Raw genomic sequence first — 56208 nt, forward strand, 5'->3', positions numbered from 1 at the left:
CCCGCCGATGAGTTTCACCCCTCATCCGGCCCTCCGGGCCACCTTCTCCCGCAAGGGGAGAAGGGAGCGTCAGGGCGAACTCGACCTGTCGTGCGCCGCCCGTTCAGCTCTCAAAGTCTCGACCGCCAGCCGCCGGGCGGCGTCGCACGCGACGATCTGCGCCCCGCGCGTGACGTAGCCGATCTCGAGGTCCGCCAGCGTCGCGGCTTCCGGCAGGCGATGCAGCTCACAGGGCCGGGCGGCCGTCTCTGGCAGGGTCAGGCGCGGCGGGGCAACCGCCGAGGTCGGGCGCGATGCGGCACAGCTCGTCATCGTGAGCGCGCAGACGATCGAGACGGTCAGACGAAAGCGGCAGTTCGGCATCATGGGCGGTTCGAGCCTCCAGAAGGATGGGGGTGGTGGCGGCTTGCGTCCGCCGGGTGATGGCGTGGGCGGCGTCGAGCCGGGCGACCTGCCCGGTCTGACCCTCGGCCTCGGCCGCGCGGGTGGCGGCCTCGGAGCGCGCCAGGTCGGCGGCGGCTTCGGCCCGATCCGCACGGCGGCGCGCGAGATCCAAGGGGTCCCAGCGGAAGCCGAGACCGCCGAGCAGCACAGATACGATGGCTACGCCGACGAGGATCACCGTCAGCCACCCGAGCGGGGTCAGGCTGCGAAGAAGCGCGGTCGGGCTCATGGGAACACCCGCCGGTCGAGCTCGAAGTGGGGCCCGTCCCGCAAGGTCGGCCAGTCGCCGCCCCAGACAATGGCGACACCCCGCTCGTGCGCCGCCGCCTTCACCGCGAGCGCGATGCGGGGATAGAGGGGCCAGTCCCACCGCACCTTGCCGTCGATCAGGGCCGCGACGTCGACCGCATGACCGGTCAGGTGCCGTGACTTCAGCGTCCGGCTGGCTCCGGCGCGGACCAGCGCCGTCTGCCGCTCCGGGGACCTCAGGCCCTCGGTGATCATGAAGTCGACGGGGGAGCGGCGGATAGCCTCCTCCATCACCCCGACCAGGGCCGGATGGACGCCCTTCATCCGCTGGCGCGAGCGGGCCGAGAAGCGAAAGCTCATCGCGTCCCTCCCTCGGCCAGGCGCAGGCGCAGGTTGGCCAGAAGGGCGACCAACTGCTGGGCCGTCGGGGCGACGAGGTAGAGCACGAGCGTTAGGGCCAGTAGCCCCATGAGCCCGGCCGCCACGCGCGGCAGCTGGGCCGGTTCGGTGCGCTCGACCGCCGAGGCCAGAAGCCGCCACAGGGCGAAGCTGGCGACGAAGACATAGAGCCGCCGCCATAGCCACTGGGCCTCGGCGAGCGGGGGGATCAGGTTGCGGTCAGTCATCATTGGTCTCCGCATGGAAATCGGATCGGGTAGAGCGCCAGTCGGCGCCGATGTGGTTCAGGCCCTCGCGGCGGGTCAGCCGTCGCGGCTGCTCCCAGACCTCGGGTTCCAGCAGGCGGTCGTCGGGATCGAGGGCGCGCCGGCGGCGGAAAAGGGCGCTCATCCCTGCACCAGGATCAGGACGGCCCCGGCCGCGCCCGGGCCGCCGACGCCTCCCGAGGAGACCCCGGCCCCGCCACCACCGCCGCCCGCGCCGTAGGCTCCACCCGCGCCGCCGTCGAAGCCCGCCCCAGAGCCGGAAGCGGATCCGCCGCCCCCTCCCCCGCCGCTGATCGACACCGGCACGGGCGGGGCGGCACCCGCAGAGCCCGGCACCGACGAACCGCCCGCGCCTCCCACAGCAGGACAGGCCAGCAAGCCGCCCGCGCCTCCGGACCCGCCGGGATGCGCCGTGCCACCCGCCTCAAGGGAGCCGCCTGCGCCACCGCCACCCGACGCGGCCGGAGCGGCGAACGCACCCCCCGCCCCGCCCGTCGCCGAAGCCGAGGTCGATCCCCCGCCGTTGCCGCCGAGCAGACCCTGTCCACCCGAACCGCCCGCGCCGCCGGACGCGCCGGCCTGACCGGCCGCTCCGCCTTTGGCGGTCAGCAGGGTCGCGCCACCGGACGTGACGACCGTGTCACCACCGTCCGCTCCGGCCTCCCCGCCCGCGCCGATCGTGACCGTCAGCAGGCCCGGCAGATCGGCTGTGGGCCAGAGGGCCGTGGACAGGCCGCCGCCTCCCCCGCCCCCACCGCCGTTCCTGAGGCCGCTGGTGCCGAACGCCCCCGCCCCACCACCGCCTCCGCCGCCGACCGCCGTGACGGACAACAGCCGTGCCCAGTCCGGCGGGCTCCAGGCTCCACCCGCCGTCAGCAGCACGGCCTCGGCCCGTGCCGCGCCCCGCGCGAACCAGGCCCGGCCGTCCTCGGAGTCGACGCGGAAAGCTTCGGACCAGGCGGACCCGTCGGCCGAGACCTTGAGCACGAGGTCGTCGTCGCCGATCAGGCCGAATTCGGCCCGGCCGCCGTAGCCGCTCTGGAACAGCAGGGAGAGGACGTCCGTCGGCGTGTCCTTGTTGAGCGTGATCCGCAGATCGCCGTCGCCGCCGTCGGCCTCAGGCCGGGCGGTCCAAAGGGCCTTGTTGACCTTGGCCGCGAAGGGATTGGCCGCGTCGGCCTCGGTATTCAGGCCCAGCCGGGTCAGGTTCTGGTGCTGCCCCCGGCGCAGGATCGGATTCCAGCCGCCGGCCTCGCGCACGACCAGCTCTTCCCGGTCCTGCACAAGGGCCATCGCGCCAACCGGCACGGGCACGCGCACCCAGCCGCCGCTCTCGGCGCGGACCAGATCGCCCGTGTTCCAATCGGACCAGAACTGCCCGACAGCCTCCGCAGGCAGAATGTAAAGATCACCCTCCGCCACCGAGTCCACGGAGTCCGGAGAGTCCACGGAGTCCACGGAGTCCGGCTCGACCGCCGTAGTGCGGCTGACCACGGACAGTTGGGTCAGGGTGTCGAGGCGGGCGAGCGCCTCGTTGACGGTGACGTGCTTCTGAAGCTGGCCCGCCGCGACATAGGGCAGGGTCAGGCGGGCGCTGTGGCTGGATGACATGGACGATCTCCGTTGGTGTTCGGAGACCAGTCTGGGTGAGCCGCGAATGCGGGCGCGTTCAGCGCGCCTTAATCGGGACGGCTGTTGATTTCTCGACGTTTTTCGGCGCGTCGTTGGATAATTGAAAAAAACAGCGAGTGCGGGGAGGCCGTTGGAAGGGCTGGGAGGCCTCCCCGCGGACCGGCGCGCGGCTGTCAGGACCCCGACGCCGGGGGCGGCGTCGATGCGCGACGGTCAGATGATCTACGGCCGCGCGTGGCGACCGGATGCGTCAGAGCTGCTGAAGTTCGCCGGATGCGACAACCGGTCCCTGAGGCGCGTCCGGCGGAGGCGTCGTGCCGGGTGCCTCGAGCGAGATGGCGACCGCCGTGGCCGTGCCCGCCTGCCCCGTCAGGGCATCGGACAGGGTCTGGCGCGACACCCCGTCCGCGTCGATGGTGCCGACCAGCTGGACCCCGCCTTCCGGCTTGACCAGCCACAGGTGCGGCACGCCGTCGGCGGCTGCGATCGCCCCGGTCGGGGCGACGAACAGGTTTCCGGTGACGGTGTCATAGGCCAGGATCACGGCCTGTCCGCCCCCCTCTGAGAGCGTCAGGGTCGCCACGCGGGTCACGCCGCCGGCCGGAGCCTCAGGAGCCACCACGACGGGCGCGGGAGCCGGACGCGCGATCAGCACGGCGACGGCGACCAGACTGGCGGCCAAAAGGCCGGTCGAGCCGATGGCCCAGCCGCGCCAGAAGCCGACGCGGCCATTGTCGTTGGCGACCGGGGCGATGGCCGCCTCGACGCGGGCCCAGACGCCAGCAGAGGGCTCAACGGCCCGCACCTCGGCGGCGAAGGCGGACAGATGGGCGTTCCAGACCTCGACCTCTCGCGCGAAGGCAGGATCGGACGCCTGTCGGGCGCGCGCGGCGCGTTCATCCTCGGCCGACAGGACACGCAGCGCGAGTTCACCGGCCAGGGCGCGGTCGTCTTCGGAAGGGGTCATCGGCTCGGTCATGATTCGAGGCAGCTCCTCAGCCGCATCAGCCCCCTGCGAATCCAGCTCTTCATCGTGCCCAGCGGCACGTTCTCGCGCTGGGCCAATTCATCATAGGTCGCGCCCTCGAAGAAGGCGGTCCGGATCACGGCCCGCGCCCGATCCTCCAGGGTTTCGAGGCAGGTGTTCAGCCGCGCCGCCTCGTCGGCCTGTTCGACCACGTCAGACGCCAGCGGCCCGGCGTCAGCCAGGTCATGGGCGTCCTCGACCGGGGCGGCGTTCTTCATCGGCGCGGCGGAGCGCAGCCGGTCGATGGCGCGGTTCCGGGCGATCGTCACCAGCCAGGTGATGGGGCTGGCCCGGCTCGCATCGAAGCTCGCGGCCTTTCTCCAGACTGTGACATAGGTGTCTTGCAAAACGTCCTCGGCCGATTGGCGGTCAGGCAAGATACGCAGGCAGACACCAAACAGCTTCGCGGAGGTCGCTTCATAGACGGTGCGAAAGGCGGAACGATCCCCCTGACCGGCCTGGACCAGCGCCACGGCCAGTTCGTCTCGCGTCAACATCAATCCCATGAACCACTCGAAACGACTGCAACTTTTGGACTAGGACGGGTGCAAGCGTCGCCGTCAAGCTGAATGCACGGATCAGTCGTGCAGATAGACGATGCGCCGCTTCTTCGGGTCGGCCCGCATGGCGGCGACGTGGCGGTCGTGATCGCCCGAGGCGCGGGCGTCGCGCTCGCTGGCCTCGACCCAGTGGGTGGTCTCGATGTCCTTCTGCAGCGCCTTGGCCGCCATGAGGTGACCGGGAAAGAAGAAGTCGACCACGTCCGGCGCGAACGGCACGACCTCACCCACGGCCGTCGTGGCGCTGTCGAAGCCGAGGTAGCCGACCATGCGCAGGATCGTGCCGGGCGCGGCCTTGGCCCTGACCGCTTGCAGCAGAAGCCAGCCGCTGGCACCGACCGAGTAGACAGTGCCGACCACGGGAATCCAGGTCAGGAGGCCGTCGAGACCCACGCCGAACGGCCCGAAGCCCACGGCCCGGTCCGAGAGCTTCTTGATGCCCTCGACATTGGACCAGATCTTTTCGATATCCGCGAACGATCGATTAGCCATCCCTGCCCTCCATAGCGGCGGGTCAACGCGCCAAGACGACCCCTGTTCACCGAGGAAAGCAACCTATCGTGACGCTTGCGACCCGGCCGCGCCTTCGATTGTTCCTGGCGGTGGTTCTGATCCTGCTGTCCGGCGGTCCGCTGGTCATCGCCCTGGCGTCCCTCAGCGGCCACGGCCACCGCTGGGTGGACATTCTGGCCCAGTTCGTGGGGCCGGCGCTGGTGGCGGCGACGCTGCTGGTCGGGGCGGCTCTGCTGCTGCGGTCGAAGGTCGCCGTTGGCGTGACGGGACTGGTCCTCGCGACCGTGATCGCGGCGGGTTCGCCCCAATGGTTGCCGACGAGAGGCTGGGCGGCGAAGGAGCCGGGCTTCACCCTCTATTTCGCCAACCTGTACGTCGGAAACGACGATGTGGAGACGATCGCGCGTTCGGTCGAGGACGCCAACGCCGACATCGTGGTGCTGATCGAGATCGGCGACGGCGTGCGGCCCGGGCTCGACCGGGTGCTGGCAGACTATCCGTATCGAACGAGCACCCCGCGCGTGGAAGGCGGTGCCGGTCCTTCGACCATGCTGATCGCCAGTCGCTGGCCCCTGACCCCGCGCCCCATTGAACTGACGCACATGTTCGCCGTGGCGGCGGAGGTCGAGACGCCGTCGGGCCCGGTGACCATCGGGGGCATCCACCTGACCCGCCCCTGGCCGTTTCAGTACCAGTGGGCCCAGATCATCCAGACCCAGGGCCTTTTGGAGTGGCGAAAGGGCGTGGAGGGGCCACTGGTGCTGGCCGGAGACTTCAACAGCGTGTCCTCGGCCCGCATTGGACGAATGATCCGGTCGGAAGGCGGGTTGATCGCCGCGCCCGGATGGCCGGGGACCTGGCCGTCCTTCCTGCCGGCGTGGGCGGGCATGACGATCGACCAGGTCTATCGCACGCCCGACATCGCTCTGACGCGGCGCCGGGTCGGGCGGGACAACGGCTCGGACCACCGGCCGGTGGTCGTGCGCATGGTCAGGTCGGCCGGGACGCCAGCCGCCTGAGCCGCTCGTCGTGGCCGTCGTCGGGGAAGTCGGCGGCGACCCATTCATCCTCGAAGGCCTTGAGGATGCGGCCGGTCTCCGGACCGGGCGCGACGCCCAGCCTGGCCACCTCGCGCCCGCCGACAGGCATGCGGGGCGGGGTCCAGTCGGCGACCGTCGCCAGCGCGCTATCCGCCGAAGCGCCCCCGGCAGCCTGTCCGCGCAGGACCCGGTCCCGAACCGCCTCCGCGCCGAGACGATAGATCAGGGCCCGCAGCGTCGGCGTCGGCGTCCGGGGGTCCAGAGGGCCGTGCGAGGCGGCTTCCAGCCGATGCTCGACCGCGCGGGGCAAGCGCAAGGCACCGGCCGTCCGCGCGACCTCGGCCGGATCGTCGGGCAGCAAGGCCGACAGCCGCAGCACCGGGTCATCGCTCAGGTCGATGAGGGCCTCGAACGCGGCGAGGTCGGCGACCGCCGGGATCAGCCGGTCCAGGACTCCGGTGCGCCGCATTGCCTTCACGGACGCGCGCGGATCGGGCGCGGCCAGCAGTTTCAGCAGTTCCTTCGACACCCGCTCGGCCGACAGGCGCGACAGGCTGCCGGCGTGGTCGGCACAGGCGGCGAGACCGACGGCATCGGGCTCGTCTCGCCCATACCAGGCGAAGAAGCGGAAGAAGCGCAGGATACGGAGGTGATCCTCCTCGATCCTTTGATGCGGATCGCCGACGAAGACGACCCGGCCCGCCAAGGCATCTTCCAGCCCGCCGCCGGTCGGATCGAAGATATGGCCGGATCGATCGGCGTAGAGGGCGTTCAGGCGGAAATCCCGGCGACGGGCGTCCTCGCCCCAGTCGTCGGTGAAGGCCACCACCGCGCGGCGGCCGTCCGTCTCGACGTCGCGCCGCAGGGTGGTGATCTCGAAGGGCTTGCGGTCCGCCACAGCCGTGACGGTGCCGTGGGCAAGGCCGGTCGGGACGGATTTGATCCCGGCCTTCTTCAGGGCCGCCAGCGTTTCCTCGGGCTTCAGCCTTGTGGCGATGTCGATGTCGTCGACGGGTCGACCGACGAGGCTGTTGCGGACGCTGCCACCGACGAAGCGCGCGCTGTCCGGCCCGCCCGCGGCCTCCAGCGCGGCCATGACCCGCACCGTCGCCGGGTCGGTCAGCCAGAGCTGGCCCGCCAGAGACCCGCTCACGCCGCGTCCTCGGCCGTGGCCAGCGCCGGTTCGCCCTCTTTGCCATAGAGACGCAGGCGCAACGCCCGCACGATCCCCGCCGTCACGCCCCAGATGTAGCGATCCTCGTGGGTCAGCGACCAGAACCAGCGCCGCACGCCGGCCGGCGTCTCCAGGTGATCCCGCCTCAGCATGGCCGGGTCCATGAGTATGTCCCACGGCACTTCGAACACCTCGGCCACCTCGTCGGGAGACGGCGTCAGCGTCGGCACACACTCCAGCCATCCGACCACCGGCGTCACGAGATAGCCCGTGCCAGTCTCATAGGCATCGGACAGGCCAAGGACTGTCACCGAAGCGAGGTCCAGCGCCACCTCTTCCCAAGCCTCCCGCAAGGCCGCCTCGACCGCCGTCTCGCCGGGGTCGAGGCGGCCACCGGGAAAAGCGATCTGGCCGGTATGGCGCGCCAGACTGTCGGCCCGGCGCGTCATGATCACCCGCGCGCCATCATCGGTGGCGACCAGAGTGATCAACACCGCCGCCGGTTTGAGCGGCCCCTCGACCCAGCGCGACGCGCCCGGGTTCAGGTCGAAGTCCGAGCGCACCGGTCCGGCCTCCAGCCGCCAATCCGACGGCGGCAAGAGGCGCTCAGCCAGCCGCTCCCTCAGCGTGTCCAGGCTCATGCCAGGCCCGCACCCGGCGGACCGAGCGGGAACCAGACACCGCCCGATGCCACGGCCAGCCGACCGTCGCGTTCTTCCGCCATTTCGACGAGATCGTAGAAGACCGTGCGGACGATCCGTGCCTCCAGTCCTCGACGAACATGGACGCGCGGCGCGGGCTCTCCCGTCGTGGAATCGGTCTCGACCGTGACCGGGTTTTCCGGACCCGCCCGGACCTCATCGCCCACGTCCGTGGTGAAAAGCAGATCGTCGCCGTCGCGCCGCATCGTAACGGCGCGGAAGGGCAGGTCCTCGACCCGGATCTTCAGCTTCTCGGCCGGCGTGACCAGATGATAGCCGTCCGGATCGAGCCTGAGCACCGTCGAGAACAGCCGCACAAGCTCGGCCCGGCCGATGGGCGAGCCCTCATGCATCCAGGTGCCGTCGGCGCGGATGACGATGTCGATGTCGCCGCAATGGGCCGGGTTCCACAGATGGACCGGCGGCAGGCCGCGCACCGCCTTCGCGGCCTCCGCGACCGCCACGATGCCCGTCTTGGTCTCGGCTTCGCTCATGCCCCAGACTTAGGCCGCGTCGCCGCCCGGCGAAAGACCGCGATCAGGCCGGACGGACCGGTCCCGCGGCCTCGGCGTGGCGGATCGGCAACCAGAGCACGCGGCGCGGGTCGGCCGGTCCGGGCATCACCGCGCTCTCAGCCATCCCGAATCCGAACCGCGAGAAATAGGGCGCATCGCCGACCAGCAGCACGCCGGCCACGCCTTGCCGCCTGGCCTCGTCCACGCAGGCCGCGACCAGATCCGCCCCGAGGCCTTCACCCCGAATGTCTCTGGCCACCGCGATCGGGCCGAGGAACAGGGCGTCTGCCTCTCCGATCGTCACAGCCCATAGCCGCACCGACCCGACCAGACGTCCGTCCAGCCATGCGGAGAACCCGGCGACCTTCCTCGCCCGCTCACGCAGGCGCTCGGCCGTCTTGGCGAAGCGACCAGATCCGAACGCGTCCAGCACCAGGGCCTCGACCGCGTCTGCGTCGTCAGGCGTTTCCGGCGCGATCCGGACGGCGGGCAAGGGTGCGGCGGACGCGGGCATGGCGCGCGCACCTAGGGCTTTCGGCCCCCCGCATCAATCCACGATTTGTGACGCCGCTTGCTCCCGCCCGGCGAACGGGACAAGGAACGGCGAAAACGAGGAGCAGGTCATGGCGAAGCGGACGGTGGTGGTGACGGGCGGACACGGCATTCTGGGCCGCGCGGTGGTCGAAGCGGCGTTGTCGGCTGGCATGAACGTCGCCCTGATCGACCATGCCGAGGGCCAGCCCTGTCCCGACGGTGCCTTCGAGGTCTCCGGCGTCGATCTGACGGATTCTCAGGCGGCAGAGGCGGCGATCGGCAAGGTCGCCGACCACTTCGGTGGCATCGACGCCCTGCTGAACATCGCGGGCGGCTTCGTCTGGCAGACGGTCGAGGACGAAAAGCCCGCCTGGGACCGCATGTTCACCCTCAACCTGACGACAGCGCTGAACACCACGCGAGCGGCCCTGCCTCACCTGAAGGCGTCGTCCGAAGGGCGCATCGTCAACGTCGGCGCGGCCGGCGCGCTCAAGGCTGCGGCCGGGATGGGAGCCTATGCCGCCTCCAAATCCGCCGTGCATCGGCTGACGGAGTCCCTGGCCGAGGAACTGAAGTCGACCTCGGTCACGGTCAACGCGGTCCTGCCCTCGATCCTGGATACGCCACAGAACCGCAAGGACATGCCCAACGCCGATCCCGCCAAGTGGGTCGCGCCGTCCGACCTGGCGGCCGTCATCCTGTTCCTGGCCTCACCGGCCAGCCGGGCCGTAACCGGGGCCCTGGTGCCCGTCACGGGCCGGGTCTGACGATGGACCTGGTCCGCAGCCTGCTGTTTCTGCCCGCCTCCAACGCCCGGGCGGTCGAGAAGGCGCGGACGCTGAACGCCGACGTCGTGGTGCTGGACCTCGAGGACGCGGTCGCGCCCGAGTCCAAGACTGACGCGCGCCGGGCGGCGGTCGAGGCGGTCCGCGCGGGCGGGTTTCCTCGCAGGATCGCCGTCCGCGTCAATGCGCTGGGGACAGCGTGGAGCGAAGACGATCTCGCCGCGCTCGCCGACCTGTCGCTGGATTTCGTCGTCGCTCCCAAGGTCGAAGAGCCGGGCGTGGTCGACGCCTACGGCGCGCGCATGGCCGAGGGAACGCGCCTCATCGCCATGATCGAGACGCCAAGAGCGCTCATGGCGCTGCCGGCTATCGCCTGGGCGGGCGAGCCCCTGGCGGGGCTGATGTTGGGGGTCAACGACCTGGCCAAGGCCCTGGGGACCGGCCCGTCTCCGGACCGGGAACCGCTCAAGTCCTGGCTGGCGGCAACGGTCGCGGCGGCACGCGCTCACGGCCTGTTCGCCATCGACGGCGTCTTCAATCGCCTGGATGATCCCGACGGCCTCGCCGCCGAATGCGGACAGGGCCGCCTCTATGGCTTTGACGGAAAGAGCCTGATCCACCCCAATCAGATCGACGCCGCCCACGCGGCCTTTTCCCCGACCCCGGCGGAGATCGCCGAAGCGGAAGCGGTCGTCGCCGCCTTCGCGGCGGCTGATGCCGAGGGCAAGGGCGCGATCCGCCTGGGCGGCACCATGGTCGAGCGTCTGCATCTGGATCAGGCCTGCGCCCTGCTGGACCGCGCGGCGGCCTGTCGATAGAGGCTGTCAGCCTGAACCGCGCGGCGAAAGCGTCCCGATTGCCTCCCTCTCCCTCCAAACGCCGCGCCTGGGTCTGTTCTCCCGGCATCTGGAAGGTGCCGTTCCTGCGCACCTTCCTCGATGACTTCGACCTGCACGCCAGCCCGACGAGGACCGTCGATGCCGTCCTGGGTTGGGGGCTGAAGCCGACGTCCGAGGCCGGGCGGCGTCGCGCGGATCGCGAGGGTCTGCCCTACATCGCGCTAGAAGACGGCTTTCTGCGCTCGATCGGCCTGGGCGAAAGCGGCGCGGCGACCCTCAGCCTGATCGTCGATGACCTCGGCATCTACTATGATGCCACACGACCCTCGCGGCTGGAACACCTCATCCAGTCGGCCGACGTCTGGTGCGATGACGCGATGATGGCCCGGTCGCGACGCCTGATCGATCGGATCGTGGCCACGGGTCTGTCCAAGACCAATATGGGCGGGCCCTTGGACCCTTCCGTTCTGCGCCCCGGCCGCCGGATCCTGCTGGTCGATCAGACCGCCGGCGACGCCTCGATCGCCTGTGGTCTGGCCAGCGACGAGAGCTATGTCCGAATGGTTCGGACCGCGCGCGCCGAGCATCCCGGTGCCCAGTTCATCGTGAAGCGCCACCCCGCCGTCGCCGCCGGGCGCAAGAAGGGCTGCATCCCGGAGAGCGAGTTGCAGGGCGTCACCCTGATCGACACCGATGTCCGCCCCGCCGACCTGCTGTCAGCCGTTGACGAAGTCTGGTGCGTCACCTCGGCCCTCGGCTTCGAGGCCCTGCTGCGCGGACTGACCGTCCGGTGTTTCGGCGCGCCCTTCTATTCGGGATGGGGGCTGACGACCGACGAGGTCCAGACCGGGCGCCGGGGCGTGGCGCGCGATGTCGAGACGCTCGCCGCCGCCGCTTTGATCGCCTATCCGCGCTACGTCGATCCCTTGACCGGCGAACGCTGCGAGGTCGAGACGGCGGTCGATCGCCTCATCACCCTGCGCGTCAGGGCCGAGCGTCTGGCGGCGGACTGGTCCGCCGTCGGCTTCGCCCCGGCCAAGAAGCCCCAGGTCCGTCGCCTGCTGAACGGACCCAAGACCCGGCTGAAGTATTTCGCCAGTGCCTCTCGCGCGGCCGCCCACGCCGAACGCACAGGCGGCCGCCTCGTCTACTGGGCGGGCAAGGAAAGCCCTGAAATCGCGGCGGCGGCGGCGGCCACCTCTGCGCCGGTGGTCCGCATGGAGGACGGCTTCATCCGCTCGCGCGGACTGGGCTCGGACTTCTTCGGGGCGCTCAGCGTCGCGCTGGACGACCTCGGCGTCTACTACGACCCCACCGCGCCATCCCGGCTCGAACGGCTTATCGAGGACGGTGCCCAGGACGCGGCGATGCTGGCCCGCGCCGCTAGACTCCGCGCGCGCATCGTCGAGGCAGGCCTGTCGAAATACAATCTCGCCGCGGGACCGACCCGGCCCGACTGGCCCGCCGACCGGATGAAGCTGCTGGTCGTCGGACAGGTCGAGAACGACAAATCCATTCTCAAGGGCTGCGGGGACATCCGCACCAACTCCGGTCTGGTCGAGGCGGCGCGGGCCGACTTCCCAAACGCCTTCCTGATCTATCGCAACCATCCCGACGTGATGAGTGGCAACCGTCCCGGTCGTCTGGACGCCCACGCGATGACTGCCGTCGACGCCGTCGCCGACGACCTCGATATCATCGACTGTCTGGAGGCCTGCGATACGCTCGCCACCCTGACGTCGCTGTCGGGTTTCGAGGCTCTGCTGCGGGGCAAGGCCGTGGCCACCTATGGCCGCCCCTTCTATGGCGGCTGGGGCCTGACGACCGACCGGATGAGCTTCGAACGCCGCACGCGCCGGGCCAGCCTGGATGCCCTCGTCGCCGCCGCCCTGATCCAGTATCCGATCTACATCTCGCCCGAGGGCTGGCCCTGCGAGGCCGAAGACCTGGTCGAGCGCCTGATCCGGGAACGGGACACCCCGGCCCCGCCGCCGCCCTCGAACCAGATCGCCCGCTGGTGGAAGGGCATCAACGCCAGTCTCGACCGGCGTCCGCCGCCGTCCTATTGAGACCTGAAACCAGAGGGATATCGTCCCTCGAGCAGCGCGGCTCCGCGAGCCGAGCGATAGGGACACCAACTTGCCTCACGCCGTGATCGCCGCCACCGGCCTGTTCACCCCCGAGCAGTCCATCTCCAACGAAGAACTGGTCGCCGCCTACAACGCCTGGGCCGAGCGGTGGAACGCCGACCACGCGCTCCAGATCGCCGAGGGCGACGTCGCGGCGCTGACCCCCTCCTCGGTCGAGTTCATCGAGAAGGCGTCCGGCATCAAGAGCCGCTTCGTGCTGGACAAGACCGGCATCCTCGACCCCGCGCGCATGGCGCCGCACATCGCCGAGCGCTCCAATGACGACCTGTCCATCATGGCCGAGATGGCCGTGAAGGCAGCGCGGCAGGCCATCGAGGCCTGGGGCAAGCCAGTCTCGGAGATCGGTGCGGTGCTATGCGCCGCCTCCAACATGCCCCGCCCCTACCCGGCGCTGGCTGTCGAGATTCAGCAGGCGCTGGGCATCGACGGCTTCGGCTTCGACATGAACGTGGCGTGCTCCTCGGCCACTTTCGGCATCAAGACGGCGGCGGACTTCATCGCCTCGGGCTCGACCAGGGCGGTGCTGATGGTGAACCCCGAGGTCTGCTCGGCCCACCTGAACTTCAAGGACCGCGACAGTCATTTCATCTTCGGCGACGTGGCCACCGCCGTGATCGTCGAGAGCGCGGAGACCGCCGGTCCGGGTGGCTGGGACATCCTGGGCACGCGGTTGAAGACGGTGTTCTCGAACAACATCCGCAACAACTTCGGCTTCCTGAACCGCTGGGCCCTGCCGACGGATAAGGCCGGTGCACCGATCTCAGCGTCGAAGGACGGCCCGCAGGACGACAAGCTGTTCATCCAGCAGGGCCGCAAGGTGTTCAAGGACGTGGTGCCACTGGTCTCGGACATGATCATCGACCATGCCGCCGATCTCGGGATCGACCCGACGGGCCTGAAGCGCCTCTGGCTGCACCAGGCCAACATCAACATGAACCAGATGATCGGCAGGAAGGTCCTTGGCCGCGATCCGTCAGAGGCCGAGAACGTCATCATCCTTGACGAGTACGCCAACACCTCCTCGGCGGGATCGATCATCGCCTTTCATCTGCACAACGACGGCTTCGCGTCGGGCGAAACGGGCCTGATCTGCAGTTTCGGCGCGGGGTATTCCGCCGGCACGGTGTTCGTCAGGAAACGCGGCTGATCACGAAGGAATGAGCCACATAACACCGGCTTAGCTTGCGCCTGACAGGCGAGTGCGTTCATCTAGGGGCTCACCGACACCGATTGGCACGGAGAGTCCGGATGAGCCCAACCAAGCAACCGACGATCCTCGAGGCGCTGGCCCGTGATGCGGCCCTCGTCCTCAAATCCCTGGGCGGTGCCGCCCATGAGAGTACGGTCATCGATTGTGTGGCGGCGCTCAGACGGCAGCGGGGCGAACCTGTGAACCCCGATCTCGGCCGTCTGATCGTGGAAGCCTTTCAGCGGTATTCGGAATGGTTCGCCCGGCCCTTCGGTGAAGGCTCCAAGCGCTGGGCGCTGATCGCCGAGCCCGCCTGAGGCCTCCCCGCCGCGATGCGACGGGGAGGATACGCAGTGTTTAGAACCGACGCACGTAGCTCACGCCGTAGGTGTCGACCTCACCACCGTTGTCGTCGGTGAAGTCACGACGGGTCCAGTCAGCGCGGATGCCGTTGTTGGCGTCGAAGAAGTAGTTGCCGCCGACGCCGTAGTTGACGCTTTCGCCGTCTTCTTCGGCCTGGAAGCCGGCCACCTCGGCCTTGATCGAGGTCGTGCCGTAGCCGACGCGTCCGAACAGCTCGAAGTTCGGAGCCAGGGGCAGGATGCCCACGGCATAGGCGGCGGCGTCATAGTCCTGCTCCACCGAGCCGGTCACGCCGCCGAACGTCACGTCGTCGTCCACGATGCCGATCGAGGCTTCACCCTCGAAGGCGAAGTTCGGCGACACCTTCGCGCCGATGCGGCCCGTCAGGGCACCCAAATCGGCACCCTCGGCGTCGAGCGCCGTATAGCCGGCGGTGCCGTACCACTGCGGCTGGGAAAAGCTCTGCGCCGCGGCGGGCAGAGCGAACAAAGACACGGCGGCGGTCGCGAGAAGAATGTTACGCATTGTTTCTTTTAACTCCTAGATGCGGGACTGCTCGTCCCGGCCCCATCCAGCGGAGTCTCAAGTCGTAGCGCGCCGTGGCCGTTCCAAGGCCCTTCGATTGCAAAACCGTAACTGTGGGATCGCGAGCACAGACGACGTTATACTTGACGTCTTCTTGCCATTTTCAGGCCTCGATTACCGATCCTTCTCGCGCGCCTCGCCGCCGCGAGAGACCAGCGCCGCCTGGGCCGCAGCCAGTCGCGCGATCGGCACACGGTAGGGTGAGCAGCTGACATAGGCGAGGCCCACCTGCTCGCAGAAGGCGATGGAGGCCGGGTCGCCGCCGTGCTCGCCGCAGATGCCCATCTTGATGTCGGGTCGAACGGCCCCGCCCCGCTCGGCGGCGATGCGGATCAGGTCGCCGACGCCCTCTTGATCCAACCGCACGAAGGGATCGGTCTCGAAGATGCCCTTGTCCATATAGGCCTGCAGGAACCGCCCGGAATCGTCCCGGCTGATGCCGAAAGTGGTCTGAGTCAGGTCGTTGGTGCCGAAGGAGAAGAACTCGGCGTGTTCGGCCAGGTCCCCGGCCCGCAGCGCAGCGCGGGGGAGTTCGATCATGGTGCCGACCAGGTATTCCACGCTGTCGCCCGCCGCTTCGAACACCGACTTAGCCGTCCGGTCGGTCAGCTCGCGCAGGTACTTCATCTCGAGGCCGAGCGCGACCAGGGGGTGCATGATCTCCGGGATCGGCGCGGTGCCCGACGCCTGCTTGACCGCGATCGCGGCCTCCAGCACGGCGCGGACCTGCATCTCGTAGATTTCGGGATAGGCCACGCCCAGCCGGCAGCCACGATGGCCCAGCATGGGGTTGACCTCGTGCAGGTCGCGCGCCCGCTTCTTCAGCTTGGCGGCGTCCAGACCAGAAGACGCGGCGAGCGCGTCGATCTCGGCCTCGGTGTGCGGGATGAACTCGTGCAACGGCGGGTCCAGCAACCGCACCGTGACGGGCAGCCCGGCCATGATGGTGAACAGTTCGACGAAGTCCGCCTTCTGGAACGGCTCGATCTTGGCCAGGGCCGCGCGGCGACCCGCCTCGTCGTCGGCCAGGATCATCTCGCGCACGGCGGCGATGCGCTCGTCGTCGAAGAACATGTGCTCGGTCCGACACAGGCCGATGCCCTCGGCGCCGAAGCCCCGTGCGGTCCGGGCGTCCAGCGGCGTCTCGGCATTGGCCCGCACTCGCAGACGGCGCACCCCGTCGGCCCAGGCCATCAGGGTCTGGAAGTCGCCGGTCAGCTCGGGCTCGATCATGGCGACCGCGCCGTCCAGCACCTCGCCCTTCGAGCCGTCGATGGTGATGACCTCTCCGGCCTTGAACACCCGACCGCGCGCGGTGAAGGTCCCGGCCTTCTCGTCGATGTGGATTTCGCCCGCGCCCGAGACGCAGGGCCGCCCCATGCCGCGCGCGACCACCGCCGCGTGGCTGGTCATGCCGCCGCGCGCCGTGACGATGCCTCGGGCCGCGTGCATGCCGTGGATGTCCTCGGGCGAGGTCTCCTCGCGCACCAGGATCACGGCGTCGCCCAGCTGGTTCAGGCGCTCGGCCTCGTCGGCGTCAAAGCAGATCTTGCCGGTCGCAGCTCCGGGCGAGGCGGGCAGACCCGTCGCCACCACGGTGCGCGCCGCCGACGGATCCAGCGTGGGGTGCAGCAACTGGTCCAGCGCCGACGGTTCAACCCGACTGATCGCCTCTTTCTGGGTGATAACACCCTCAGCGGCGAGGTCGACCGCGATCTTCAGCGCGGACTTGGCGGTGCGCTTGCCGTTGCGGGTCTGGAGCATCCACAGCCGGCCCTGTTCGACCGTGAACTCGATGTCCTGCATGTCGCGGTAGTGGGTCTCCAGCTTGCCGACCACCTCGACGAACTGGGCGAAGACCTCGGGCATCGCCTCTTCCATCGAGGGGGCCGTCTCGCCCATCTCCTCGCGCCCGGTCTTGGTCAGGGACTGGGGCGTGCGGATGCCCGCGACCACGTCCTCGCCCTGGGCGTTGATCAGGAACTCGCCGTACAGCCTGGCCTCGCCGGTCGACGGGTTCCGCGTGAAGGCCACGCCCGTGGCCGACGTCTCGCCCATGTTGCCGAAGACCATGGACTGGACGTTGACCGCCGTGCCCCAGCTTTCCGGGATGTCGTGCATCCGGCGATAGAACTTGGCCCGGTCGTTCATCCAGCTGGCGAACACGGCCGAGACCGCGCCCCACAACTGCTCGTGCGGGTCCTGCGGGAAGGGTGCGCCCAGCTCGCGCTCGACCACGGCCTTGTATTCGACGACGACCTTTTCCCAGTCGGATGCCGACAGGTCGGTGTCGACGGTGACGCCCAGTCGGTCCTTGTGATCATCGAGGACCTCTTCGAAGTCGTCGTGGCTCATCCCGAGGACGACGCTCGAATACATGGTGATGAAGCGGCGATAGCTGTCGAAGGCGAAGCGGCGATCGCCGGACAGCGCCGCCAGCCCCTCGACCGTCTGGTCGTTGAGGCCCAGGTTCAGGACCGTGTCCATCATGCCCGGCATCGACGCCCGCGCGCCCGAGCGCACCGACACCAAGAGCGGATTGGCGGCGTCGCCGAAGGTCTTGCCGACCACGGTCTCGACCGCCTTCAGCCCTTCGGCGACCTGATCGCGCAGCCCGTCCGGATAGGTCTGGCCGTTGGAATAGTAGTGGACGCAGGCCTCGGTGGTGATGGTGAAACCCGGCGGCACCGGCAGGCCCAGCGAGGACATCTCCGCCAGATTGGCACCCTTGCCGCCCAGCAGGTTCTTCATCGACGCATCGCCGTCGGCGGAATCTCCACCGAAGCCGTACACCCACTTGGTCATTCGTCAGCCCCTGAGGATCGGAATCGGCGGGTAGGCCCCGCTCGCAATCCGGCCCTGACTAACGTGCTGCGCGCGCGAAGGCGAGGCCGGGCTGTAACAAAGGGTGATCGCTGTCTTGGTTCCAGCCCGGCCCGGGCGTCAATCGAACGCCCGCACATTGTCGTTGGAGTTCCGGTCGATCCACTTGTTGTAGGGATCGACGCCCGCGAACGCAGGTTTCTGGGCCGTGGTGAAGCGGAACGTCTGCACCCCGGTCCTGAGCGGCCGCCGTTCGAACAACAACACGTCGCGCGCATCGAAGGCCCGGTCGCCCGGCTCGGCGGCGAACAGGCCGATGTCGAAGGTCTCGTTCAGTGGTGCCTCGGTCTCCTCGCCCTGGCCGCTGGCATAGAGCTTCCGCGCCTCGACCGTCACCGTGACGTCCCAGCGGCCGTCCGAGCGGCGCGTCGCCGTCGTCTCATTGACCTTCACGTCATACAGCGTGATCCGCTCGAACAGGTCGGTGATCAGGGCCTGCTTGTCGGCCGGGGCCACCGCTCTCAGCGCCGCCACCAGATCCAGCGAGCGCGGATAGGGGGCGCCCTGGAAGGCGAATCGCTGGAGCAGGGTGCGCAGCGCCGCGTTGACCCGATCCTCGCCGATCTGGTCGGCCAGTAGATACATGACCGATCCACCCTTCTGGTAGTGGATGTAGCCCTGGTTCTCGACGCGATAGAGCGGCAGTTCCTCCAGCCGCTCGGTGCCCCGGCTCCGCAGATAGTTGTCCAGCTCGAACTTCAGGAACCGGCGGATCTGATCTTCGCCATAGGTCTCCTTCATCACCATCAGGGCCGAGTATTGCGCCAGCGTCTCGGTCAGGGTCGTCGACCCTTGCTGGTCCGAGCTGACCACCTGGTGCGCCCACCACTGGTGCCCCAGCTCGTGAGCGGTGATGTAGGTGACGTAATCGATCTTCTCTGGATCGCGGAAGTCAGCGATGAAACCCAGTCCCTCGGAATAGGGAATGGTGTTGGCGAAGGCCTGGGCGAACTGGGCATAGGCCGGGAACTCGATGATCCGCACCTGCCGGAACTGGTAGGGGCTGAAGTTGGCCTGGAAGTAGTCCAGCCCCGTCTTGAGCGACTGGAACATCCGGTCGATGTTCCGCTCGTGCCCAGGGTGGTGATAGACGGCCAACTCGATGCCGTCGTGAACCTGGCGCGCGACTTCGTAGCGGGCGGACTGCACGGACAGGAAGTTCAAAATCGGTGCCTCGGTAACGAACCGCGCCGTGCGCCGCCCGTTCCGGGTCACGTCAGAAACCTTGTAGCCCGGTGCGATTGGTGTCTGGTCGCCGACCGTCGTGATGGTGATGTCCGACGTCACCCAGTCCGCGCCGATGTAGTTCCGCGCCTGAGCCGAGGTGTCTTCCAGCCGCGCTTGACGCAACTCCGCCGGCAGGCCGTACTTCCGCCGCGTAGTCCGGTCTCTCAGCAGGCCCTGACGGCTCATGCCGATGATCGGCGCGAACTCGGAGTTCGACACGAAGGTGCCGTTGTCGACCAGCCGCGTGGTGTTGCCACGATGCTTGAAGCCGCGCTGTTCGAATACCGTCTCGAACCGGACCGTCCGCCGCTCGCCCGGTGCCATCGGCGTGGCGAAGCGGTAGATGCGATAGTCGAACTCCTCCCACTCTCGCGCAATGGTCGCGCCCTCGACCTCCATCCGGGTGACCTGCAGATCGGGCACCCAGCGGAGATGCATCTCGGTCAGAGGCGCGCCCGTCCGGTTCTCCACGACATAGGTGCCCTCCGTCACTAGACGCGGCGCATAGGGATCAAGATCCATGACGTACGTCACGCTGACAGTGGATGGCTGGGGCGTGTCCTCGAACTGCAGCAGGGCCTTCTCATAGTCGGCCTGACGCTTCTCTTCCTGATCCGAGGTCACATACTCGTTCAGGACATTGGTGTTGTAGAAGATGAAACCGCCCAGGCTGACGAAGGCCACCGCAGCGACAGCCATGATGGCCCCTGCCGGCCCGGCCAGGCGGCGCGGCAAACGACGCAGGCGCGGCAGGAGCCGCGTCTCAGTCCCCCGCCGCCACAGGGCGTAGGCGACGACCAGCAGGATGACAGCAAAAGCGCTCCAGTAGGCGTCGGTCCAGTTGGAGAACCCGCGGAAATCACCCTGCCCGTTCATGTCCGACAGGGGCACGCCGATGCCACCGCCGTAGCGATACAGCACATGCTCGAAGCCGAGATTCTGCAGCACGATGGTCGAGACCAGATAGACCACCATGATCGCCCAACCGACGAACTTGTTGGGCGACAGGGCCTGTACGAACATGGCCAGCACCGCGAGGAAGGCGAAGTTCAGCGTGCCGGGCAGCAGAAGCCAGAAGACGTACTTGTCGAGCTCATAGTCGACCCCGCCCTTGTAGGTCTGAACCGCCACCCCCGTGAGGATGCCCACGAACAGGATAGAACCCAGGACCAGAACCAGAGCCAGCGTCTTGGGGACCAGGAAGGTCCAGTCCGGCGTCGGCGTGGCGTCGATGATCTCGTGCGTCTTGCGCTCGCGGTCGCGCCAGACCAGCTCGCCCGCGTAGTAGATGGCCACGATGATCGCCACCAGGCCAAACGCGCCTTGCAGCAGCTCGACCACCAGACGGGTGACCAGGAACACCGGCGCGCCATAGACCTCGCCGGCAAACAGCAGGCTGCCCACGCCCTGGAAGGCGCCGAGCACAAGGAGCACCAGGAAGGCCGGGCTCTTGAAGATTAGACCCATCTCGAAGCCGGTGCGACGGCTTAGCTGGGCCCAGCCCGAGGCGAAGCCGTAGCTTGGGGCCGGCAGCGACCCGGCCGCCACCGGGGCGGCCGGTGCCTTTTCAGCCAGAGCCCGCAGCTTGTCCTGCTTGGACGCCTTGGCCCCGCGCGTCGCGGGCCGATAGAGGAAGTAGGCAGCGGCCAGGAAGAACACCCCCACGCCAGTCCAGATCAGGCGGTTATAGAGGAAGACCCCTTCCAGCGCCGGGTTCAGGGTGTTCCTCTCGACCGGCGTCCAGTAGCGCGTCACCAGCCCGTAAGCCGAGGCCCCGAACGGCTCGAGCCAGGCGAGGATGTCCTCGAACTCCGGCCGCGCCAGGGCGGACGTCAGGCTGATGTAGAGGATGAAGACCGCGACCACGCCGACGTAGGTCGCCATCATCGACCGCGTCACGGTCGCCAGCGCGAAGAACAGGGCCGAGGTCAGGAAGACGCCCGGCAGGCCCATGACGAAATAGGACCAGGCATAGTCGCCCGGTCGGAAGGCGCCGATCGTCTCCTGATCGACCCACGGCATGAAGGTGCCGAAGATGGTGCCGACCGTGACGCTGAGGAAGCACAGGGCGACCGCGGCGAACGCGCCGACGAAGCGACCGTACAGATAATCGAACTTGGTCGCCTGGCTGGCCTGGATCATCGGCCCGAAGCCGGTGGTGGCGTCTCGCGCCACGACGTTGGCCACGATGGCCGTGGTCGCCAGCATGAACAGAATGGCGAAGACGGTGTTGGCCTGAGCCAGGGCATAGGGCGCGTTAACGTTCACATTGCCCCCGCCCCCGATCGAGATGTTGTCGGACGCGGCGACCAGCCCAAAGCTCATCAGGGCGAACAGGATGCCGATGACCCAGAACGCCGGCTGGCGCAGCTGGTAGCGGAATTCGAAGGCGGCGATCTTCCCGAACATGGCTCAGGCCGCCGCTTTCCGGGACGCCGACAGGGTCGAGAAATAGACGTCCTCCAGCCCGCCAGGCACGGGTTCGAACCCTTCTCCCGGACGACGATCGGACAAGACGTGGATCACGGTGCGTCCCGCGAACAGGCGCGTGGAGATGACCTCGTGCTTGGCGCGGTGGTCCTCCAGCGCTTCCTTGTCGATGGTCTTCTTCCAGACCCGGCCGTTCAGCCGCTCCATCAGCTCGGCGGGCGCGCCCTCCAGCTGGATCTTTCCCCCCGCCAGCACCGCCATTTTCGGGCACAGGTCGGCCACGTCCTCGACGATGTGGGTCGACAGGATGATGACGACGTTGTCAGCGATCTCGGCCAGCAGGTTCAGGAAGCGGTTGCGCTCCTCGGGGTCCAGACCGGCGGTCGGTTCATCGACGATGATCAGCTTGGGATTGCCGATCAGCGCCTGGGCGATGCCGAAGCGCTGACGCATGCCGCCCGAGAAGCCGGCCAGGGCCTTCTTCCGCACCGACCAGAGGTTGGTCTGGTTCAGCAGGGTCTCGACCGTTTCCTTGCGCTCCTTGCCGCCCGCGATGCCCTTCAGCACGGCCATGTGATCCAGCATGTCGTAGGCCGAAACGCGCGGATAGACACCGAAGTCCTGGGGCAGATAGCCGAGCGTGCGTCGCAGCTTGTCCGGCTCGGCGATGGCGTCGATGCCGTCGAAGTCGATGGAGCCCGAAGTGGGCGTCTGCAGCGTCGCGATCGACCGCATCAGCGTCGACTTGCCCGCCCCGTTCGGCCCCAGCAGACCGAACATCCCGGTGGGAACGGTCAGCGTCACGTCATCGAGCGCGCGCGTGCCATTGCCGTAGACGTGGACGAGATTCTTCACCGACAGCATTTCGTAGTCCCCTGCTAGGTCAAGGAGACTTGTCACGTCGGGCCGGGGGCCGCAAGTTACGAATGCGTCAGGAAATGGGCGCGCGGCTCAGTCGGTAGCGTCCGGAGGCCTCTTCAAAGGCGTCCACGCCTGTTCGGCGGAAGGTCATGACGACCGCGCCGTCCCCGCCCAGAAGCTCGAAACCGCTCGTCGTCGCGCGCCAGGACTTCGCCGCCGCGATCGCCGGAATGGTGCACCGCTCCGCGAGCACCGGTCGCACGCCATCAATGATCAAGTTGGCCAAGGACAGCTGACAGCGCGCGTCTCCGCCCGCCTCTGACAGTGCCCAGTATCCCGCCACCTGGTCCACAGGGAGGGCCTGCCCCTGTAGTTCGGACGCGGCGGACGGCGGCGTGCAGGCGGTCAAGACCAAGGCTCCGGCGAGCATGGCGGCAAGCTTGGCTCGTGCATCAGTCATGGGCTCCTCACGCTCGCACCTTCCGCCGCGATCGCGGCGAGGACAAGGCGTCAGCCCTTCACCCGCAGCCGGAACGCATGCAGCAGCGGCTCGGTGTAGCCGTTCGGCTGGTGCACGCCCTCGAACACCAGAGCCCGCGCCGCCTGATAGGCGAGCGATGCCTCCGGATCGGTCGCCATCGGCCGATACAGAGGATCGCCCGCGTTCTGCGCATCCACCTTGGCCGCCATGCGCAGGAACGCCGCCTCCACCTGCTCGGCCGTGCATACCCCGTGCAGCAGCCAGTTGGCGATGTGCTGGGACGAGATCCTCAGCGTCGCCCGATCCTCCATCAGGCCGATGTCATGGATGTCGGGCACCTTCGAACACCCAACCCCCTGGTCGATCCAGCGCACGACATAGCCCAGGATGCCCTGGGCGTTGTTGTCGAGTTCGTCGGCCACCTCCTGCTCGGACCAGTTCGCCCCCTGCGCCAGCGGCGGCGTCAGGAGGTCCTCCAGGCCCGGCGTCGGCCGCTGGACGACCTCCTTCTGCACGGCGAAGACGTCGACCGCATGATAGTGCATGGCATGCAGGGTCGCCGCCGTCGGGCTGGGCGTCCAGGCGGTGTTGGCCCCGGTCTTCGGGTGGCCGATCTTCTGCTCCAGCATGTCGGCCATGCGGTCCGGTGCCGCCCACATGCCCTTGCCGATCTGGGCACGCCCCGACAGGCCGCACGCGAGGCCGATGGCGACGTTTCTCGCTTCATAGGCTGCGATCCACCTGGACGACTTTATGTCAGCTTTCCTCAACACCGGCCCGGCCCGCATCGCCGTGTGGATCTCGTCCCCGGTGCGGTCGAGGAAGCCCGTATTGATGAAGACGATCCGGTCCTTCACCGCGTGGATGCAGGCCGCCAGGTTGGCCGACGTGCGCCGCTCCTCGTCCATCACCCCGACCTTGATCGTGTGCCGCTCCAGCGCCAGCAGGTCCTCGACCGCGTCGAACAGCCGGTTGGTGAAGCCGGCTTCCTCCGGCCCGTGCATCTTAGGCTTGACGATGTAGATCGACCCCGCCGTCGAGTTCCGGAACCGGCCAAGCCCCTTCAGATCATACAGCCCGATCAGCGACGTCACGATCGCATCGAGAATACCCTCAAACGCCTCCAACCCATCCGGTAGCCGGATCGCCGGATTGGTCATCAGATGGCCGACGTTGCGCACGAACAGCAGCGACCGGCCCTTCAGCGTCCGGGTCGATCCATCGTCGGCGGTATAGGTCTTGTCGACCTCCAGCCTCCGCTCCAACGTCCCCCCGCCCTTCTGGAAGCTGGCGCTCAGGTCGCCCCGCATAAGGCCCAGCCAGTTGCGATAGGCGGCGGTCTTGTCCGCCGCGTCCACGGCCGCGACCGAATCCTCCAGGTCGCAGATGGTCGACAGCGCCGATTCCAGGATCACATCGGCGATTCCCGCCGGATCGGTCGCGCCAACCGGATGGTCCCGGTCAAACACCACCTCGATGTGCAGACCGTTGTGGCGATAGAGCACGCCCTTCGGGGTCCGGCCGACGACCTGACCTGGATCGCGCAACGTGATCTTGAGCGGCGATGGATCGGCGAGGGTGGCCCATGAACCACTCGCCAGCGGTACGGCCTCGTCCAAGAACGCCTTGGCCCGCGCCACCACCCGCGCGCCTCGCTCCGCGTCATACCCACCCGGAGGCGGCAGATCGCCCAACGCATCGGTGCCATAGAGCGCGTCATACAGGCTTCCCCACCGCGCGTTCGCCGCATTCAGCAGGAACCGCGCGTTCAGGATCGGCACCACAAGCTGCGGCCCCGCCAGCCTGGCCAGCTCGTCGTCCACCCGCTCGGTCCCGACCTGGAACGGTGCCGGCTCGGACACGAGGTAGCCGATGTCGCGAAGGAAGCTCTCCGTTACCGCCGCGTCATGCGGTTGGCCCCTGCGCGCCGCATGCCAGGCGTCGATCCGCGCCTGCAGGTCGTCCCGCCGCGCCAGCAGGGTACGGTTCTCCGGCGTGAACCGGGTGAAAATGTCGGCCACGCCCGCCCAGAAGCCATCCGCCTCGATGCCCAGCCCCGGCAGCACCTCCGCCTCGATGAACGTCGCCAGCTCCTCGGCGACCGACAGGCCGGCGCGGTCGATATGGGTCATGCGGATCTCCGTCGAACCGGACTGGGGAGGCGGCTCGTAACAATGCGTGATCACACTAGAGCGGGCCGGGCGACGCGGTGCAAGTCATCCCAGCTCTGACACCGGTGACAGCGCCGCAGCCGGCACCTACCATCCCAGCTCAGGAGTGCGTGGAGGGTAAGATGCAGGTTAAACGTCGGACGGTGATGGCGGGCCTGTTGCTTCCAGCACTCGGCGGTTTCACCCAGCACCGCGCCGACCACCCCACCGCCGCGACGAGCAACGGCCCCGTGCGTGGCTATCGGGACGGGACGGTCACCGTGTTCAAAGGTATCCGCTACGGTGCCGACACCGGCACGCGCCGGTTCCAGCCGCCTTCGCCACCTCGGCCGTGGACCGACCCCGCCGACGCCCTCGCCTACGGCCCCGCCAGTCCCCAGACCGGATCGGAGCCGAACCAGTCCGAGGACTGCCTGTTCCTCAACGTCTGGACGCCCGGTCTCGACGACCAGCGCCGGCCGGTGATGGTCTATATCCACGGTGGCGGCTACTCGACCGGCTCGGGCTCCAGTCCGCTCTACGATGGAACCCGGCTGGCGGGTCGCAACGACGTCGTGGTTGTCACCCTGAACCACCGGCTGAACCTGTTCGGCTATGCCTACCTCGCCCGCCTCGTCGGTCCCGCATTCGCGGACAGCGGCAATGCGGGCCAACTGGACCTGGTCCTGGCGCTCCAGTGGGTGCGCGACAATATCTCAGCCTTCGGCGGAGACCCATCGCGCGTGATGGTCTTCGGCCAGTCCGGCGGCGGGGCCAAGATCGCCACGCTTTTGGCCATCCCCTCCGCCGCCGGCCTGTTCCACCGCGCCGCGACCATGAGCGGCCAGCAGGTCACCGCTTCCGGCCCCCTAAACGCGACCCGCCGTGCCGCCGCCTGGCTCGACGCGCTGGACCTGCCGCCCGAGCGCGCCGCAGAGGCCGCGGCTCTGCCTGTCGACCGCCTGCTCCGCGCCGCCGAGATCGGCGACCCCGTGCTCGGCTACGGCTCGCTCTACTTCGGCCCGGTGCTGGACGACCGCACCCTGACCCGGCACCCCTTCTGGCCGGACGCGCCCGCCCAGTCGGCGGCCATCCCCATGATCATCGGCAACACCAAGGACGAGACCCGCGCCTTCCTCGGCGGAGATCCGGCGAACTACAGCCTGACCTGGGACGACCTGCCCGGCCGCATGACCCTCGCCAATATGCGCATCGACGTCGCGCCCGAGGGCGTCATCGCCGCTTACCGCGCCATGCACCCCGACTGGACCCCCAGCCAGGTCTTCTTCGCCGCCACCACGGCCGCTCGCTCCTGGCGCGGTGCCATCATCGAGGCCGAGGCCCGGGCCGCCGCCGGAACGCCTGCCTTCGTCTACCAGCTGAACTGGACCAGCCCCATCGACGGCGGCCGCCGCGGCGCCATGCACACCGACGACATCCCCCTGGCGCTCGACACCGTAGCCGCCCTCGGCAGCCGCGCCCAAGGGCCTCAGGCGCAACCGATGGCCGACATTCTATCCAGGGCCTTCGTCGCCTTCGCCCGCACAGGCAATCCTAACCACTCCGGCCTGCCCGCCTGGACGCCCTACGATCTGAAGCGCCGCCAGACCATGATCATGGACGTCCCACCCCGGATGGAGGACGACCCCCGAGGCGACGAACGCCGCTTGTTCGCGCGCATTCCCTACGTCCAGCCCGGGACGTGAGCCGCGCTCGGCCTTGACTTCACCGTATTCGAGGCCCATGTGCCGGTCCGTCGCACCCTTGCGGCCTCCGGCGTCTCCAGCGCGTGTGGGTCTTCACCCAAGACGAAGACCGCTCTGTAGAAGACGCAGGCTCCTCGAGCTTCATTCGCTGCCCGGACACGCGGGGCGGCGCCCGGTCAAGCCCTCGTTCAAGCGGCGAGGGACTGGCGGCGCGCGGTTCTTTGGCGTTTCAGCCCGGCCGATGCGCGTCGCCGCATGCGAAAGACACTCGCTCCCATGAGCATCACCTTCGACTCCTTCGGCCTGAACAAGGCCCTGCTGACCGCCCTCGCGACTGAGGGCTACGTCACCCCCACCCCCATCCAGGCCCAGGCCATCCCCTCGGTGATGACCGGCAAGGATCTGCTGGGCATCGCCCAGACCGGCACCGGCAAGACCGCGGCCTTCGCCCTGCCGATCCTTCATCGCCTGGCCGAGAACCGCACCCCACCGCTTCCCCGCACCACCCGCGCCCTGATCCTGTCGCCGACGCGCGAACTGGCCACCCAGATCGCCGACAGCTTCAAGGCCTATGGCCGCCACCTGGGTTTCCGCGTCGCGGTCGTCTTCGGCGGCGTCAGCTACGGCCCCCAGGAGCGCGCCCTGCAACAGGGCCTCGACGTCCTGGTCGCCACGCCCGGCCGCCTGCTGGACCACATGCAGCAGAAGACGCTGGACCTTTCGACCACCGAGATCTTCGTGCTGGACGAGGCCGACCAGATGCTGGACCTCGGCTTCGTCAAGCCGATCCGCCAGGTCGTCGCCCGCCTGCCGCACCGCCGCCAGAACCTGTTCTTCTCGGCCACCATGCCAACCGAGATCGGCAAGCTGGCCAGTGACCTGCTGAAGGACCCCGTGCGCGTCCAGGTCACGCCCCAGTCGACCACGGTCGAACGCATCAACCAGTCGGTCATCTGGGTCGAGCAGGGGCGCAAGCGCGCGCTCCTGACCGAGATGTTCTCCGATCCGAACTATTCCCGCTGCCTGGTCTTCACCAAGACCAAGCACGGCGCAGACAAGGTCGCGGCCTATCTGGAGGCCGGCGGCGTCCAGGCGGGCGCCATCCACGGCAACAAGTCCCAGCCCCAGCGTGAACGCACGCTCGCCGCCTTCAAGGCCGGCAAGCTGCGGGTGCTGGTCGCCACCGACATCGCCGCGCGCGGCATCGACGTCGATAACGTCTCCCATGTGGTCAACTTCGAGCTGCCCTTCGTGCCCGAGGCCTACGTCCACCGCATCGGCCGCACCGCGCGGGCGGGGAAGGACGGCTCGGCCGTCAGCTTCGTCGCCGGCGACGAGATGAAGCTGCTGCGCGACATCGAAAAGGTCACCCGGCAGAAGATCCCGGCTGTGGATCGTCGCAACGACGCCTCCCTGGGCCGGCTGGACGCTTCCATCATGGCGGCGGGCGTCGGCAAGAAGGCCTCCATGCCCGACGACGGGCGTGATCAGCCGCAATCCCGCGGCGGCCCTCGCAACCCGCGTCGCGAAGGCGTCAAGGCACCCCACGGCGGTCAGCCGCACCGTCAGCGCAAGGGCCATCGCGGCCCAGGCACCGGCAACGGCGACCGTTCCATCGCGCCGACGACGCCCTTCGACCCCCTGGCCGCTGATCGCGCCCGCAGCCGCGCGCCCCAGGCCGACGCCCGCGCCGCGGCACAGCCGGTGAAGGAAGGCGAAATCCGTCGCCGTCCCCGCCGTCGCCGTCCGTCCAACGGCGGCAAGGGCTTCGCCGCCAACGGCTGAAGCGGTCGCAGCTCGGAGCGATCCCGAGAACACCGTTGTGATCAAACCGCCCCTCTGGCAGGCATGACCTGGACGGTCTGATCGCTTTCGGGGGATTGCGTGATGGTGTTTCTGGCGTTTGCAGCAATGCTGACGTTCGTTGTCGGCTGCGCGGGCCTTGGCCGCCTGGTTCGTCCTGTGACCGGTCTCACGCGGGCAGACAGTCTTCCTGCCCTGCCACTCCTGGGGTTGGGACTGCTCGTCTGGCTTACGGTGGTTCTGAACGCCGCAGGGCTCTTCTCGACTTGGGTTCTCCTCGCCGCCGTAGGACTCGGCGTTGTCTTGGCGGCGGCTCCATTGCTGCGATCCCGGCCACATCTCGTGCCCGAGACACCGACACTGCTGGCAATCGTGATCGTGGCGGTCCCGATCTTCGGCCTCATCTTCATACCGCCCGAGATCAATGCCAACGACGATGGTCCGGCCTATCTCTTGTTCTCGGAAAAGCTGGCCCTGCTCGGGGCGTCGGGAGCCGAGCCTTTCAGCGAGCGACGGCTCTACGGCTTCGGCGGACAGTTCGGTCTGGTCGCCATCATCCGCGACCTGCTCGGAACGCGCTGGCTGTCCGTGTACGAGCCGGGATTGGGCCTTGCCCTGATAGGCGCGTGGCTCCTACTGGCGAGCAGAACCACACCGATGGCGCGGGTGGTCTCGGCGAGCGTCATCTTTGGCGTCGCGTTCGTCTGGCTGACGATGACAGCCAAGCCTATCGCGAACCTCGCGCCGGCCGTTCTCTACGCCGCCGTGCTGTTCGGCGCGGTGCAGGCCTGGATGGCATGCGCATCGGCCCCCATCGGACAGACAGCATGGTTCAGGGTGCTCGCAATCTTTTGCGCCGTGGCTTTGACCCTCCGTCCGACAGCCGCTCCCTTCATCGCCCTTCTGGCCACCTCCGCCGCCCTACCGGTCATCTCAAGGCAAGACTGGGGCAGCTTGGCCATAGCCGCAGGGTTGGCGGGCATGATCCTCGCGCCCGCCATGATCGGGTCTCTTCAGGCGTCCGGGACCCTGTTCTACCCCTTCCTCGGTGGTGGCGTTCACGTCGACGGCTCTGCGGCGCAGGTGTCGTGGGTTGAGACCATATCCATGTCCGCACGTGCGGTCTGGACCTGGGCGCTGCTCGCCATGATTGGACTCGTATGGCTTTGGTTGCGGCGGAGCGACCAGGCACCTCAGGGCGGCCTTGTCCTTCTCGGCATCACGAGCGCTGCCGTCCTTCTTGTCGCGAGCGCGACCGGGGGTCTCGCGCTTGACCGCTATGCCTTTCCGATCCTGTTCGCCGCGTTCGCGGCCCTGGCCTCGCGCCTCGAGCTGACAACCCAGACATCCGCCAAGCTGAAGGTGATCGCTCGGCCCGTGCTCGGCCTGGCCACAGTCGGATGCATCGGCGTCATCGCCATCGCCGCCCTGCCATCCGCGCGGGCGGCCATTGAAAGCGCGGCTCCGGCAGCGCTGAGACTGCGCTGGCAACAGCCAGCCCTGGATCCCGAGATCGGTCGTGCCTATCGATCGGCGCAGCAGCAGGTTCCGCCGGGCGCGACCCTTCTCGCGGTCCACCTGGCCCATGCCGATCAGCTGGATGTCAGGCGCAATGTCGTCCTCGCCGCCGACCAGGTCGCCACAGCGGGCCCGGGGTCAGGCTGGCCTCAACAGACCTCGCCCGGTGCCGTCACGACGTATCTGCGCGCCTCGGGGGTTGACTATGTCGCCATTTCCGACGGGCTCTTCGATCACCTCGAGAGTGACGGAACGGCCTGGCAGCGCCGCTTGCGCGCCTCGCGGCTATTGGCGCGGGGCCAGTTCATCCAAGCGACGGCCGGCGTCGCTTCCATTGCCGAAGGACCCGATTTCACCCTCTACGCCGTCGCCGACCTTCGATGACCTGCCCTGCAGGCCATGAAAAGGCCCCGCCGGCGAACCGACGGGGCCTCTGGCCAACCGACCCCCGAGCAGGGGCGGAGATCGGCGGGCGTCCGGATCAGCGGGCGTAGTCGTGCGCGATGGCCCAGTCGAACCAGTTGTCGACCACAGTGCCGGTCAGCAGGATGCCGATGCCGCCGGTCAACGTCGTCAGGACAGCGAACCACCAGGCCCAGCGGTGGATGGATTCCATCGTGGCGTTGAAGCCCATGGTCCAGCGCCAGAACAGCGCGCCGCGCTCGGCGGCGGTGCCGCGATCGGTGATCTGCTCGACTTCCCGATCGGCACCGTAGCGCGTGGTCGCCAGGATGGTCGCCCCGTGCATGGCGAACAGCAGGGTGGAGCCATAGAGGAACACGATCGAAAGCGCGTGGAACGGATTGTAGAACAGGTTTCCGTAGGTGATCGAGAAGGCCCCGGTCCAGTCCAGGTGCGGGAAGATGCCGAACGGCACGGCTTCCGACCAGCTGCCCATCATGATCGGGCGGATGAAGCCCAGCACGAGGTACAGCCAGATCGCCGATGCGAAGGCCCAGGTGGTGTGCGTGCCCAGACCCAGGGCCTTGGCCCGCTGATAGCTGCGGATGCACCAGCTGATCAGCGACACTGTCAGGAAGAAGCCGGCGATCAGCCACCATCCGCCCTGATTGAGCGGCGGCAGGATGTTCAGACCCTGCTCGGGCGGGGGCGGATACAGACCCAGCCACAGCAGCTGGCGGATGAACTCGAACGGGTTCCAGTTCACCTGGGCCAGCATGTTCAGCCCGATGATCTCGAAGGCGAGGAACCCGGTCAGCAGGGAGACTACGCCGGTCCAGCCCAGATGAACGGGCCCGATCTGGGCGTTGCCGATCTTGCCGATCCAGTAGCTGAAGAAGGGGGTGCCAACGCGCTCGGCGTCCGGGTCTGTGGTGGGCGCGCCCATCTCGGCGTGCCCGCGGACCTGAACCTGGGTGAAGATATTCTGATAGGCGTTCATGTCGCTCGCCCTCCTATTGCCAGATCGGCAGGTTGCGCCAGCCGTCCCACCATTCGGGCCAGCCTGCGGTCCAGACCGGACCGCTGATGATCATGCAGATGGCGCTCCAGATCCCCGCCTGAAGCGCCAGGAACAGGCCGACCCGGTGAATGCCGAGCGTGCCAACCGAATAGCCGATGAAGTCGCGGAAGAAGGTGTCTTCGTGCTCCGGCTGGCGCACCACCTTGCCCGGCCCCGGATTGGCCGCCGCCAGCACCAGCGAACCGTGCAGGGCGAGCGCCATCGTGGTCGTGAAGAAGAAGGTGATCGCGACCATGTGGGCCGGATTGTAGTGGAAGTTGAGGTACTGGTAGCCGACGTTGGACACCCAATCGAGGTGGCTCCAGATGCCATACGGGAAGCCGTGCCCCCAGGCACCCATCAGGAACGGCCGGAACACCACGAGCGTCAGATAGGCCAGGATCGCCACGCCAAACGCGATAGGCACATGCAGGCCGATGCCGAGTTTTCGACAGATCTCGACCTCTCGAAGCGCCCATGAAATGAAGGCTCCGGTCGCGCAGATGGTGACAAGCTGCCAGATGCCGCCCTCGCGAAGAGGTGCCAACGATAGGCCGTAGGCGATATCGGGCGGATTGATCGAGATCAGCCAGGGGTTCCAGGTGTCGCCCAGCGACGCCCCGTAGAAGATCAGGGCGGTACCCAGCGAGGCGAAGAACGCCGTCGTGACACCGAAGAAGCCGACGTAGAACGGCCCCACCCAGAAATCGAACATGTCACCGCCGATCAGGGTGCCACCCCTGATGCGGTATTTTCGCTCAAAACTCAGTAAGGCCATGACCGTCTCCGCCCGCTGTCCCGATCAACGTCGGGTTGGGCTCAAAATATCGGGGTCGCGACGGACGGGATCGAATCGCTCCGGTCCCGCCCGCGCGCCGCATGCGCGGTTCCCGTCAGGGGGTGGCCGTAGCCGCCGCCGCCGCACGTTCTGCGCCGTCGATCCAGTTGTACCGAGGCGAGCTGAGCAGGATGAAGTGGATCAGCAGAGCCAGGGTGAACAAGAAGACGGCGAGCGCGACGAGCGCCCGTCTGGGATCGAAAAGGAGCCAAATTCTCCACATGACTGTAGTCCTCCATAGCCGGTGACCGGCTTTGTTGGCATCGATCAGTCAAAATGACTGGCCGACAAGTAAAGTGGAGAGGTTTAAGCCCCCAACCACGGTTTCCAGGCCCAGACGAGTCCATGGGCGACCACGGCAATAAGCGTGAACCCGATGAAGCTTGTCATGAACAGGCCGTGGAACTCTTTGGCCGCTTCCGGCGTGAGACCCGTGAGGGACCCACCAGAGTGGTCAGACATAATCTCCTCCTTTCGTTGGAGCTCTTCCCAGCCACGGGGAAGTCCCGTGGCTGTTTCCGCCGCCCGGCAAGCCGAACGTCGAAAGGCGGGTCCGAGACAAAGAGACGGCGCGCGTCATGCGGCCCTCCCGCTCAGGACGATGGCGTTGGCGGCGGCGAGGCGGTCGAGGGTGACCCGGTCCTCTCCGGCCTGACGGGCGGCGCGCTCGGCGGCGTCCCTCAGGCGTTTGGCCGCGGAAATGCGAACGATGACGGGCTGCGAGGCGACCAGCTTCTCGAGCTCGTCGGAGGCGGCGTCTTCCCAGACGATCTCGGCGTGCGGCCGCGCCGGCGTGGCCTCCACCGCGTCGAGCTGGGACGCCAGCGGCAGGATGGCGAACAGGGCGTCGAACAGGGCGTTGCAGACCTCCTGGATCAGGAAGGTGCAGCCCGCGTAGCCCATGAAGGGCGTGCCCGTGTGCCTGCGGATCGCCGCGCCGGGGAAGCTCGCCGGCACCCAGACGCCCTGGGGTCCGTGGCCGCCACCCCCGGCCTCTGCCAGATAGATCCGCTCATTGATGCTGCCGAACAGCACCAGCGGCTTGGTGTCCCGGATCAGGTCGCGGATGGCGACGTTGTCGGTCTTGGTCCCGGCCACGCGCGAGATGGCGAACTGGCACGGCAGGCCGAGGTCGTCCTCGAGGAACTTGCGGACCCCGCGCGTATAGGTCTCGTTGGCGACGATGGCGAACGACGCCGTGCCGAAGAAGTCCTGGGTCACGGAGCGCCACAAGTCCCACAGCGGCTTGATCGTCGTATGCTTCTCGCGCTCGATGAAGGGCTCGGGGTCCAGCCCCGTCAGCTCGCCCAGCCGGCGCAGGAACAGCGTCGTCGAGTCCAGCCCGATCGGTGCCTGCAGGTAGGGCTTTTCGAGCGCCTCGCAGAGACCCCGCCCGAACTCGCGGTACATGCAGATGTTGACATCGGCGTCCGCCAGATTGCGCACATCGGCCAGGTGGCTGCCCAGCGGGAAGGTCATGTTGACCTCGGCCCCGATGCCCTCGCACAGGCGCCTGATCTCGGCCACGTCCGAGGCCATGTTGAACACGCCGTACATCGGGCCGATCAGGTTGACGCGCGGCTTGTCGCCCTCGGCCCGATCACGCGGCCTCGGCATCTTCTTCGGACCGAACTGGGTCCACAGCCAGGTCAGGGCGCGATCCGCCGACTGCCACTGATCCTCGTCGATGGTGCGTGGCAGGAAGCGCTGGATGTTGGTGCCTTCCGGCGTCACGCCCCCGCCGATCATCTCGGCGATGGAACCGGTGACGACGACAGAGGGCAGATCCTTGTCGAGCGTCTTCCACGCCCGCTTCATCGCGCCTTCGGTGCCGTGGCGACCCAGTTCGTCCTCGCCCAGACCCGTGACGACGATCGGCAGCTCATGCGGGGGTAGGCCGTCCGTGTAATGCAGCACCGAGGTCACCGGCAGGTTCTCGCAGCCCACGGGGCCGTCGATGATGACCTGCAGGCCCTTGATGGCGGTGAAGGCGTAGACCGCCCCCCAATACCCACCCGCCCGGTCGTGATCGAGGATCAGCGTCATGTCCCGACGTGCTCCTCGGCCTTGGCCGCGGCGGCCATCTGCTTGGCGTAGCGGGCCTTGAACTCGGGACGGGGCACCGGCGTCTCGGACCAGATGCCCGAGGTGTCGCCCGAGCCGACGCCGTCGAAGAAGGCGCTCATCTTGTCGAAGCGCGCCTTGTTGGCGATGGCGGCGTTGATGACCTGGGCCAGCGATCCCGCGCCCGCCGGTCCCATCAGGGGCCGCGCCGAGATCAGGTTGGTGAAATACAGCGCCGGGATCGACATGGCCTTAGCGTGCTGCACCACGGGCGTCGTGCCGATCGCCAGGTCCGGCCGGATCGCATCGACCGCCGACAGGTCCTGTTCCAGAGAGGCGCGGTAGTTGACCGTGACCCCCTTGGCCTCCAGCCACTCGCGGTCCGGATCGGACCATTTCGTCTGCGGACAGGCCGTGCCGACATAGTCGACCTCGGCCCCGCTCTCGATCAGGAGGCGCGCGACCAGAAGCTCGGACCCCTCATAGCCCGAGACCGTGATCCGCCCCTTGATCGGGGTGGCCGCCAGGGCCGCGCCGATGGCCCCGAGCATCGCGTTCTTGACGGCGTCGATCTTGTCCTGCGGCACGTCGCAGGCCTGCCCGATCGCTTGGAGCCAGGCGGCCGTGCCGTCGCGCCCGACCGGGGCCGAGCCCACGACCTTGCGGCCGGCGGCTTCGAACTCGCGCACGCTGGCGGTGTAGAAGGGGTGGATGGCGGCCACGACGGCGCAGTCCAGCGCGGCATACAGCTCGCGCCACTCGCGGGTCGGGACCACGGGTCCGGGGGCCAGGCCCATCGGGTCCAGCATGCGGCCGATGATCATGGGATCGGCCGGGAACATCTCGCCCAGCAGGGTGACGGTCGGCTTGTCAGCCCGGGTCTTGGGCGCGGCGACGGGGCCGGCTTCGACCTCCTTGCGCGCATAATTCAGCATGGCCCCGGCCAGCACGTCCTTGGCCTCGGCGTGGGTCGGGATGCCAAAGCCCGGCACGTCGATGCCCACGATGCGGACGCCGTTGATCTCCTTGGGAAGCAGCTGAAGCGGCACGCCCGAGGCGGTGGGCACGCACAGATTGGTCACCACGATGGAGTCGTAGAGCGCCGGATCAGCCATCTTGTGGACCGCGTCGCGGATGTCCTCGAACAGCTTTCCGGTGACCAGGCTCTCGGAGTTGAACGGCACATAGCCGACCGAACGGCGCGCGCCGTAGAAGTGGCTGGTGAAGGTCAGGCCATAGACGCAGCAGGCCGACCCCGACAGGATCGTCGCCGTGCGCCGCATCCGCAGACCGACGCGCAAGCTACCGAACGCCGGACACATCGACTGCGGCTGATCGTGAGGCCCGACCGGATAGTCCTTGGCATAGCGCGCCAGGATCTCGGACTTGCCGGCCTTGGACGCCGCCGCCTGCAGCTCCGCCTTGCCGCCGTGGCAGCCGCCGTCCAGCGAGACGGGCTCGGCGGCTTGCGGGTTGGAGATGGGGGGACCGTCGGCCATGTCGCTCAGACCGCCTCGTCGTAGATGACTTCGAGCGAGGCCTTGGGCACGTAGCTGGCCCCGCGCATGTCGCTCTGGCTGGCGGGCATCAGCCGCACTTCGCCGCCGACCTGATCGGGGCTGAACAGACCCAGGAGGCCGTCCTGCGTCAGGGGCTTGGGATGCTGCGGCAGGCTGTCGGTCACGGCCTGGGCCAGGCCGGCGAACAGGCTGCCCCATTCGCTGTCGGACGTACCGATGATCTGATAGTTGGCGGACTTCCTGCGGATGTCCTCATTGGCCGGGATCGAGGCCAGGACGGGGATGTCGACCGCCTTGGCGAAGGCCGCGGCCTCGCCCGTTCCGTCGTCCTTGTTGATGATCATGCCGGCCACGCCGACGTTGCCGCCCATCTTGCGGAAGTATTCGACCGCCGAGCAGACGTTGTTGGCGACGTAGAGGCTCTGCAGGTCGTTGGACCCGACGACGATGACCTTCTGGCACATGTCGCGCGCGATCGGCAGGCCGAAGCCCCCGCACACCACGTCGCCCAGGAAATCCAGCAGGACGTAGTCGAAGCCCCAGTCGTGGAAGCCCAGCTTCTCCAGCAGCTCGAAGCCGTGGATGATCCCACGTCCGCCGCAGCCGCGCCCGACCTCGGGCCCGCCCAGTTCCATGGCGAAGACGCCGTCGCGCTGGAAGCAGACGTCCTCGATGCGCACTTCCTCGCCGGTCAGCTTCTTGGCGGCGGAGGTGGCGATGATGGTCGGGCAGGATTTGCCGCCGAACAGCAGGCTGGTCGTGTCGGACTTGGGATCGCAGCCGATTAGCAGCACCCGCTTGCCCTGCTGGGCCATCATGTAGCTGAGGTTGGACAGGGCGAAGGACTTGCCCGAGCCGCCCTTGCCGTAGATGGCGATGATCTGGGTTTCCTTGGTGACCTCGCCAGTGTGCACGGGATCCGGCTCGACCTTGGCTTCTTCACGCAGGTGCTTGTGGGTAATCAGGGTCACGGTCACGCGCAGTTCCTCCAATCGAGGATCATCTTGAGGCAGGTCGGTTCGCCGAAGGCGGTCGGATAGGCGTCGTTGGCCTCGGTCGCCGCCATGCGGTGGGTGATGAGACCCTCCAGGCTGAGCGCGCCGGAGGCGATCAGGGCGGTCACCCCGGCCACGTCCTCGGGCCGGAACTCGGCGGCGATGCGGAACCGAGCCTCCTTCATGAAGGCCATGGGGAAGGCGAAGGACAGACGCGCCTCATAGAATCCGGCCAGGACGATCTCGCCGCTGCGGGCCAGCCGCGCGACCAGGAAATCCATCAGGTCCTCGGCGCCGGACGCGTCGTAGATCGAGCGATAGTCGCGGCGATCATCCGCGTCGGGATGGATGGCCACGCCGTTGCGGCGCGCCGCATTGGTTTCCCAGACGGTCGGCTTGTCGTGCCCCATCGCCTCGGTGATCCGCAGCAGTAGACGCCCGAGTGTGCCGTAGCCGACGATCAGGTCTGGCGCCGTGCCACCGACGATGGCGTGATAGGCGGTGGCCGCCAGAGACAGCAGGACCCCGTCGTCCTCCAGCCCGTCCGGCAGGGCGACGGTGCGCGACGATGGCGTGATCAGGGTGCGGGCCGCGCCGCCGAAGAGGCCGCGGGCGTCGATGAAGTGGGACGAGCCGGGGACGAACACCCGCTCGCCGATCCGGTCTTGCGCGTTGGCTCCAGCGTCCACGACGCGGCCGATTGATTCGTATCCGGGCACCAGCGGATAGCCCAGGCCCGGGAAGTGGGGCATGCGGCCGTCCCACAGCAGGCGTTCGGTTCCGGTCGAGATTCCGCTGGCCTCCACCTCGACGACCACATCGTCGGGGCCGGCAGGCTTCAGGTCGAGCAGGCGGAGCGCCAGTCGGCGGGGCTCCTCCAGTACGACGGCTAAAGTGTCCATCTCGATGCCTCGGGAGGCCGGACCAAGATAGGCACCCTCCCAACTGTCAGCTTAGATTGACAGTTGGGGTTGTCAAACTTTGATTACACTTTGTTCTGTCAATTCCGCGCGACAATCAGGCTGGCGATGACCGGCATGGCCGTCCGAACGCGGCGGGCGCTGGCGAATCCCGCTTCCCGGCACATGGAGATTATTTCTCGCGCGGGGCGAGGCCGGCCCGAGCCCATGGCCAGCAGATACATCCCGAAATAGGCGTCCCCGACCCGCTCCGCGCCCGGCTCCTGCGCCATCGGCTCGCCGATCAGCAGAGTGCCACCGGGAGGCAGAGCCGCCTGCGCCGCCTTCAGAATCGCCAGCGCCGGTCCATCGTCGTGATCGTGCAGCACGCGGATCAGGCTGACGGCGTCCGCCCCGGTCGGCAGAGCGTCCCGGAACACATCCCCGCCCGTCGCTTCCAGCGCCAACCCCTCGGCCGCGAACCGCGCCCGGGCCCGCTCGGCCACGGGGGGCAGGTCGAACAGCATCCTCTCCGCGCCCGGTGCCCTTGCCGCCACCGCCCGCAGGAAGGTCCCCTCCCCGCCCCCGACGTCCAGCAACCGCCGATGCCGCGCGACGGGATAGGCGTCGAGCACCTGGGCCGCCACCATGGCCTGGCTGTCGCTCATCAGCCGCGAGTAGGCCTCGGCCTGTTCCGCATCCGGCGGACCGCCCTCCGCATAGGTCCAATAGGCCGCCAGCGCCCCGCCCCCACCGCCGCGCCTTAGCAGGGCCATCGGGTCGGCCAGGTCGGCATAGAGCAGGGCATGGTGCCGGATCATTGCCGCCACGCCCGGCGCGCCCAGCAGGGAGGCTCCCTCGACCCCCAGCGCCCAGCGATCCTCGCCCGCCGGTTCCGCCAGCTTCAGCGCTGCTGCCGCGCGCAGCAACCTCAGCGCCCCGTCGCGATCCAGGTCCACCGCTGCACCGACCGCCTCGACGGACATAGGCCCCTCGGCCAGCCGCTCCAGCAGCCCCGAGGTCACGCAGGCATGGGCGATCTGTGAGTAAACGAACCCGGCCGTGACATCGAACAGGGCGGCCGCCCGTCGGCGCGCGATGGGCAGCGTCAGCGGAAACCGCGCGGCCCATCTCTGAAAACCAGGAGAACCGATCAGCCTGTTCCGCCAGGCGCGCCATCGATCGTGCAGCTTCATATGGCGCGTATCGACCCACCCGGCCGATTTCCCTTGTGTCAATCCAACTGGACACCTTTAGTGTATCCCTCGCAAGACACGAAAGGCGGGTCATGCCCCGCGACCGGGTCGTCATCGTTGGAGCTGGCATCGGCGGTCTCGCCGCCGCGGTGGACCTGTGCGCCCAGGGTATGGACGTCACAGTGGTCGAAAAGGCCGCCACGCCGGGCGGCAAGCTGTCGGAACAGTTGGTCGACGAACGCGGCATCGATTCGGGTCCGACCGTCTTCACCATGCGCTGGGTGTTCGAGACCCTGTTCGAACGCGCGGGCACATCGCTGGACCGCCACCTGACCGTCCGCCGGGCCGAGACGCTCGCCCGTCATAGCTGGCCCGATGGCTCCACCTTCGACCTGCACGCCGATCTCGACCGCTCGGCCGAGGCCGTGGGCGACCTGTCCGGCGCGGACGAAGCCCGGCGCTTCCGCGCCTTCGCCGCCCGCGCCGCCAAGATCTATCAGGTGCTGGAACGCCCGTTCATCCAGCGGCCCAAGCCGACCATCGCGGGACTGACGCTCGACATCGGCCTGCATCGCCCGCTCGATCAGTGGTCGATCATGCCCTACCGCTCGCTGTGGGCCGAGCTCGGGAGCTATTTCCGTGACCCGCGCCTGCGCCAGCTGTTCGGCCGCTACGCCACCTACGCCGGCTGCTCGCCCTTCAAGTCGCCCGCCACCCTGATGCTGATCGCCCATGTCGAGCAGCAGGGCGTCTGGCTGGTCGACGGCGGCATGCAGCGGATCCCCGAGGCCCTGACCGGCCTGATCCAGTCGCTCGGCGGAACCGTCCGGACCGGCGAGGCCTGCGCCGAAATCCTGACCGAGCGGGGCCGGGCGTCCGGTGTCGTCCTGTCCTCCGGCGAACGGATCGAGGCGCGCACCGTCATCGTGAACGCCGACCCATCGGCCTTGGCGCAAGGCCGGTTCGGCACAGCGGCCGCCCGCGCGGTCTCGGCCACCCCGCCCCGCGCACGCTCGCTGTCGGCCGTCACCTTCGCCTTCACGGCCGAGGCGCGTGACGTGCCGCTGGTGCGCCACAACCTCTATTTCTCGCCCGACTACGTCGCCGAGTTCGACGACCTGCACGCGGGTCGCGCCCCGACCATCCCCACCGTCTACATCTGCGCCCAGGACCGGGGCGATGACGACGGACCACCCCACTGCGAAGGACCCGAGCGGTTTTTCGCCATCACCAACGCGCCGCCGAACGGCGACGTTCACACCTGGTCGCCAGAGGAGATCGACACATGTCGCTCGCGCGCCTTCGCCTCGATCCGAGCCTCGGGGGTCGACTTGCGCCCTCACCTCCCGACGATGGCGGTCACGACGCCAGACTCCTTCGAGAAGCGCTTTCCGGGGACGGGTGGAGCCCTCTATGGCCGCGCGGGTCACGGCTGGGACGGGGCCTTTCGACGGCCCGGAGCCCGTACGCGGATGCCGGGACTCTATCTCTGCGGCGGGGCGACTCACCCTGGGGCGGGCGTCCCGATGGCGGCCCTGTCGGGACGGCAGGCCGCCTTGGCCGTCATGGCGGACCGCGCTTCGATGCGCCGGTCGGCCCCGGCGGCTACGCCTGGTGGTATGTCGACGCCCTCAGTGACGACGGCCGTTTCGGCCTGACCATCATCGCCTTCGTCGGCAGCGTCTTCTCGCCCTGGTACGCCTGGTCGGGACGCGGGAAGCCGGAGAACCACAGCGCCCTCAACGTCGCCCTCTATGGCCCCGGCTGCGAGCGGTGGTCCATGACCGAGCGACCCGCGTCTCAGGTCTTCCGCGACGCCGAGACCCTGCAGCTGGGCCCCAGCTCCGTCCGCTGGGATGGCGATGAACTGGTCATCCGCTTCGACGAGACGACCGCCCCAGTCCCGCCCATGCCGATGATCCCCAAGCGCATGCGCGGCACGGTCCGGGTCCGTCCGCGCGCCATCAACGAGATCGCCTTCCCGCTCGACGACGTGGGCAAGCATATCTGGCGCCCCATCGCGCCCCGGTCCCGCGTCGAGGTCACGCTGGACGACCCGTCCCTGTCCTGGACCGGCGAGGGCTATCTGGACACCAACGCGGGGTCAGAACCGATGGAGGACGCTTTCGAAGTCTGGGACTGGTCTCGCGCCCATCTGCGCCAGGACAGCGCCGTCCTCTATGACCTCAAGCGCAAGGACGGCACCGCCCTCAGTCTCGCGCTGCGGTTCGACAAGGACGCCGTGCCCGAGACCGTCGAGCCGCCGCCGCACGCCCTCCTGCCCCCCACGATCTGGCGCATGCCGCGCCACACCCGCGCCGACGCCGGGCGGCCGGTCCATGTCGAGACGACGTGGGAGGACACACCCTTCTATTCGCGCTCGACCCTGTCGAACCACCTGCTGGGCGAGCCCTGCCAGGCCGTGCACGAAAGCCTGTCACTGGGGCGGCTGAGGTCGCCCATCGTCCGCGCCATGCTGCCCTTCCGCATGCCGCGCTCGCTCCGCTGAGGCCTCTCGGTCGCGCTTCAGCGAGCGCCGGGTCGAGAACAGCTCCCATACGGCCCAGCCCAGAATCAGGCCGAAGACCAGCACGCTCTCGACGATGAACACCTGGGTTCCGCTCATGCGGTGGCCTCCTCCATCAACCCATGCCGCGCGGCCACCTCCTCGATCACCGCCGCGACCAGATCGGGCCGTTCCTCGTGCGCCAGATGGCCCAGCCCGGCCAGAGTTACGATCCGCGCGGCGGGCAGGGATGCACGGACCTCCTCCGCCACCGAAGGCGGCACCGCCTGATCGCGCGTCCCGACCACCAGCGTCAGCTCGGCGATCAACTGCGGCAGGCTCCGCAGCACGTCGGTGATGTCCCAGCTGCCCATCATCCCCAGCGTCCCCGCCACATGCCCGGGCTTCCTCAGGAGGCGGCCATAGAGCTCCACGCCCCGATCATCGATCATCGATCCCGTCCCCCGGATCAGCCGCGCCACCCGGCCTGGATCGCGCGCGGCTTGCGCGAACAGGCCGACCGCCAGCGGATTGACGAACAATCCCATCGCCAGCCCCCGGAACAGCGGCGCGACCGGCCCCGCGAAGGGCTGAAGCGCCCCGTTGATCGCCACGATCGGCGCCTCGCCGAACCGCCCGTCCAGCGACATCCTCAGCGCGATCGCCGCACCCGCCGAATGCGCGACCACCAGACTCGGCCGCACCGACATCGTCTCGATCAGCGCCGTCGTCCGCCGCGCCATGTCCCACAGCGACTGACGATTGTCCCTCGGCATGGCGGTGAAGCCATGCCCCGGCAGATCCGGCGCAACCACGGTGAACCGCTCCGCCAGCCTCGGCATCAGATCACGCCAGCTGTGCGTCGCCGCCCCCGCCCCGTGCAGCAGCAAAACGACCGGCCCCTGCCCCATCGTCTGCACATGCCAGGTCAGATCGCCCGCCGTGACGAAGCGGCTGGCCTCGCGGTTGGGCCAATCCCGGCCCTCGACGGCCCAGTCCGGACGGTCGCCCATGCTCAGACGTCCAGCGACCGCACGAGGTCGCGCACCCGCTCGGCCTCGACATAGGGCAGCGCTGCGAACGTCGCCCCCATCGCCTCGGCCAGCCTGGCTCCATCGCCCCTCGGCCGGGGCGAGACGTCGATCAGCGCCGCCGACACCCCCGCCGCCCGAATGCGCCGGCAGGCCGTCAGGGCGTCCTGCTCCGCCCGCGTTCGGAAAGACGCCCCGTCGAGGGCAATATTGCCCCGTCCATCGGTCATCACGACCAGCAGAGGCGTTCGCCCCTTGGCCCGCTCGCCCAGCGCCAGCGCCGCCGCCGCCTCCAGCCCGCTCGCCAACGGCGTCGTCCCGCCCCCCGCCAGCGCCGCCAGCTCCCGCCGCGCCCTCGCCAGCGACCGCGTCGGCGGCAAGAGCACCTCCGCCGCCTCCTTGCGGAATGCGACCAGCGCCACCTGGGTCCTGCGCACATAGGCTTCGGCCAGCAGCAGCTCGACCGCCCCCTTGGTCTCGGCCAGCCGCTGCAAGGCCGCTGACCCCGAGGCGTCGACCACGAAGATCACTGTCGCCTCGGCCCTCTGCTCGAAACGCCGCACGCGAAAGTCGTCGCGCCGCACCCGCATCGGCTCGCGCATGCCCAGCCGCCCGCCGCGCAGCCTCTGCCACGGCGCGGCGGCCTTCAGCGTCTCGACCAGATCCAGCGCCGCCGCCCCATCCGGCCGCCCCGGCCGCGACCCGATGCGCCGCCCCCGCTTCGCCGCCGGAATCTTCGCCCCCGCCGGTCCCGACCGCGCGGGCGCGCCCCGGACCACCTGCCCCGACGCCGCCCACAGCGCCTCCAGCCCCTCCGGCAAGGCCGCCCGCGCCGCCTCCAGCACCAGATCGTCCAGCACCTCCGGCGTCCGGTCCGAGGCCTCGGTCTCGTCTGCGCCTTCCGCCTCCGCCGGATCGGGCTCGGCCTCGGGCTCCACCTCCTCCGGCACCGGCTGCGGCGGCAGCCGCGTCGCGCGCGGGCTCAGCACCAGCCGCGCCGCCGTCGTCAGATCTTCGGCCTCGATGGCCTGGCGCTCCTCCAGCGCCGCCAGCGCTGCCGCAGTCCGCAGCGTCAGCCGAGGAGCCCGGAGCGACGCCACACCCAGCGCCTCGCACGCCGCGCATACCGCATGGATCGCTGCCTCGTCCGGTGCCGCGACCTGCGCCAGAGCCGCCCGCGCCTCTGCGATGTCGTCCGGCGTGGCGCTGATCGGCTCCGCCTCTTGCCAGCCCACACCGTCCAGATCGATCCGGAACGCCAGCCGCTCCAGCAGGACCTCGGGCGGCCGCTCGTCTTCCAGCCCCTCGTCCAGCGCGACCAGCACGAACCGGGTCGGTGTCCGTTCCGACGCCCCGTCGCGCTCGATCCGCACCGCGCCTTCGTCGATGGCCCCGGCCAGCCGCGCCGCTACCCCGCCGTCCAGCCGCTCGGCCATCGGCGCGATCAGCACGCCGCCATCAGCCTCGACCAGCATGCCCTTCTGCAAAACCCGGGTTCCAGCCCCCAGCGCCGCCGCCAGGTCCAGCCCGCCCAGCAGCCGATCATCGCCGATCCCCGGTGGCAATCGCTTCCACGGAGTCCCGTCCGCGTGCAGCGCCTTCAGCCCCGACAGCCAGTTGTCCCGCACCGGGCCCGGCCCGGCCCGCACGGCCGCTCCGCCCAGCTCCGGATCGACCGCCAGCAGCGCCGCCGCCAGCATCGCGTCGGCCCACTGATCGGCAGCCTGTGTCATGCCGCCAGCAGGTCGTCGATCGCCCGCTCGATCCGGCTGGTTCCCGCCTGATCGTCAAGCGGCCCGCGCCGCAGCCGGTGCCGCAACGCCATCGGCGCGATCCGCCGCAGGTCCGCCTCCGTCACGGTTTCCCGCGTTTCCATCGCCGCCAGCGCCCTCGACGCCCTGAGCAACGTGAGCTCGCCACGCAAGCCATCGGCCCCCACCGCCATGCACAGCCGCGACCCGGCCTCCAGCACGGCGTCGGGCACGGTCACGGCGTCCAGCATCCCTTGCGCCGCCGCCACCTTCTTGCGCACGGCCGCGTCCTTGCTCTTCCAGGCCTTGGCGAACCCGGCCGGATCGCGGTCGAAGGCGTCGCGCCGTTTCACCACCTCGATCCGCTCGGCCAGTGTGTCGGGCGTGCGCACCTCCACCGACAGACCGAACCGGTCCAGCAGCTGCGGTCGCAGCTCGCCCTCTTCCGGATTGCCAGAACCCACCAGCACGAAGCGCGCCGGGTGCCGCACCGACAGCCCCTCGCGCTCCACCACGTTCTCGCCCGACTGCGCCACGTCCAGCAGCAGGTCGACCAGGTGATCCTCCAGCAGGTTCACTTCGTCGATATACAGAAAGCCGCGATTGGCGCGCGCCAGCAGACCCGGCTCGAACGCCTTCTCGCCGAGGGTCAGGGCCTTCTCCAGATCCAGCGCGCCGACGACTCGGTCCTCGGTCGCCCCTAGCGGCAGGTCGACCACCGGCGCGGGCGTCTGGCCCGGCCCCTCATGGCGGCACACACCCACGCAGGCCGAGGACGGCTCATCCGGCTCGCAATTGAATCGGCACCCCGAGATGACCGGCAGCGCAGGCAACAGCGCCGCCAGCCCGCGCACCGCCGTCGTCTTGCCCGAGCCCCGGTCGCCGAAGACCATGACCCCACCCAGCGTGCGGTCCACCGCGGCGAGAAGCAGCGCCAGTTTCATGTCCGCCTGGCCGACGATGGCCGAGAAGGGAAAGACGAGGCGCATGAGTGTCCAATCAGTTTGACACTCACGGTCACACCATTGCGCCGCCGGGTCAACGCGTCGCAGACATGGCAAACCCGCGTCGTTTGAGTTTGTCGCGCGGTTCTGCCTATCGTGAAGCGTGGGCGCTTCGCCCTGCGGAGGGGCCGATGGCCGCATCGACGCCGACAGGCTGGCGCTATCATCCGCAGAGGGATGCGCTGCTGGCCGAGGCCCACGCCCGGCCCTTCACCCCCCTGACCGGGCCCGCGCTCGTCACTCGTATCGCTACCCTGTCAGGCCAGGACGGCGAGGCGGCGGACCGCGATCACATGGCCGCCCTGTGTCGTCGGCTGGGTCAGCCCGAACCCGGCCCGACCGCGCGCTGGGCCGTGCTGGATGGCGGCACCTGGCGTCTTCGGTGGGAGCGGCACACCGAGCTCTCGACATGGACCGGCTTTCGCACGCCTACCGGCTCGACCGCCTTCGACGAGACCGCCTTCGACATGGTCCCAGAGGACTGGCTGGCGAGCTTTCCAGGCGAGGTTCTAGTCGCCACCCGGCTGGAGGTCTGGCCCGCCGTCGATCCGGCGGCGGCGGCGGCCATGTTCGGCATCGAGGTGGTGGGCTCCCGCCTCGCCGACGACGCTGCCATCGTCTTCACAGACTTCCGGCCCGACGGCCGGGGCATGACCCGGCTTCTGATGCTGGCCCACGCCGGCGACGCCTCCCAGACCGGCCGCCTTGTCCAAAGCCTGCTGGAGGTTGAGACCTATCGCCTGATGGCGCTCCTGGCATTTCCCGTCGCCGGCCAGACCGGCCGCGAGCTCGCCGCCATCGAATCGCGCGCGGGCGAACTGGCGGAAAAGCTGACCCAGGACGGCGACCCGGAGGCCGACCGCCGCCTGCTCGACGAACTGTCGGGCCTGGCTGGAGAGACCGAGGCCTTGATCGGCCGCACCGGCTTCCGCTTCGACGCGGCGGCCGCCTACCACCGCATCGTGCGCGAGCGCATCGAGATGCTTCGCGAAGCGCACATCAACGGTCTGCTCACGCTCGGCGAGTTCATGCAGCGCCGTCTCGACCCAGCCATGCGCACCTGCGACGCCGTCGCCGAGCGCCAACGCGCCGCGATCCGGCGCATCGCCCGCATGACGCAGATGCTCAACACGCGGGTCGAGGTGGCGGCTGAGGCGACCAGCGCGGCTCTGCTCGCCTCGATGGACCGTCGCGCCGGGGCTCAGCTGAAACTGCAGCAAACCGTCGAGGGCCTGTCGACCGTGGCCATTTCCTACTACGCCGTCGCCCTGCTCGGCTTCCCGCTCAAGGCGGTCGAAGCCTCTGTTCGGGGCTTTGATGCGACCATCGCCACGGGCGTCGTCGCTCCTTTCGTGGTGGCTGGCGTCTGGTACTGGTTGCGGTCGTTCCGGCGTAAACTCACCGACGAGCACGGCTGACCCAATTTGTCGCGGCGCATCGGGAACTTGCCGCCAGCGCCGCAGTTGACAGTCCAAGCGCCGGGTCTATGGTCCGGCCAACTTTGTAATCCCAGGGAGGCTGCAGGTATGCGTAAGTTTGGTATTGCGGGTGTCGTTGCGGCGAGCGCCCTTCTCGGTCTGGCCGCCTGCTCGGGCGGTAGCGAAGAGGCCGAGGCCCCCGCTGCCGAGGCTCCTGCGGCCGAGGCTCCCGCTGCTGAAGCGCCCGCCGCCGAGCCCGCTCCCGCGGCTGAACCCGCTGTCGCCCCCGCCGCTCCCGCCGCCGCTGGCGCGACCCTGCAGGTTGCCGGCCTGACCGGCGACCCGGCCGCCGGCCAGCGCATCTTCGGCCAGTGCCGCACCTGCCACGTCGTCGAGCCCGGCGTGAACCGCGTTGGCCCGTCGCTGCACGGCATCGTCGGCCGCACCGCCGGCCAGGTCCCGGGCTACAACTACTCGACCGCCAACAAGAACAGCGGCGCGACGTGGGACGCCCAGACCCTGTTCACCTACCTGGAAGACCCCCGTGGCTTCATGCCGGGCACGAAGATGGCCTTTGTCGGCCTGCGCGACCCGCAGCAACGCGCGGACGTGATCGCCTATCTGGCGACCCAGTCCTGATCGAGCCGAACGTCTGAAGATCGAGGCCCCGGTGGAGACACCGGGGCCTTTTTCTATGGGCGATTGGTCAGCCGTCGTCTCAGGTCCAGAAGGTGCAGCGGGAAGGACGCCAGCAGCGCCAGGCTGACCCACGACCAGTCGGCCCCGACCAGGGCAGCGCGCACGCCGAGCAGGATGAAGACGCCAGGTCCGAGCACCAGCAGCGTCGACCAGACATTCATGCGGCGCGTTGCGATGAGCCACGCCGCCTCTACGGCGATGACGACCAGAACGACGTCAACCGCATGACCGCTGGCGAAGAAGGCCTGCACAGGGTCAGGCCGGGCGCAGGCCCAGCAGGTGGCCCATGTCCTTTAGGAAGATGCGCGCGTGCGCCGCCGGCTTCGCCCGCACCAGTTCCTTGTTCATGTAGGCCTGCCAGGTCAGGGCCTGGACGTCGGGATCGGCGCACATGCTGACGAAGCGTTCCCGGCGCTTGTCGGAGCGGTACCAGAAGTGCTGCATGACCCCGAGCACCATGAACACCTTGCCGTGGGCCCTCATGAAACGGCTGCGCGCCGTCTTCAGATGGCGCGGGTCCCGGTTCAGCAAGGCGGCCTCGACCGCCTCCGCCGCCAGCCGCCCGCACTCCATCGCATAATAGATGCCTTCGCCCGACGCCGGGGCGACGACGCCGGCCGCGTCGCCCGCCACGATCACGTCGCGGCCGTTGTCCCAGCGCTTCAGCGGCTTCAGCGGGATCGGGGCTCCCTCCGTCCGCACCGTCTCGCAGGCGTCCAGACCGGTCAGCTTCCTAAGCGCCGTCGTCGCGGTCCTCAGCGAGAATCCCTTCTGCATCGACCCCACGCCGATCGACGCCGTATCCCCATGCGGGAAGATCCAGGCGTAGAAGTCCGGCGACAGCTGACCCTGGTACCAGACATCGCACCGCTGCGGCTCGAAGTCTGCCGCGCCCCGCGAGGGGGCCTTGATGATTTCGTGATAGGCGAAGACGTAGCGCTGCCGATCCGCCCCCTTCACTTCCTGTGCAGCGACCGAGGATTTGGCTCCGTCGGCCCCGATCACCATCCGCGCCCGCACGGCCATAGGCGGCGCGTCCTTGTCGACTCCGACCGCGCGATACAGCACCACGGCCGAGCCGTCGGCCTCGCGCTCGATACCGGTGTAGATGCCGGTCCGCCGCTGGGCCCCCGCCCGCTCGGCGCGGACGCGCAGCCATTCGTCGAAGGTCTCGCGGTTGACCATGCCGACGTAGCCGCCCTCGATCGGCATGCGCACGCGCTTGTCCGATGGCGCGATCATCCGGGCCTCGGAGGCTCGGGCGCAGATCAGGCTGTCGGGAATGTCGAAGTCGCGGATCAGCCGGGGCGGGATGGCTCCGCCGCAGGGCTTGATGCGCCCCTGCCGGTCCAGCAGCAGGACGGTGCGCCCCTGCTCGGCCAGATGCCGCGCGGCGGTCGCGCCCGACGGCCCGCCCCCCACCACGACGCAATCGAAGGTCTCGGCGATGACGCCGAGTTCAGGCCTGGACATGACGGGCTCCCGTGACGGGTGAGGCGACGGAGGATGCCGGTGCGCCGATCCGTGAAGCGATGATGGCCGAGGCCAGGAACAGCCCTGCCTCCAGCGTGAAGACGAGACCAAAGGCAGGCGCATCGGCGCCCATCAGTCCGCGTCCGATATCGACGCCGACGGCACCGAGGAAGCCGCCGGCCGCGAAGCCCAGGGCTTGCGCTGCGCCCCAAACGCCCATGCGGATGCCTTCGCGCGGGCCTTCGCCCTGGCCCGCCAGCCCCATCATGGAGCCGATGGCGGCGACCGCGAACATGCCGTTGAAGAAGCCCAGCCCGAACACCGTCGGCAGGATCGGCCAGCTCGGTCCAATCGCGGCGGCCGCCGTCAGCAGACCCAGCATGGCCGCCGAGCCGACGCAGCCCGCGATGGTCCAACCGCGCATCCACCCGCGGCCCTTGCCGCCGATGAAACCGCCCAGCGCGCCGACCAGCACCATGCCCAGCAACACCCCGCCGTTCTGGACGCCGGACATCTGCGTCGACTGACCGGGCGTCATGGAAAAGACCAGGCCCGCGAACGGCTCCAGGATCAGTTCCTGGGCGCTGTAGGCCACCATCGACACCAGCACGAACACGGCGAACAGCCGCGCCTTCGGATCGGCGAGGGTCTGCCTCAGCGCCTCGGCGAAGGGCGTGGGCACCTCCGCCGCCACGACCGGCGCGACCGCTGGACGTTCCATCTTCCAGGTGGCCAGCAGCGTCACGACGAAGGCGATCAGGGCCACGCCCGACGCCACCACCGCCAGCCGCGCCATGGAGAAGGGGTCGAGCAGTCCTCCGCCGATCCCAGCGGTGAGCACGATTCCCACGATCATCATGATCCAGGTGATGGCCGCCGCCGCCGGTCGCCTCTGCGGCGCGACGCGGGTGGCCAGCAGCGCCAGCAGCGACGTCCCCGCCGCACCGACGCCCGCCCCGATCATGGAGAAGGCGAGAACAGCGAGAGCGATCCCCGCCCAGGTCGATGACGCCATCAGGGCCGTGGCGTTGGTGGCCAGCAGCGCACCCAGCGCCAGCACCCCCATCCCGCCGACGATCCACGGCGTGCGCCGCCGTCCCTGATCCGACCCATGTCCCCAGCGCGGCCGCGACAGCTGCACGACATAGTGCCACGCGACGAGCGCTGCAGGCAGCGCCACCGGCAGGGCCAGCTCCACCGCCATGACACGGTTCAGCGTCGACGTCGTCAGAACGACGATCGAGCCGAGCGCACTCTGCACCAGACCCAAACGGACGATGCCAAGCCAGGACAGCCCCGCCTGCTGACCGCGTTCCATCAGTTTGCTCCCGACAGGTTCGAGACCGCGAAGGCCGAGACCATCATGCCGATGACGTAAAGCGTGGTGCCCGTGGCGTTGTACCAGGGCGTCAGATCCTTCGGCCGCCCCAGCAGACGGACCATGCAGGCGATCTGCGCGGCCAGGAGCGCCGCGACCGCCAGCCCGTGCCACGGACGGTCCCAGGCGACGAACAGCAGGGCCACGACCACCACCTGGGGCGCGGCCATGGCGACGCAGGCGATGCGCGCCGCCCTGTCCTCCCCCAGCACGGCTGGCAGCGAGCGCAGGCCCATCGCCCGGTCGCCATCGACCGCCTTGAAGTCGTTCAGCACCATGATGCCGTAGGCCCCCAGGCTGTAGAGCCCGGCGAGCAGCAGCACCGGCATGCTCGGCAGCGCCCCGGCCATGACCGCCGCCCCCGTGAACCAGGTCAGCCCCTCATAGGAAAAGGCGCAGGCCAGAGGCCCCGCTACGCCCGAAGCCTTCAGACGGAAAGGCGGCGCCGAATAGGCCCAGGCCAGAGCCAGCCCCAGCGTCGTCGCCGCCAGCACCCACGGCCCGGTCAGCGCCGCCACGACCAGCGACAGCCCGGTCCAGACGATGGCGATCCACAGGCCCCAACGCCCCGGAATGCGGCCAGACGGGATCGGTCGATGCGGCTCGTTGATGGCGTCCACATGCCGATCGAACCAGTCGTTGACGGCCTGGCTGGTGGCGCAGACCAGAGGCCCGGTCAGGGCCACGCCCGCGATCAGAAACAGCCACCGCCCCTCGAACGACGCGCCCGACGAGATCACCCCGCAGACGAAGGCCCACATGGGCGGAAACCAGGTGATCGGCTTGAACAGCTCCAGCACGGCGCCCGGCGAGGGTGCGGCAGGCGACGGCGCGGGAAGCGTCCTGTCCATAGGTGACGGTAGGTCTGGACAGGGTCGAGTGTCAACTTGATTGGACACTTCAGGCCGTGAAATGGGAGTCAGTGCCGGGCGTGGAAGTGACTCTCACTTCTCTCACCGAGCGTGTCGCGCAGACCGAACCGATCTGGAAGGCGGAACAGTGTCACCGACGCGCACGTCAGTTCCGGACGCATCAGTCGTCCAGATCGCCCAGGCCGTAGCGACGCAGCTTTGAATAGAGACTCTGGCGGCTGAGGCCCAGGACGTCGGCGGCCGAGGCGCGGTTGTCCTGGGTCAGGTTCAGGGCCGCCTCGATACACATCTTCTCGATCAGGTCGGTCGATTCGCGCACGATGTCCTTCATCGGCACCCGTCCGATCAGCTGGGTCAGCTGCTCGACCGAACGGGCCGTCGCCCCGAGCGGCAGGGCCGTCGAGACCCCGTCGCCTGACGGCAGGCGGCGCGAGACGTTGCGGATGCTGAAGCCATAGGTCGGCCGGCTGTCGTCGGGAACGACCACGGCGGTCACCTCGACGTCCTCAGGCTCGCCAAAGCCGGATCGGATCACGGTGGCGAAGTTACGCAGCGAGCCGTGCTCCTTCAGCTGGGCCAGCATGACCTTCAGGTCGATCTGGGGCCGCCCCAGATAGCGGTCCAGCGGCAGGTGGACCACCTCCTCCCGGCTGGCCAGATGGACCAGGTCCAGAAAGGCCGGATTGGCCGTCAGGATACGCAGGTCGGTGTCGGTCACGACGAAAGCATCAGAGATCCGCGACAACACCGCCGTCAGGGCCGCATTCGGATCGGCGACAGGGGCCAGGCTCTCGGGCGTGAGCCGCACCAGCAGCGACGCCATCCTGTCGTGGCGATAGAGCGATGCCGACAGCAGGCACGCAGCGCCGCCCGCCAGTCGCACGGTCGTGGAGGCGCCCCCCGCGCTGCTGTTGGCCGACGACAGCAGCTCCTCGGCCTCGGCGAAGCTGGAGGAATCGAGCAGGGTGTTGAACGGCTGGCCGATCACGGCGACGGGGTCGCGGCCAGTGACCTTCTGCACCGCCGGATTGGCCTCGCGGATGCGGCGGCTGGTGCCGTCGAGAATCAGCACGGCCTCAGACGCGCTCTGGAACAGCAGGCGATAGCGCTGCTCCGCCTGGCGCAGGCGCAGATAGTCGCGCTCGACCGACTGCTGGACGGCGAGCAGCCGCTGCTGGAGAATCGCCGAGGCCTGAAGGTCGCGCCCGATGACGATGACGCGGCCATCGAGGCCCGCAGACAAGGCGAAGTAGCGGACCGGAATGTCAGCGCCGTCATCCGCCGGATGGTTGACCTGGCGCCAGCGCGCCGCATGGCCCTTGAAGGCTGCGTCCAGCATCTCGGCCACCTTGGCCTTGCTGTCATCGGTGACGGTGTCGATCCAGCGCCGGTCCAGCCAGTCGCCGATGCCGTGCTCGGCCAGATCGCCGCTGGAAACGGAGACGTCGCGGATGACGCCTTCACGATCCAGGATCAGGGCGAGGTCACTGGCGGCGGAGACGAGCCCCGCCGCGGTGTCTGCCGCCAGGCCTCCGAAGGCCCGATCAGGCTCCCGAAACGCGATGGCTGCCGGGGAGGGCGGCTGAACGGTCATCGGGGGCCATTATCGATGCGGCGCCCCATATTCAAGCGACCGATTGCCGGCGCTGAAACAGGGCTTCGGCCACGCGGACGGCCTGGCGGGCGTCGCCGGCCGTTTCGTCGGCCCCCACGCGGGCGACGCGGGCGGGGTCGGTCTCGAAGGCGCGGCCGCCGACGATGACGCGGACATCCTCGTTCATCGAGGCCGTGCGGACATCGGAGATGACAGGGGCCAGGGTGTCCAGCCACCGCTCGTCGGCCATGGAGAAGCCGACCAGGTCGAACCACTCGCCACGCACGGCATCGCGCAGATCCCGCGCCGTGGCGTCGGGCATGCAGACGGTGCGCCAGCCCGCGCGGCGGAAGTATTCCACCACCAGGACCAGGCCGAAGGAATGATGATCGCCGGGCGTCAGGGCGAACAGGGCGGTGCGACCGTCCCCACCCCCGGCCTCGACATGCATGCGGTCGGCGAACTCGTAGACCAGCTGCTGCAGGCGGCACAGGCCGATGGTGACGTCGGTGAAGGCGCAGTCGTCCGCCTCCCACATCTCGCCCAGGCGCTTGGCCGCCGGCGACAGAAGGTCGAAGTAGATCGTCTCGATCCCGACGCCGCGACGGGTCAGGAGATCCACGTGGTCAACCAGGGCCGAGAGGTCCGAGACCATCACCATCCGCGAGAACCGTTCCAGCTCCGCAGGAGCGATCACGCCCGTGGTCATGGGGATCACGTCGCTGTCGGAACCCGCGCGATGGGCCATCAGCAGGCGGGGAATGATCTCGCCCTCGATCAGGCGAGCGAGTGTCAGGGGGGACGGATCGGAAGACGCGGGCAGCTCGCTCTGGCCGATGTCTCGCGCCAGGGATACGACGTTGCCAACGGTTTCGCGCTGAGGCCCCGGACTGGGTCGGCGGTGAGACGGCGCATCGGGCGCGCGATGGGTGTCGGCCATTGAACTCCTCCCCAGGAGTGTCGTCCAACGTCAGGCGTGATCCCCACCCACCCGGCGATGCAGTCTGATGGACCGACGGGAAGTATGCCCCGCCGGATCGTCTCGCATCCTGGCCCATCCTTTTGTCCCCCGTCACCGCGACGATGCGCGGGTGGGGGTTCGGGCCATGCGACGCACGCGCGTCTCTCAACTCACGAGCGACATTCGCTGCCTGTTCATTGAAAGAGTCAAGGTGAGAAAGCTTCGCTGTGTCAATTTCAGTTTACGTCCAATCTATTTGACACTTGTGGGGTCGCGGACCTAGGCTCCGGTCATCGCCTCTATCTCGGGGCGACCCGGAGACGGTCGATGTCCTCGAGCGCGATCCACCCCCAGGGCGGCCAGAATGACCGCCACAAGGGGATTTCAGACCCCGGCCGCAATCTGGTTGATCGCCTGTTCGGCGCCGCCTTGGACGCCGTCGCGCCCTGCCCCTGGAGCGCCCACACCGGCGATCACCGCCTGACGCTGCGCAGCCTGCGCGCGATGCGGGCCAGCCGCCCCCTCTATACGCCCGAGGAACGCGCGCGGCGCGACTCGACGCCGTGGACCCTGGTCCAGGGGATCCTCGCTCCCATCCAGTTCATCGCCTTCGGAATCAGCTTCGTCCTGGTCCTCAGATATCTGTGGACAGGTGAAGGCGCGACCGCCGCGACGGTGTCGATCCTGGTCAAGACGGGCCTGCTGTACCTCATCATGGTGACCGGCGCGGTGTGGGAGAAGGTCGTCTTCGGACGCTACCTCTTCGCTCCGGCCTTCTTCTGGGAAGACGTCTTCTCCATGCTCGTGCTGGCGCTGCACACCGCCTACCTGGCGGCAGTGCTGGCCGGATGGGGCACGCCGGCCGAGCAGATGGCGATCGCTCTGGCCGCTTACGCCGCCTACGTCATCAACGCTTTCCAGTTCGTCTGGAAACTGCGTCAGGCCCGGCTCGAGGGCGACCGCACGGCGCAATCGCCCCCGCAGGCGATGCCCGCATGAGCGCGCCTGCAGCCCTCCTCGATCGCTCCCCCGCGTCGGGGGGCTGCGCCGAATCCCCGGTCCTGCGCGAACGCGGCCAACGCGAGGTCTTCTGCGGCCTGACCGGCATCGTCTGGCTGCACCGCAAGATGCAGGACGCCTTCTTCCTGGTCGTCGGCTCGCGCACCTGCGCCCACCTAATCCAGTCGGCGGCCGGGGTCATGATCTTCGCCGAGCCGCGCTTCGCCACCGCCATCATGGAGGAGAAGGATCTCGCCGGCCTGACCGACACCAATGACGAACTGGACCGGGTGGTCGACCGCCTGCTGGCGCGCCGGCCGGACATCAAGCTCCTGTTCCTCGTCGGCTCCTGCCCGTCGGAGGTCATCAAGCTGGACCTCAGCCGCGCCGCCGGACGCCTGTCCGAGAAACACAGCCCCAATGTCCGCGTCCTGAACTATTCCGGCAGCGGCATCGAGACGACCTTCACCCAGGGCGAAGACGCTTGCCTGGCCGCCCTCGTGCCCCAGATGGCCGCGGCTCCGGCCGATGCCGCGCAGTCCCTGCTGATCGTCGGCGCCCTGCCCGACGTGGTCGAGGACCAGTTCCGCCGCCTGTTCGCCGCCATGGGCATCGAGCGGGTGGACGCTCTGCCCGCCCGCAAGATCGCCGACCTGCCCAGCGTCGGTCCCAACACCCGCTTCCTGGTGGCCCAGCCCTTCCTCGGCGACACGGCCCGGGCCCTGGAGGATCGCGGCGCGGTCCGTCTGGACGCCCTGTTCCCGTTCGGCGCGGAAGGCACCACCGACTGGCTGCACGCCGCCGCCGTCGCCTTCGGCGTGGACGAGATGCTGTTCCGCTCGGTCGTCGCGCCAGGCCGCGAACGCGCCGCCCGCGCCCTGGAAAAGGTCCGCCCCGCCCTGGAAGGCAAGTCGATCTTCTTCTTCCCCGACTCGCAGCTGGAGGTGCCGCTGGCGCGGTTCCTGTCGCGCGAGCTCGGCATGGTCCCGCTCGAAGTCGGCACCCCCTATCTGCACCGCGTCCATCTGAACAAGGAACTGGCCCTGCTGCCGTCGTCCACGGTGCTCAGCGAAGGCCAGGACGTGGACCGCCAGCTGGACCGCTGCCGCGCCGCCCGCCCTGACCTGTCCGTCTGCGGCCTCGGCCTCGCCAATCCGCTGGAGATGGAAGGCCTGACGACCAAGTGGTCGATCGAGCTCGTTTTCTCGCCGGTCCACGGCTTCGACCAGGCGGCCGATCTGGCCGAGCTGTTCGCCCGCCCGATGAACCGCCAGGACCGCCTGTCGGACGCCATCGTGCCCATTCGGCGGAGGGCTGTCTGATGCAGCTGACCGTCTGGACCTACGAAGGCCCGCCCCATGTCGGCGCGATGCGGATCGCCACGGCGATGTCCGGTCTGCACTACGTCCTGCACGCCCCCCAGGGCGACACCTACGCCGACCTGCTGTTCACCATGATCGAGCGGCGCGGGGCCCGCCCGCCGGTGACCTACACCACCTTCCAGGCGCGCGATCTGGGCACCGA

52 protein-coding genes and 1 pseudogene (1 of these 53 only partly in view) are annotated in these 56208 nt (G+C 68.7%); 17 read left to right on the top strand and 36 right to left on the bottom strand.

Going from position 1 to position 56208, the window contains the following annotated elements; all coding sequences use genetic code 11:
- Positions 1-23 precede the first annotated feature (23 nt).
- Positions 24-92, top strand: a pseudogene (locus IP78_RS15790) (cysteine methyltransferase); the annotation flags it as partial.
- A gap of 134 nt (positions 93-226) precedes the next feature.
- Here the strand turns inward: IP78_RS15790 and IP78_RS01250 are convergent.
- The 8 genes from IP78_RS01250 to IP78_RS01280 form a co-directional block, all read right to left on the bottom strand.
- Positions 227-673 carry a hypothetical protein gene (locus IP78_RS01250; RefSeq protein ID WP_054109903.1) on the bottom strand — a complete coding sequence of 149 codons (447 nt, stop codon included), beginning with the start codon at positions 671-673 and terminating at the stop codon, positions 227-229.
- Positions 670-1053: a M15 family metallopeptidase gene (locus IP78_RS01255; protein WP_054109904.1), complete on the bottom strand. Its 384-nt coding sequence runs from the start codon at positions 1051-1053 to the stop codon at positions 670-672. Before IP78_RS01255 ends, IP78_RS01250 begins: the two co-directional genes overlap by 4 nt.
- Positions 1050-1319: a hypothetical protein gene (locus IP78_RS01260; RefSeq protein ID WP_054109905.1), complete on the bottom strand. Its 270-nt coding sequence runs from the start codon at positions 1317-1319 to the stop codon at positions 1050-1052. The genes IP78_RS01255 and IP78_RS01260 overlap by 4 nt, the downstream gene beginning before the upstream one ends.
- Complete coding sequence (locus tag IP78_RS15185; RefSeq protein ID WP_156320236.1) at positions 1312-1482, bottom strand: hypothetical protein; 171 nt, start codon at positions 1480-1482, stop codon at positions 1312-1314. The genes IP78_RS01260 and IP78_RS15185 overlap by 8 nt, the downstream gene beginning before the upstream one ends.
- The gene (locus IP78_RS01265; RefSeq protein ID WP_054109906.1) at positions 1479-2969 is read right to left on the bottom strand and encodes a DUF2793 domain-containing protein; all 1491 of its coding nucleotides are present in this window, start codon (positions 2967-2969) and stop codon (positions 1479-1481) included. Before IP78_RS01265 ends, IP78_RS15185 begins: the two co-directional genes overlap by 4 nt.
- Before the next feature lie 271 nt (positions 2970-3240).
- Positions 3241-3969 (bottom strand): anti-sigma factor domain-containing protein, encoded by a 729-nt coding sequence (locus tag IP78_RS01270; protein WP_054109907.1) that lies wholly within the window; start codon positions 3967-3969, stop codon positions 3241-3243.
- Entirely contained in the window at positions 3966-4523 is a 558-nt protein-coding gene (locus IP78_RS01275) for a sigma-70 family RNA polymerase sigma factor (protein ID WP_054109908.1), read from the bottom strand. Before IP78_RS01275 ends, IP78_RS01270 begins: the two co-directional genes overlap by 4 nt.
- A 72-nt stretch (positions 4524-4595) precedes the next feature.
- Positions 4596-5069: a DUF4112 domain-containing protein gene (locus IP78_RS01280; protein WP_054109909.1), complete on the bottom strand. Its 474-nt coding sequence runs from the start codon at positions 5067-5069 to the stop codon at positions 4596-4598.
- 68 nt (positions 5070-5137) lie between these two features.
- Here IP78_RS01280 and IP78_RS01285 point away from each other — a divergent pair, with 68 nt between their 5' ends.
- On the top strand, positions 5138-6109 hold the full coding sequence (locus IP78_RS01285) for an endonuclease/exonuclease/phosphatase family protein (protein WP_054109910.1): 972 nt from the start codon (positions 5138-5140) through the stop codon (positions 6107-6109).
- Here IP78_RS01285 and IP78_RS01290 read toward each other — a convergent pair.
- Genes IP78_RS01290 through IP78_RS01305 form a run of 4 tightly spaced genes read right to left on the bottom strand, consistent with a single transcriptional unit; the run spans position 6081 to position 9034 of the window.
- Positions 6081-7283: a CCA tRNA nucleotidyltransferase gene (locus IP78_RS01290; RefSeq protein ID WP_231680841.1), complete on the bottom strand. Its 1203-nt coding sequence runs from the start codon at positions 7281-7283 to the stop codon at positions 6081-6083. The two genes, IP78_RS01285 and IP78_RS01290, sit on opposite strands and share 29 nt — an antisense overlap.
- Positions 7280-7945, bottom strand: a complete 666-nt coding sequence (locus IP78_RS01295) for a CoA pyrophosphatase (RefSeq protein ID WP_054109911.1) — start codon at positions 7943-7945, stop codon at positions 7280-7282. Before IP78_RS01295 ends, IP78_RS01290 begins: the two co-directional genes overlap by 4 nt.
- Entirely contained in the window at positions 7942-8499 is a 558-nt protein-coding gene (locus tag IP78_RS01300; protein WP_054109912.1) for a DUF1285 domain-containing protein, read from the bottom strand. The genes IP78_RS01295 and IP78_RS01300 overlap by 4 nt, the downstream gene beginning before the upstream one ends.
- Positions 8500-8542: 43 nt before the next feature.
- A complete protein-coding gene (locus tag IP78_RS01305) occupies positions 8543-9034 on the bottom strand; it encodes a GNAT family N-acetyltransferase (RefSeq protein WP_054109913.1) in 492 nt (163 codons plus the stop codon).
- Positions 9035-9143: 109 nt separating this feature from the next.
- On the opposite strand from IP78_RS01305, the gene IP78_RS01310 reads away from it, so the two are divergent.
- The 5 genes from IP78_RS01310 (at position 9144) to IP78_RS01330 (ending at position 14334) form a co-directional block, all read left to right on the top strand.
- Positions 9144-9821, top strand: a complete 678-nt coding sequence (locus IP78_RS01310; RefSeq protein ID WP_054109914.1) for an SDR family NAD(P)-dependent oxidoreductase — start codon at positions 9144-9146, stop codon at positions 9819-9821.
- A gap of 2 nt (positions 9822-9823) precedes the next feature.
- Positions 9824-10657: a CoA ester lyase gene (locus tag IP78_RS01315; RefSeq protein WP_054109915.1), complete on the top strand. Its 834-nt coding sequence runs from the start codon at positions 9824-9826 to the stop codon at positions 10655-10657.
- Between the two features lie 38 nt (positions 10658-10695).
- The gene (locus IP78_RS01320) at positions 10696-12747 is read left to right on the top strand and encodes a capsular polysaccharide biosynthesis protein (RefSeq protein ID WP_231680844.1); all 2052 of its coding nucleotides are present in this window, start codon (positions 10696-10698) and stop codon (positions 12745-12747) included.
- Positions 12748-12817: 70 nt separating this feature from the next.
- Positions 12818-13975 carry a beta-ketoacyl-ACP synthase III gene (locus IP78_RS01325; RefSeq protein ID WP_156320237.1) on the top strand — a complete coding sequence of 386 codons (1158 nt, stop codon included), beginning with the start codon at positions 12818-12820 and terminating at the stop codon, positions 13973-13975.
- Between the two features lie 101 nt (positions 13976-14076).
- Entirely contained in the window at positions 14077-14334 is a 258-nt protein-coding gene (locus tag IP78_RS01330) for a hypothetical protein (protein ID WP_054109917.1), read from the top strand.
- A 40-nt stretch (positions 14335-14374) separates the two neighbouring features.
- Here IP78_RS01330 and IP78_RS01335 read toward each other — a convergent pair whose 3' ends face one another.
- The 6 genes from IP78_RS01335 to IP78_RS01360 form a co-directional block, all read right to left on the bottom strand.
- Complete coding sequence (locus IP78_RS01335; RefSeq protein WP_054109918.1) at positions 14375-14905, bottom strand: porin family protein; 531 nt, start codon at positions 14903-14905, stop codon at positions 14375-14377.
- 174 nt (positions 14906-15079) lie between these two features.
- The gene (gene ppdK, locus IP78_RS01340; RefSeq protein WP_054109919.1) at positions 15080-17770 is read right to left on the bottom strand and encodes a pyruvate, phosphate dikinase; all 2691 of its coding nucleotides are present in this window, start codon (positions 17768-17770) and stop codon (positions 15080-15082) included.
- A gap of 138 nt (positions 17771-17908) precedes the next feature.
- Positions 17909-21484: a M1 family aminopeptidase gene (locus IP78_RS01345; protein ID WP_054109920.1), complete on the bottom strand. Its 3576-nt coding sequence runs from the start codon at positions 21482-21484 to the stop codon at positions 17909-17911.
- Between the two features lie 3 nt (positions 21485-21487).
- Positions 21488-22369: an ABC transporter ATP-binding protein gene (locus IP78_RS01350; protein ID WP_054109921.1), complete on the bottom strand. Its 882-nt coding sequence runs from the start codon at positions 22367-22369 to the stop codon at positions 21488-21490.
- Between the two features lie 67 nt (positions 22370-22436).
- A complete protein-coding gene (locus IP78_RS01355) occupies positions 22437-22826 on the bottom strand; it encodes an AprI/Inh family metalloprotease inhibitor (protein ID WP_054109922.1) in 390 nt (129 codons plus the stop codon).
- 50 nt (positions 22827-22876) lie between these two features.
- Positions 22877-24979 (bottom strand): malate synthase G, encoded by a 2103-nt coding sequence (locus tag IP78_RS01360; RefSeq protein WP_054109923.1) that lies wholly within the window; start codon positions 24977-24979, stop codon positions 22877-22879.
- A gap of 161 nt (positions 24980-25140) precedes the next feature.
- On the opposite strand from IP78_RS01360, the gene IP78_RS01365 reads away from it, so the two are divergent.
- The 3 genes from IP78_RS01365 to IP78_RS01375 all read left to right on the top strand — a co-directional run bounded on the left by IP78_RS01365 (position 25141) and on the right by IP78_RS01375 (position 30408).
- Complete coding sequence (locus IP78_RS01365) at positions 25141-26703, top strand: carboxylesterase/lipase family protein (RefSeq protein WP_054109924.1); 1563 nt, start codon at positions 25141-25143, stop codon at positions 26701-26703.
- Between the two features lie 276 nt (positions 26704-26979).
- Positions 26980-28488 (top strand): DEAD/DEAH box helicase, encoded by a 1509-nt coding sequence (locus IP78_RS01370; protein ID WP_054109925.1) that lies wholly within the window; start codon positions 26980-26982, stop codon positions 28486-28488.
- A gap of 102 nt (positions 28489-28590) precedes the next feature.
- The gene (locus tag IP78_RS01375; RefSeq protein WP_156320238.1) at positions 28591-30408 is read left to right on the top strand and encodes a hypothetical protein; all 1818 of its coding nucleotides are present in this window, start codon (positions 28591-28593) and stop codon (positions 30406-30408) included.
- A 97-nt stretch (positions 30409-30505) separates the two neighbouring features.
- Here the strand turns inward: IP78_RS01375 and pufM are convergent, their stop codons facing one another.
- From pufM to IP78_RS01420, 9 genes are all read right to left on the bottom strand, one after another.
- Positions 30506-31426, bottom strand: coding sequence for a photosynthetic reaction center subunit M (pufM, locus tag IP78_RS01380; protein ID WP_054109927.1), 921 nt, complete (start codon positions 31424-31426; stop codon positions 30506-30508).
- 13 nt (positions 31427-31439) lie between these two features.
- Entirely contained in the window at positions 31440-32264 is an 825-nt protein-coding gene (gene pufL, locus IP78_RS01385; protein ID WP_054109928.1) for a photosynthetic reaction center subunit L, read from the bottom strand.
- Between the two features lie 115 nt (positions 32265-32379).
- On the bottom strand, positions 32380-32547 hold the full coding sequence (gene pufA / locus IP78_RS01390) for a light-harvesting antenna LH1, alpha subunit (protein WP_029414706.1): 168 nt from the start codon (positions 32545-32547) through the stop codon (positions 32380-32382).
- A gap of 83 nt (positions 32548-32630) precedes the next feature.
- Positions 32631-32786 (bottom strand): light-harvesting antenna LH1, beta subunit, encoded by a 156-nt coding sequence (gene pufB / locus IP78_RS15710; protein WP_029414705.1) that lies wholly within the window; start codon positions 32784-32786, stop codon positions 32631-32633.
- A gap of 114 nt (positions 32787-32900) precedes the next feature.
- On the bottom strand, positions 32901-34370 hold the full coding sequence (gene bchZ / locus IP78_RS01400; protein WP_054109929.1) for a chlorophyllide a reductase subunit Z: 1470 nt from the start codon (positions 34368-34370) through the stop codon (positions 32901-32903).
- The gene (bchY, locus tag IP78_RS01405; RefSeq protein WP_054109930.1) at positions 34367-35887 is read right to left on the bottom strand and encodes a chlorophyllide a reductase subunit Y; all 1521 of its coding nucleotides are present in this window, start codon (positions 35885-35887) and stop codon (positions 34367-34369) included. The genes bchZ and bchY overlap by 4 nt, the downstream gene beginning before the upstream one ends.
- A gap of 5 nt (positions 35888-35892) precedes the next feature.
- On the bottom strand, positions 35893-36885 hold the full coding sequence (locus tag IP78_RS01410; protein WP_197272342.1) for a chlorophyllide a reductase iron protein subunit X: 993 nt from the start codon (positions 36883-36885) through the stop codon (positions 35893-35895).
- Positions 36882-37805 (bottom strand): chlorophyll synthesis pathway protein BchC, encoded by a 924-nt coding sequence (gene bchC / locus IP78_RS01415; protein ID WP_054109931.1) that lies wholly within the window; start codon positions 37803-37805, stop codon positions 36882-36884. Before bchC ends, IP78_RS01410 begins: the two co-directional genes overlap by 4 nt.
- Before the next feature lie 98 nt (positions 37806-37903).
- The gene (locus IP78_RS01420; RefSeq protein ID WP_054109932.1) at positions 37904-38998 is read right to left on the bottom strand and encodes a methyltransferase; all 1095 of its coding nucleotides are present in this window, start codon (positions 38996-38998) and stop codon (positions 37904-37906) included.
- A gap of 92 nt (positions 38999-39090) precedes the next feature.
- Here IP78_RS01420 and crtD point away from each other — a divergent pair, with 92 nt between their 5' ends.
- Positions 39091-40656 (top strand): 1-hydroxycarotenoid 3,4-desaturase CrtD, encoded by a 1566-nt coding sequence (crtD, locus tag IP78_RS01425; RefSeq protein ID WP_054109933.1) that lies wholly within the window; start codon positions 39091-39093, stop codon positions 40654-40656.
- 122 nt (positions 40657-40778) lie between these two features.
- Positions 40779-41507 (top strand): hydratase, encoded by a 729-nt coding sequence (locus IP78_RS01430; RefSeq protein WP_054109934.1) that lies wholly within the window; start codon positions 40779-40781, stop codon positions 41505-41507.
- Positions 41508-41620: 113 nt separating this feature from the next.
- Here the strand turns inward: IP78_RS01430 and bchO are convergent, their stop codons facing one another.
- Genes bchO through bchI form a run of 3 tightly spaced genes read right to left on the bottom strand, consistent with a single transcriptional unit; the run spans position 41621 to position 45275 of the window.
- Positions 41621-42517, bottom strand: coding sequence for an alpha/beta fold hydrolase BchO (gene bchO, locus IP78_RS01435; RefSeq protein WP_054109935.1), 897 nt, complete (start codon positions 42515-42517; stop codon positions 41621-41623).
- A 2-nt stretch (positions 42518-42519) separates the two neighbouring features.
- Positions 42520-44268, bottom strand: a complete 1749-nt coding sequence (locus IP78_RS01440) for a magnesium chelatase subunit D (protein WP_054109936.1) — start codon at positions 44266-44268, stop codon at positions 42520-42522.
- On the bottom strand, positions 44265-45275 hold the full coding sequence (gene bchI / locus IP78_RS01445) for a magnesium chelatase ATPase subunit I (RefSeq protein ID WP_054109937.1): 1011 nt from the start codon (positions 45273-45275) through the stop codon (positions 44265-44267). Before bchI ends, IP78_RS01440 begins: the two co-directional genes overlap by 4 nt.
- A gap of 146 nt (positions 45276-45421) precedes the next feature.
- On the opposite strand from bchI, the gene IP78_RS01450 reads away from it, so the two are divergent.
- Positions 45422-46708: a DUF3422 family protein gene (locus IP78_RS01450; RefSeq protein WP_054109938.1), complete on the top strand. Its 1287-nt coding sequence runs from the start codon at positions 45422-45424 to the stop codon at positions 46706-46708.
- Positions 46709-46816: 108 nt separating this feature from the next.
- Entirely contained in the window at positions 46817-47347 is a 531-nt protein-coding gene (locus tag IP78_RS01455; RefSeq protein ID WP_054109939.1) for a cytochrome c family protein, read from the top strand.
- Positions 47348-47400: 53 nt separating this feature from the next.
- Here the strand turns inward: IP78_RS01455 and IP78_RS01460 are convergent, their stop codons facing one another.
- The 6 genes from IP78_RS01460 to IP78_RS01485 all read right to left on the bottom strand — a co-directional run bounded on the left by IP78_RS01460 (position 47401) and on the right by IP78_RS01485 (position 53664).
- Positions 47401-47658: a hypothetical protein gene (locus IP78_RS01460; RefSeq protein WP_054109940.1), complete on the bottom strand. Its 258-nt coding sequence runs from the start codon at positions 47656-47658 to the stop codon at positions 47401-47403.
- A 4-nt stretch (positions 47659-47662) separates the two neighbouring features.
- Positions 47663-48880: a geranylgeranyl diphosphate reductase gene (locus IP78_RS01465; protein WP_054109941.1), complete on the bottom strand. Its 1218-nt coding sequence runs from the start codon at positions 48878-48880 to the stop codon at positions 47663-47665.
- Positions 48867-50198, bottom strand: coding sequence for a BCD family MFS transporter (locus IP78_RS01470; protein ID WP_054109942.1), 1332 nt, complete (start codon positions 50196-50198; stop codon positions 48867-48869). The genes IP78_RS01465 and IP78_RS01470 overlap by 14 nt, the downstream gene beginning before the upstream one ends.
- Positions 50198-51109, bottom strand: a complete 912-nt coding sequence (gene chlG, locus IP78_RS01475; protein WP_054109943.1) for a chlorophyll synthase ChlG — start codon at positions 51107-51109, stop codon at positions 50198-50200. The genes IP78_RS01470 and chlG overlap by 1 nt, the downstream gene beginning before the upstream one ends.
- Before the next feature lie 181 nt (positions 51110-51290).
- On the bottom strand, positions 51291-52724 hold the full coding sequence (gene ppsR, locus IP78_RS01480) for a transcriptional regulator PpsR (RefSeq protein WP_082384786.1): 1434 nt from the start codon (positions 52722-52724) through the stop codon (positions 51291-51293).
- Between the two features lie 31 nt (positions 52725-52755).
- Positions 52756-53664, bottom strand: coding sequence for a B12-binding domain-containing protein (locus IP78_RS01485; RefSeq protein WP_054109944.1), 909 nt, complete (start codon positions 53662-53664; stop codon positions 52756-52758).
- Positions 53665-54012: 348 nt separating this feature from the next.
- Between IP78_RS01485 and bchF the strand changes: the two genes are divergently transcribed.
- The 3 genes in view from bchF to bchB are tightly spaced (each overlapping or abutting the next) and all read left to right on the top strand, a layout consistent with a single transcriptional unit that may run on beyond the window.
- The gene (bchF, locus tag IP78_RS01490; protein WP_082384787.1) at positions 54013-54684 is read left to right on the top strand and encodes a 2-vinyl bacteriochlorophyllide hydratase; all 672 of its coding nucleotides are present in this window, start codon (positions 54013-54015) and stop codon (positions 54682-54684) included.
- On the top strand, positions 54681-56006 hold the full coding sequence (locus IP78_RS01495) for a ferredoxin:protochlorophyllide reductase (ATP-dependent) subunit N (protein WP_054109945.1): 1326 nt from the start codon (positions 54681-54683) through the stop codon (positions 56004-56006). The genes bchF and IP78_RS01495 overlap by 4 nt, the downstream gene beginning before the upstream one ends.
- Positions 56006-56208, top strand: partial view of a ferredoxin:protochlorophyllide reductase (ATP-dependent) subunit B gene (gene bchB / locus IP78_RS01500; protein ID WP_054109946.1) — the 5' end (the start) only. Its footprint extends 1363 nt past the window's final position; the window shows 203 of its 1566 coding nt (coding positions 1-203); its start codon is at positions 56006-56008; the stop codon falls past the right edge of the window. The genes IP78_RS01495 and bchB overlap by 1 nt, the downstream gene beginning before the upstream one ends.

Source organism: Brevundimonas sp. AAP58 (genome assembly GCF_001295975.1).
Taxonomy (GTDB): domain Bacteria; phylum Pseudomonadota; class Alphaproteobacteria; order Caulobacterales; family Caulobacteraceae; genus Brevundimonas.

Excerpts from the sequence above, each read along its gene's own strand:
- IP78_RS01250 (WP_054109903.1), bottom strand. The coding sequence starts at position 673 with ATGAGCCCGACCGCGCTTCTTCGCAGCCTGACCCCGCTCGGGTGGCTG.
- IP78_RS01255 (WP_054109904.1), bottom strand. The coding sequence starts at position 1,053 with ATGAGCTTTCGCTTCTCGGCCCGCTCGCGCCAGCGGATGAAGGGCGTC.
- IP78_RS01260 (WP_054109905.1), bottom strand. The coding sequence starts at position 1,319 with ATGACTGACCGCAACCTGATCCCCCCGCTCGCCGAGGCCCAGTGGCTA.
- IP78_RS15185 (WP_156320236.1), bottom strand. The coding sequence starts at position 1,482 with ATGAGCGCCCTTTTCCGCCGCCGGCGCGCCCTCGATCCCGACGACCGC.
- IP78_RS01265 (WP_054109906.1), bottom strand. The coding sequence starts at position 2,969 with ATGTCATCCAGCCACAGCGCCCGCCTGACCCTGCCCTATGTCGCGGCG.
- IP78_RS01270 (WP_054109907.1), bottom strand. The coding sequence starts at position 3,969 with ATGACCGAGCCGATGACCCCTTCCGAAGACGACCGCGCCCTGGCCGGT.
- IP78_RS01275 (WP_054109908.1), bottom strand. The coding sequence starts at position 4,523 with ATGGGATTGATGTTGACGCGAGACGAACTGGCCGTGGCGCTGGTCCAG.
- IP78_RS01280 (WP_054109909.1), bottom strand. The coding sequence starts at position 5,069 with ATGGCTAATCGATCGTTCGCGGATATCGAAAAGATCTGGTCCAATGTC.
- IP78_RS01295 (WP_054109911.1), bottom strand. The coding sequence starts at position 7,945 with ATGAGCCTGGACACGCTGAGGGAGCGGCTGGCTGAGCGCCTCTTGCCG.
- IP78_RS01300 (WP_054109912.1), bottom strand. The coding sequence starts at position 8,499 with ATGAGCGAAGCCGAGACCAAGACGGGCATCGTGGCGGTCGCGGAGGCC.
- IP78_RS01305 (WP_054109913.1), bottom strand. The coding sequence starts at position 9,034 with ATGCCCGCGTCCGCCGCACCCTTGCCCGCCGTCCGGATCGCGCCGGAA.
- IP78_RS01310 (WP_054109914.1), top strand. The coding sequence starts at position 9,144 with ATGGCGAAGCGGACGGTGGTGGTGACGGGCGGACACGGCATTCTGGGC.
- IP78_RS01315 (WP_054109915.1), top strand. The coding sequence starts at position 9,824 with ATGGACCTGGTCCGCAGCCTGCTGTTTCTGCCCGCCTCCAACGCCCGG.
- IP78_RS01330 (WP_054109917.1), top strand. The coding sequence starts at position 14,077 with ATGAGCCCAACCAAGCAACCGACGATCCTCGAGGCGCTGGCCCGTGAT.
- IP78_RS01335 (WP_054109918.1), bottom strand. The coding sequence starts at position 14,905 with ATGCGTAACATTCTTCTCGCGACCGCCGCCGTGTCTTTGTTCGCTCTG.
- ppdK (WP_054109919.1), bottom strand. The coding sequence starts at position 17,770 with ATGACCAAGTGGGTGTACGGCTTCGGTGGAGATTCCGCCGACGGCGAT.
- IP78_RS01345 (WP_054109920.1), bottom strand. The coding sequence starts at position 21,484 with ATGTTCGGGAAGATCGCCGCCTTCGAATTCCGCTACCAGCTGCGCCAG.
- IP78_RS01350 (WP_054109921.1), bottom strand. The coding sequence starts at position 22,369 with ATGCTGTCGGTGAAGAATCTCGTCCACGTCTACGGCAATGGCACGCGC.
- IP78_RS01355 (WP_054109922.1), bottom strand. The coding sequence starts at position 22,826 with ATGACTGATGCACGAGCCAAGCTTGCCGCCATGCTCGCCGGAGCCTTG.
- IP78_RS01360 (WP_054109923.1), bottom strand. The coding sequence starts at position 24,979 with ATGACCCATATCGACCGCGCCGGCCTGTCGGTCGCCGAGGAGCTGGCG.
- IP78_RS01365 (WP_054109924.1), top strand. The coding sequence starts at position 25,141 with ATGCAGGTTAAACGTCGGACGGTGATGGCGGGCCTGTTGCTTCCAGCA.
- IP78_RS01370 (WP_054109925.1), top strand. The coding sequence starts at position 26,980 with ATGAGCATCACCTTCGACTCCTTCGGCCTGAACAAGGCCCTGCTGACC.
- IP78_RS01375 (WP_156320238.1), top strand. The coding sequence starts at position 28,591 with ATGGTGTTTCTGGCGTTTGCAGCAATGCTGACGTTCGTTGTCGGCTGC.
- pufM (WP_054109927.1), bottom strand. The coding sequence starts at position 31,426 with ATGAACGCCTATCAGAATATCTTCACCCAGGTTCAGGTCCGCGGGCAC.
- pufL (WP_054109928.1), bottom strand. The coding sequence starts at position 32,264 with ATGGCCTTACTGAGTTTTGAGCGAAAATACCGCATCAGGGGTGGCACC.
- pufA (WP_029414706.1), bottom strand. The coding sequence starts at position 32,547 with ATGTGGAGAATTTGGCTCCTTTTCGATCCCAGACGGGCGCTCGTCGCG.
- pufB (WP_029414705.1), bottom strand. The coding sequence starts at position 32,786 with ATGTCTGACCACTCTGGTGGGTCCCTCACGGGTCTCACGCCGGAAGCG.
- bchZ (WP_054109929.1), bottom strand. The coding sequence starts at position 34,370 with ATGACGCTGATCCTCGATCACGACCGGGCGGGTGGGTATTGGGGGGCG.
- bchY (WP_054109930.1), bottom strand. The coding sequence starts at position 35,887 with ATGGCCGACGGTCCCCCCATCTCCAACCCGCAAGCCGCCGAGCCCGTC.
- bchC (WP_054109931.1), bottom strand. The coding sequence starts at position 37,805 with ATGGACACTTTAGCCGTCGTACTGGAGGAGCCCCGCCGACTGGCGCTC.
- IP78_RS01420 (WP_054109932.1), bottom strand. The coding sequence starts at position 38,998 with ATGAAGCTGCACGATCGATGGCGCGCCTGGCGGAACAGGCTGATCGGT.
- crtD (WP_054109933.1), top strand. The coding sequence starts at position 39,091 with ATGCCCCGCGACCGGGTCGTCATCGTTGGAGCTGGCATCGGCGGTCTC.
- IP78_RS01430 (WP_054109934.1), top strand. The coding sequence starts at position 40,779 with ATGACCGAGCGACCCGCGTCTCAGGTCTTCCGCGACGCCGAGACCCTG.
- bchO (WP_054109935.1), bottom strand. The coding sequence starts at position 42,517 with ATGGGCGACCGTCCGGACTGGGCCGTCGAGGGCCGGGATTGGCCCAAC.
- IP78_RS01440 (WP_054109936.1), bottom strand. The coding sequence starts at position 44,268 with ATGACACAGGCTGCCGATCAGTGGGCCGACGCGATGCTGGCGGCGGCG.
- bchI (WP_054109937.1), bottom strand. The coding sequence starts at position 45,275 with ATGCGCCTCGTCTTTCCCTTCTCGGCCATCGTCGGCCAGGCGGACATG.
- IP78_RS01450 (WP_054109938.1), top strand. The coding sequence starts at position 45,422 with ATGGCCGCATCGACGCCGACAGGCTGGCGCTATCATCCGCAGAGGGAT.
- IP78_RS01455 (WP_054109939.1), top strand. The coding sequence starts at position 46,817 with ATGCGTAAGTTTGGTATTGCGGGTGTCGTTGCGGCGAGCGCCCTTCTC.
- IP78_RS01465 (WP_054109941.1), bottom strand. The coding sequence starts at position 48,880 with ATGTCCAGGCCTGAACTCGGCGTCATCGCCGAGACCTTCGATTGCGTC.
- IP78_RS01470 (WP_054109942.1), bottom strand. The coding sequence starts at position 50,198 with ATGGAACGCGGTCAGCAGGCGGGGCTGTCCTGGCTTGGCATCGTCCGT.
- chlG (WP_054109943.1), bottom strand. The coding sequence starts at position 51,109 with ATGGACAGGACGCTTCCCGCGCCGTCGCCTGCCGCACCCTCGCCGGGC.
- ppsR (WP_082384786.1), bottom strand. The coding sequence starts at position 52,724 with ATGACCGTTCAGCCGCCCTCCCCGGCAGCCATCGCGTTTCGGGAGCCT.
- IP78_RS01485 (WP_054109944.1), bottom strand. The coding sequence starts at position 53,664 with ATGGCCGACACCCATCGCGCGCCCGATGCGCCGTCTCACCGCCGACCC.
- bchF (WP_082384787.1), top strand. The coding sequence starts at position 54,013 with ATGTCCTCGAGCGCGATCCACCCCCAGGGCGGCCAGAATGACCGCCAC.
- IP78_RS01495 (WP_054109945.1), top strand. The coding sequence starts at position 54,681 with ATGAGCGCGCCTGCAGCCCTCCTCGATCGCTCCCCCGCGTCGGGGGGC.